Annotated in this window: 58 protein-coding genes, 1 pseudogene and 1 riboswitch (1 of these 60 running past the window's edge); of the genes and pseudogenes, 25 read left to right on the top strand and 34 right to left on the bottom strand. The window is 67.5% G+C overall.

The genetic code is table 11. The features are described from left to right. Positions 1-883 carry the 3' portion of a LysR family transcriptional regulator gene (locus tag B1991_RS07015; protein WP_136258010.1) on the top strand. Its footprint begins 8 nt before the window's first position, so 883 of the gene's 891 nt are visible here — the last part of the coding sequence; its start codon lies beyond the left edge, outside the window; it ends in the stop codon at positions 881-883. 125 nt (positions 884-1008) lie between these two features. Here B1991_RS07015 and B1991_RS07010 read toward each other — a convergent pair whose 3' ends face one another. Together B1991_RS07010 and B1991_RS07005 are read right to left on the bottom strand one after the other, a co-directional pair. Next, a complete protein-coding gene (locus B1991_RS07010) occupies positions 1009-2835 on the bottom strand; it encodes an ATP-binding protein (RefSeq protein ID WP_136258009.1) in 1827 nt (608 codons plus the stop codon). Positions 2836-3249: 414 nt separating this feature from the next. Further along, positions 3250-4167: a LysR family transcriptional regulator gene (locus B1991_RS07005; protein ID WP_136258008.1), complete on the bottom strand. Its 918-nt coding sequence runs from the start codon at positions 4165-4167 to the stop codon at positions 3250-3252. A gap of 126 nt (positions 4168-4293) precedes the next feature. Between B1991_RS07005 and B1991_RS07000 the strand changes: the two genes are divergently transcribed. Together B1991_RS07000 and B1991_RS06995 are read left to right on the top strand one after the other, a co-directional pair. Then, the gene (locus B1991_RS07000; RefSeq protein WP_136258007.1) at positions 4294-5034 is read left to right on the top strand and encodes an SDR family oxidoreductase; all 741 of its coding nucleotides are present in this window, start codon (positions 4294-4296) and stop codon (positions 5032-5034) included. A gap of 246 nt (positions 5035-5280) precedes the next feature. Beyond that, positions 5281-7332, top strand: coding sequence for an alpha/beta hydrolase domain-containing protein (locus B1991_RS06995; protein WP_136258006.1), 2052 nt, complete (start codon positions 5281-5283; stop codon positions 7330-7332). Positions 7333-7575: 243 nt separating this feature from the next. On the opposite strand, the gene B1991_RS06990 is transcribed toward B1991_RS06995, so the two are convergent. From B1991_RS06990 to B1991_RS06970, 5 genes are all read right to left on the bottom strand, one after another. Next, complete coding sequence (locus B1991_RS06990) at positions 7576-7866, bottom strand: HigA family addiction module antitoxin (RefSeq protein ID WP_136258005.1); 291 nt, start codon at positions 7864-7866, stop codon at positions 7576-7578. Positions 7867-7882: 16 nt separating this feature from the next. Then, complete coding sequence (locus B1991_RS06985) at positions 7883-8164, bottom strand: type II toxin-antitoxin system RelE/ParE family toxin (protein WP_136258004.1); 282 nt, start codon at positions 8162-8164, stop codon at positions 7883-7885. A gap of 193 nt (positions 8165-8357) precedes the next feature. Then, positions 8358-8663 (bottom strand): addiction module antidote protein, encoded by a 306-nt coding sequence (locus B1991_RS06980; RefSeq protein ID WP_136258003.1) that lies wholly within the window; start codon positions 8661-8663, stop codon positions 8358-8360. After that, positions 8660-8962 carry a type II toxin-antitoxin system RelE/ParE family toxin gene (locus B1991_RS06975; protein WP_136258002.1) on the bottom strand — a complete coding sequence of 101 codons (303 nt, stop codon included), beginning with the start codon at positions 8960-8962 and terminating at the stop codon, positions 8660-8662. Before B1991_RS06975 ends, B1991_RS06980 begins: the two co-directional genes overlap by 4 nt. Before the next feature lie 570 nt (positions 8963-9532). After that, entirely contained in the window at positions 9533-11587 is a 2055-nt protein-coding gene (locus B1991_RS06970; protein WP_136258001.1) for a TonB-dependent receptor plug domain-containing protein, read from the bottom strand. A 109-nt stretch (positions 11588-11696) separates the two neighbouring features. Here B1991_RS06970 and B1991_RS06965 point away from each other — a divergent pair, with 109 nt between their 5' ends. From B1991_RS06965 to B1991_RS06955, 3 genes are read left to right on the top strand one after another with little or no spacing between them, the layout of a single operon-like run. Beyond that, positions 11697-12044, top strand: coding sequence for a PepSY domain-containing protein (locus B1991_RS06965; RefSeq protein ID WP_136258000.1), 348 nt, complete (start codon positions 11697-11699; stop codon positions 12042-12044). Next, positions 12044-12706 carry a response regulator transcription factor gene (locus B1991_RS06960; RefSeq protein ID WP_136257999.1) on the top strand — a complete coding sequence of 221 codons (663 nt, stop codon included), beginning with the start codon at positions 12044-12046 and terminating at the stop codon, positions 12704-12706. The genes B1991_RS06965 and B1991_RS06960 overlap by 1 nt, the downstream gene beginning before the upstream one ends. Continuing rightward, complete coding sequence (locus B1991_RS06955) at positions 12703-14049, top strand: sensor histidine kinase (RefSeq protein ID WP_246031083.1); 1347 nt, start codon at positions 12703-12705, stop codon at positions 14047-14049. The genes B1991_RS06960 and B1991_RS06955 overlap by 4 nt, the downstream gene beginning before the upstream one ends. 420 nt (positions 14050-14469) lie before the next feature. Here the strand turns inward: B1991_RS06955 and B1991_RS06950 are convergent, their stop codons facing one another. The 3 genes from B1991_RS06950 to B1991_RS06940 form a co-directional block, all read right to left on the bottom strand. Beyond that, positions 14470-14973 (bottom strand): hypothetical protein, encoded by a 504-nt coding sequence (locus tag B1991_RS06950; RefSeq protein WP_136257998.1) that lies wholly within the window; start codon positions 14971-14973, stop codon positions 14470-14472. Positions 14974-15237: 264 nt separating this feature from the next. Further along, positions 15238-17475 carry a DNA topoisomerase IV subunit A gene (gene parC, locus B1991_RS06945; RefSeq protein ID WP_136257997.1) on the bottom strand — a complete coding sequence of 746 codons (2238 nt, stop codon included), beginning with the start codon at positions 17473-17475 and terminating at the stop codon, positions 15238-15240. Between the two features lie 81 nt (positions 17476-17556). After that, positions 17557-18033, bottom strand: a complete 477-nt coding sequence (locus B1991_RS06940) for an Lrp/AsnC family transcriptional regulator (protein ID WP_136257996.1) — start codon at positions 18031-18033, stop codon at positions 17557-17559. A 94-nt stretch (positions 18034-18127) separates the two neighbouring features. Between B1991_RS06940 and B1991_RS06935 the strand changes: the two genes are divergently transcribed. Continuing rightward, positions 18128-19036, top strand: a complete 909-nt coding sequence (locus tag B1991_RS06935; RefSeq protein WP_136257995.1) for an EamA family transporter — start codon at positions 18128-18130, stop codon at positions 19034-19036. 5 nt (positions 19037-19041) lie between these two features. Next, the gene (locus B1991_RS06930; protein ID WP_136257994.1) at positions 19042-20028 is read left to right on the top strand and encodes an aldo/keto reductase; all 987 of its coding nucleotides are present in this window, start codon (positions 19042-19044) and stop codon (positions 20026-20028) included. Here the strand turns inward: B1991_RS06930 and B1991_RS06925 are convergent, their stop codons facing one another. The 6 genes from B1991_RS06925 to crcB all read right to left on the bottom strand — a co-directional run bounded on the left by B1991_RS06925 (position 20029) and on the right by crcB (position 24156). Beyond that, positions 20029-20904 carry a TraB/GumN family protein gene (locus B1991_RS06925; RefSeq protein ID WP_136257993.1) on the bottom strand — a complete coding sequence of 292 codons (876 nt, stop codon included), beginning with the start codon at positions 20902-20904 and terminating at the stop codon, positions 20029-20031. A 31-nt stretch (positions 20905-20935) separates the two neighbouring features. Further along, positions 20936-21913, bottom strand: coding sequence for a pepsin/retropepsin-like aspartic protease family protein (locus B1991_RS06920; protein ID WP_246031082.1), 978 nt, complete (start codon positions 21911-21913; stop codon positions 20936-20938). Between the two features lie 97 nt (positions 21914-22010). Next, positions 22011-22169: a hypothetical protein gene (locus tag B1991_RS18615; RefSeq protein WP_168709595.1), complete on the bottom strand. Its 159-nt coding sequence runs from the start codon at positions 22167-22169 to the stop codon at positions 22011-22013. A 96-nt stretch (positions 22170-22265) separates the two neighbouring features. Further along, a complete protein-coding gene (gene cfa, locus B1991_RS06915) occupies positions 22266-23384 on the bottom strand; it encodes a cyclopropane fatty acyl phospholipid synthase (RefSeq protein ID WP_136257991.1) in 1119 nt (372 codons plus the stop codon). A gap of 34 nt (positions 23385-23418) precedes the next feature. Further along, positions 23419-23757, bottom strand: a complete 339-nt coding sequence (locus B1991_RS06910) for a DUF190 domain-containing protein (RefSeq protein WP_136257990.1) — start codon at positions 23755-23757, stop codon at positions 23419-23421. A gap of 12 nt (positions 23758-23769) precedes the next feature. Beyond that, positions 23770-24156: a fluoride efflux transporter CrcB gene (crcB, locus tag B1991_RS06905; protein WP_136257989.1), complete on the bottom strand. Its 387-nt coding sequence runs from the start codon at positions 24154-24156 to the stop codon at positions 23770-23772. 67 nt (positions 24157-24223) lie between these two features. After that, positions 24224-24328, bottom strand: a riboswitch (Fluoride riboswitch). Positions 24329-24401: 73 nt separating this feature from the next. On the opposite strand from crcB, the gene B1991_RS06900 reads away from it, so the two are divergent. Further along, positions 24402-25670, top strand: coding sequence for a multidrug effflux MFS transporter (locus B1991_RS06900; RefSeq protein WP_136257988.1), 1269 nt, complete (start codon positions 24402-24404; stop codon positions 25668-25670). 12 nt (positions 25671-25682) lie between these two features. Here the strand turns inward: B1991_RS06900 and B1991_RS06895 are convergent, their stop codons facing one another. Further along, complete coding sequence (locus tag B1991_RS06895) at positions 25683-26804, bottom strand: DUF2235 domain-containing protein (RefSeq protein WP_136257987.1); 1122 nt, start codon at positions 26802-26804, stop codon at positions 25683-25685. A gap of 134 nt (positions 26805-26938) precedes the next feature. Between B1991_RS06895 and B1991_RS06890 the strand changes: the two genes are divergently transcribed. The 3 genes from B1991_RS06890 to B1991_RS06880 all read left to right on the top strand — a co-directional run bounded on the left by B1991_RS06890 (position 26939) and on the right by B1991_RS06880 (position 28915). Then, positions 26939-27784, top strand: coding sequence for an isocitrate lyase/PEP mutase family protein (locus B1991_RS06890; protein WP_136257986.1), 846 nt, complete (start codon positions 26939-26941; stop codon positions 27782-27784). Between the two features lie 15 nt (positions 27785-27799). Then, positions 27800-28261 carry a carboxymuconolactone decarboxylase family protein gene (locus tag B1991_RS06885; protein WP_136257985.1) on the top strand — a complete coding sequence of 154 codons (462 nt, stop codon included), beginning with the start codon at positions 27800-27802 and terminating at the stop codon, positions 28259-28261. A gap of 63 nt (positions 28262-28324) precedes the next feature. Beyond that, positions 28325-28915, top strand: coding sequence for a DNA-3-methyladenine glycosylase (locus B1991_RS06880; protein ID WP_136257984.1), 591 nt, complete (start codon positions 28325-28327; stop codon positions 28913-28915). Between the two features lie 43 nt (positions 28916-28958). Here B1991_RS06880 and B1991_RS06875 read toward each other — a convergent pair whose 3' ends face one another. From B1991_RS06875 to B1991_RS06855, 5 genes are all read right to left on the bottom strand, one after another. Then, complete coding sequence (locus B1991_RS06875; RefSeq protein ID WP_136257983.1) at positions 28959-29456, bottom strand: hypothetical protein; 498 nt, start codon at positions 29454-29456, stop codon at positions 28959-28961. 80 nt (positions 29457-29536) lie between these two features. Then, positions 29537-29833, bottom strand: a complete 297-nt coding sequence (gene minE / locus B1991_RS06870; RefSeq protein ID WP_136257982.1) for a cell division topological specificity factor MinE — start codon at positions 29831-29833, stop codon at positions 29537-29539. A gap of 5 nt (positions 29834-29838) precedes the next feature. Further along, positions 29839-30654 carry a septum site-determining protein MinD gene (minD, locus tag B1991_RS06865; RefSeq protein ID WP_136257981.1) on the bottom strand — a complete coding sequence of 272 codons (816 nt, stop codon included), beginning with the start codon at positions 30652-30654 and terminating at the stop codon, positions 29839-29841. 51 nt (positions 30655-30705) lie between these two features. Further along, complete coding sequence (gene minC / locus B1991_RS06860) at positions 30706-31461, bottom strand: septum site-determining protein MinC (RefSeq protein ID WP_136257980.1); 756 nt, start codon at positions 31459-31461, stop codon at positions 30706-30708. Next, positions 31458-32075 (bottom strand): GNAT family N-acetyltransferase, encoded by a 618-nt coding sequence (locus B1991_RS06855; protein ID WP_136257979.1) that lies wholly within the window; start codon positions 32073-32075, stop codon positions 31458-31460. The genes minC and B1991_RS06855 overlap by 4 nt, the downstream gene beginning before the upstream one ends. A 195-nt stretch (positions 32076-32270) precedes the next feature. On the opposite strand from B1991_RS06855, the gene B1991_RS06850 reads away from it, so the two are divergent. The 7 genes from B1991_RS06850 to B1991_RS06820 all read left to right on the top strand — a co-directional run bounded on the left by B1991_RS06850 (position 32271) and on the right by B1991_RS06820 (position 40606). After that, the gene (locus B1991_RS06850; RefSeq protein WP_136257978.1) at positions 32271-33494 is read left to right on the top strand and encodes a sensor histidine kinase; all 1224 of its coding nucleotides are present in this window, start codon (positions 32271-32273) and stop codon (positions 33492-33494) included. 132 nt (positions 33495-33626) lie between these two features. Further along, positions 33627-34268 carry a response regulator gene (locus B1991_RS06845; protein WP_136257977.1) on the top strand — a complete coding sequence of 214 codons (642 nt, stop codon included), beginning with the start codon at positions 33627-33629 and terminating at the stop codon, positions 34266-34268. Positions 34269-34470: 202 nt separating this feature from the next. After that, positions 34471-35838, top strand: a complete 1368-nt coding sequence (locus B1991_RS06840; RefSeq protein WP_136257976.1) for an SRPBCC family protein — start codon at positions 34471-34473, stop codon at positions 35836-35838. Positions 35839-36026: 188 nt separating this feature from the next. Further along, on the top strand, positions 36027-36971 hold the full coding sequence (locus B1991_RS06835; protein ID WP_136257975.1) for an ABC transporter ATP-binding protein: 945 nt from the start codon (positions 36027-36029) through the stop codon (positions 36969-36971). After that, a complete protein-coding gene (locus B1991_RS06830; RefSeq protein ID WP_136257974.1) occupies positions 36968-37702 on the top strand; it encodes an ABC transporter permease subunit in 735 nt (244 codons plus the stop codon). Before B1991_RS06835 ends, B1991_RS06830 begins: the two co-directional genes overlap by 4 nt. A gap of 3 nt (positions 37703-37705) precedes the next feature. After that, positions 37706-39622: a GldG family protein gene (locus B1991_RS06825; RefSeq protein WP_136257973.1), complete on the top strand. Its 1917-nt coding sequence runs from the start codon at positions 37706-37708 to the stop codon at positions 39620-39622. A 120-nt stretch (positions 39623-39742) separates the two neighbouring features. Beyond that, positions 39743-40606, top strand: a complete 864-nt coding sequence (locus tag B1991_RS06820) for a cytochrome c oxidase assembly protein (RefSeq protein WP_136257972.1) — start codon at positions 39743-39745, stop codon at positions 40604-40606. A gap of 10 nt (positions 40607-40616) precedes the next feature. On the opposite strand, the gene B1991_RS06815 is transcribed toward B1991_RS06820, so the two are convergent. Then, positions 40617-41093, bottom strand: coding sequence for a copper chaperone PCu(A)C (locus tag B1991_RS06815; RefSeq protein WP_136257971.1), 477 nt, complete (start codon positions 41091-41093; stop codon positions 40617-40619). Beyond that, the gene (locus B1991_RS06810; RefSeq protein WP_136257970.1) at positions 41090-41704 is read right to left on the bottom strand and encodes an SCO family protein; all 615 of its coding nucleotides are present in this window, start codon (positions 41702-41704) and stop codon (positions 41090-41092) included. The genes B1991_RS06815 and B1991_RS06810 overlap by 4 nt, the downstream gene beginning before the upstream one ends. Positions 41705-41786: 82 nt before the next feature. Between B1991_RS06810 and B1991_RS06805 the strand changes: the two genes are divergently transcribed. Beyond that, a complete protein-coding gene (locus tag B1991_RS06805; RefSeq protein ID WP_136257969.1) occupies positions 41787-42164 on the top strand; it encodes a DUF423 domain-containing protein in 378 nt (125 codons plus the stop codon). Between the two features lie 91 nt (positions 42165-42255). Next, complete coding sequence (locus tag B1991_RS06800) at positions 42256-42633, top strand: hypothetical protein (protein WP_246031081.1); 378 nt, start codon at positions 42256-42258, stop codon at positions 42631-42633. A 3-nt stretch (positions 42634-42636) separates the two neighbouring features. On the opposite strand, the gene B1991_RS06795 is transcribed toward B1991_RS06800, so the two are convergent. Genes B1991_RS06795 through B1991_RS06785 form a run of 3 tightly spaced genes read right to left on the bottom strand, consistent with a single transcriptional unit; the run spans position 42637 to position 44505 of the window. Then, positions 42637-43410 (bottom strand): CPBP family intramembrane glutamic endopeptidase, encoded by a 774-nt coding sequence (locus B1991_RS06795; RefSeq protein WP_136257968.1) that lies wholly within the window; start codon positions 43408-43410, stop codon positions 42637-42639. A gap of 24 nt (positions 43411-43434) precedes the next feature. Beyond that, the gene (locus tag B1991_RS06790; RefSeq protein WP_136257967.1) at positions 43435-43626 is read right to left on the bottom strand and encodes a type II toxin-antitoxin system antitoxin; all 192 of its coding nucleotides are present in this window, start codon (positions 43624-43626) and stop codon (positions 43435-43437) included. A gap of 3 nt (positions 43627-43629) precedes the next feature. After that, on the bottom strand, positions 43630-44505 hold the full coding sequence (locus B1991_RS06785; RefSeq protein WP_136257966.1) for an SPFH domain-containing protein: 876 nt from the start codon (positions 44503-44505) through the stop codon (positions 43630-43632). A 139-nt stretch (positions 44506-44644) separates the two neighbouring features. On the opposite strand from B1991_RS06785, the gene purT reads away from it, so the two are divergent. Both purT and B1991_RS06775 read left to right on the top strand, forming a co-directional pair. Further along, positions 44645-45826, top strand: a complete 1182-nt coding sequence (gene purT, locus B1991_RS06780; protein WP_136257965.1) for a formate-dependent phosphoribosylglycinamide formyltransferase — start codon at positions 44645-44647, stop codon at positions 45824-45826. A gap of 66 nt (positions 45827-45892) precedes the next feature. After that, positions 45893-47407, top strand: coding sequence for an FMN-binding glutamate synthase family protein (locus B1991_RS06775; RefSeq protein WP_136257964.1), 1515 nt, complete (start codon positions 45893-45895; stop codon positions 47405-47407). Positions 47408-47513: 106 nt separating this feature from the next. Here B1991_RS06775 and B1991_RS06770 read toward each other — a convergent pair whose 3' ends face one another. The 7 genes from B1991_RS06770 to B1991_RS06745 form a co-directional block, all read right to left on the bottom strand. Continuing rightward, complete coding sequence (locus B1991_RS06770; protein WP_136257963.1) at positions 47514-48221, bottom strand: arginyltransferase; 708 nt, start codon at positions 48219-48221, stop codon at positions 47514-47516. Positions 48222-48271: 50 nt separating this feature from the next. Next, entirely contained in the window at positions 48272-48664 is a 393-nt protein-coding gene (locus tag B1991_RS06765; protein ID WP_136257962.1) for a hypothetical protein, read from the bottom strand. 36 nt (positions 48665-48700) lie between these two features. Further along, the gene (locus tag B1991_RS06760; protein WP_136257961.1) at positions 48701-49582 is read right to left on the bottom strand and encodes an acyl-CoA thioesterase; all 882 of its coding nucleotides are present in this window, start codon (positions 49580-49582) and stop codon (positions 48701-48703) included. 52 nt (positions 49583-49634) lie between these two features. Next, positions 49635-50669: a saccharopine dehydrogenase NADP-binding domain-containing protein gene (locus B1991_RS06755; protein WP_136257960.1), complete on the bottom strand. Its 1035-nt coding sequence runs from the start codon at positions 50667-50669 to the stop codon at positions 49635-49637. A 121-nt stretch (positions 50670-50790) separates the two neighbouring features. Further along, a complete protein-coding gene (locus B1991_RS18610; RefSeq protein ID WP_168709594.1) occupies positions 50791-50928 on the bottom strand; it encodes a hypothetical protein in 138 nt (45 codons plus the stop codon). Positions 50929-51012: 84 nt separating this feature from the next. Beyond that, positions 51013-51849 (bottom strand): helix-turn-helix transcriptional regulator, encoded by an 837-nt coding sequence (locus tag B1991_RS06750; RefSeq protein ID WP_136257959.1) that lies wholly within the window; start codon positions 51847-51849, stop codon positions 51013-51015. Positions 51850-51879: 30 nt separating this feature from the next. Further along, a complete protein-coding gene (locus tag B1991_RS06745) occupies positions 51880-52434 on the bottom strand; it encodes an N-acetylmuramoyl-L-alanine amidase (protein WP_136257958.1) in 555 nt (184 codons plus the stop codon). 88 nt (positions 52435-52522) lie between these two features. Between B1991_RS06745 and B1991_RS06740 the strand changes: the two genes are divergently transcribed. Continuing rightward, a complete protein-coding gene (locus B1991_RS06740; RefSeq protein WP_136257957.1) occupies positions 52523-53050 on the top strand; it encodes an alpha/beta family hydrolase in 528 nt (175 codons plus the stop codon). Continuing rightward, a pseudogene (locus B1991_RS06735) lies at positions 53047-53896 on the top strand (THUMP domain-containing protein); the annotation flags it as partial. The gene B1991_RS06740 and the pseudogene B1991_RS06735, both read left to right, overlap by 4 nt. Between the last annotated feature and the right edge of the window lie 214 nt (positions 53897-54110).

The following is a 54110-nucleotide window of genomic DNA, read 5'->3' as shown; positions in this document are numbered from 1 at the left end:
CAACGTCACCATCAACCAGCTGCGGGCGTTCGTGGCGGTGTGCGACCAGGGCAGCTTCTCGGGCGCGGCGCGCAAGCTCGCACGGGCGCAGTCGGCCATCAGCCACGCGATCAAGGCGCTGGAAAGCGCGTTCGACGTCGAGCTGTTCGAGCGCAACACGCGCAAGGCGCAGCTCACCGCGGCGGGGCGCAGCCTCTTGCCCGACGCACGGGCGGTGATCTCGCGTACGGAGGAAATGAAGAACCGCGCCGGCGCGATCGCCAAGGCCGGCGTGCCGCAGGTGTCGGTGGCGGTCGATGCCTATTTTCCGCGCGCCCACCTGATCGACTGCCTGCGCACGCTGCAGGAAGAATGCCCCACCGCCGCGATCAACCTGCGCATCACCACCATGCAGGGCGGCGAAAAGCTGGTGCTGGAAAAAGTGTGCGCGCTGGCCGTCACCATCAACGACGTGCCGGAAGTGAACCCGCAGGCGATCGAACGCCACTGGCTGCGCGAGGAGGAGATGGTGACCGCCTGCGCGCCGAACCATCCGCTCGCCTCGACCCCCAAGCCCATCCCCGCGGACGAGTTCGGCCGCCACCCCCAGATCGTCGTCACCGACAACCAGCCCGGCGCGGAAAAGACCCAGCAGGGCGTCGCCGGCAAGCGCCAGTGGCTGGTCAATGATCTCGGTGCGAAACGCGATCTGCTGAAAGCCGGGCTGGGGTGGGGGCACTTGCCGCGGCATCTCGTGGTCGAGGATCTGGCCGGTGGGCAGCTTGTCGAGCTTGAGCGGCGTGCGTGGCACATTCGCTCGCTGACGTTCGTGGTTTCACAGCGGCGGGGGCATGATCTGTCGGCGTGCGAGGGGCGGTTGGTGGAGCTGCTCGGGAAGGGCTAGCTTCGAGCGAAGCGTAGTTGTCTGTGTGGTTGTCGCGCATGGGCGAACGTCCGCAGGGGAACGCTTACATGTCCTCCGTGGGCTGAGTGCCTGGGGTCATGCATATTGGTCACGTCCCCTTTAGTTCAGTTCAGCATTTCGCCTAAGCGGCGGAGCCAGCCGCGAACCTCTCCGTCCGGATCGCGCTCAGCCAGCATTTCCGCTGTCATGCAAGGGAAGGCTTGCTGAGCAAGCTTTCTTTTCGCATTGGAGTCTTTGAGAGGCTTGCCATGGCCGGTGTGGGCTGCGAACGCTTCGCCAAAGATCTTGGGTGTTGCTTTGCCCTCCACTGGGTGGTCGGTGACCTCAATATCAAAGCCAAACGCCATCGAAATCGCGTCCTTGTGCAGGTAACTCTCAATCTCGTGTTTGGCGGTGATAACCGCCCAAGAGCCATCTTGCCGCTCATTGACCCGCCTTGCAGACTCCGCATAACCAGGTACGTCACGGTCATAAATGTGCACCTCACGTTTGTTGAGGCCTCGCAAGTAATGCTGATTGACCCAATGCTCTAGCGTTCCACCGCCGAGAACTATGAAAGCCACGCGCTCGTCAGCTGCGATATTCGGCAGCGTTGCGTCAGCTTGGTGCAGTGCACTGGCTAGGGCCTTCAACGCCAAAACGTCGGTAGGTCCCTCAACGCACACCAAGACTTGAACGCGGCTGTCCGGAGTCACACCGAGCGCCTCTGCAACTTGGCCAAACACATCGACCCCAGATTGGATGTGGGGTTTTCTGGTTTCGGCATGGCGCGAAATGTAGCGGATGCTGTCCTGGGGCAGCGAGGAGGCGAAACCAGGGCTATGGGTGGTCAGGATCACTTGGCATCCTGGGTCATCTGACAACGCCTTGAACGAGTCGATGAGGATGCGTTGGTTGTTCGGATGCTGCGCAGTTTCCGGTTCCTCGATGGCGTAGATGATGCTGCGCTTGGCGCTGGTCTTGAGGCGACGCTCCGCCTCGGCCTTGAAGAAACTCACCAAGACCAGTCGCCGCACGCCACTACCCCGCTTATTCAGGGGGATACCGTCATCGGTGTTCAAGCCAAGGGAGAACAGGCCCTGCCATTTGGCCGCGGTGGGCGGGCTGAACTCGGGCGTCAGTTCACTGGCAAGGTTCGGGTCGATCGTGGCCAGCGCGGCGTGCGTATTCTGCGCAATCTCCTCCGCCTTCTCACGCACCTTGGCTTGGATGCGTGCAATGTCCTCCTGAACCTCCGCGATCGCCGCAGCTACGGCGGCCTTCATGGGGCTTTGCACCTCGTCATCGGAATCCCTGCTACTCCGATCACTTTGGAACAGCGCGAACATGGGTAGGTGCGGCTCGATCTGCTCCCATATCCGCTTCACATCTTCCTTGGGCTTACCCACGGGAATAGCGACCTCTCGGAGTCGCAGGTCGCCGGCGGCCGCCCAGATCGCCCGTCGCATCCCGGGGTTGCCCTTCAGGGCGACGTCCAGCCCGAGATCTTTCACGCGCTTCTGAAGGTCTTTCTCCTTGAGCTCCAACAGGTTGGCGCAGTCGTCCGCAGTGGGATGATTGGCGATGACCAAGACTTCTGCGGACGGCTTCTTGCTCGTGCAATCGAAGGTCTTCCGGATCTTTAGCCGCCCGTCCTGGGCCAACAAATATTCGTCGGCCAGCGTAGTTTCGGCTCCCGCATCCAGTGTCAGCGTGGATGGGAGCTCCGAGAATTCGCAGGTGATGGAGACGGTTTTGTCGGCGTTGTGGACGCTCGCGTCCCCTTGCTCCATGGAGACCAAGTCCCCGTTGAAGAAGATTTCCAAGGTTTCTAGGATGGCCGATTTGCCGATGTCGTTGCGACCGACAAAGGTGGTCAGGTCGCCCAGTTCGATCCGAACTTCTTCATCGTAGCATCGGAAGTTAGTGATGCTGACTGCTTCCAAGCGCATGTGGTCGCTCCCCCCTGAGCGTCTGTCCAACAGCCAAGCCGATTGCTGTTCGATGATGCCTTGGAGCAACTGGCGTAGCAACAGAAATGCTCATTTCGGATTAATGGGGACGGGATTAATGGGACGTCGGATTCGGGGCAGGCGCGGGATGTCGCGGTTCCGGCTCGGCCTCCAAGCGCCCAGCAAGAACCTGCATCGCATGCTGTCTGTTACGCGGACATAGCCAAAGGGTCGGAGTGAGCTGGCCCTTTTCGCGATTTCACAGCGGCGGGCATGATCTCTCGCCGTGCGAGGCGCGGTTGGTGGAGCTTCTCGGAGAAGCCTGGCCTCTGGCGAATGGCACTTCCTGCATCCAGGGAAGACGCATCGTTTCTCCGTCAATCGCAGTTGATGACGTTGCTTCAGGCCGCGACATCAGGTCGACGCTTGCGTTGGTCCGAAGGCTTCTTCGTACAGCTGGCCGACCCAATCAAGAAAGATGCGCACGCGTGGTGACAGCTGGCGGCGGTGCGGGTAGAGCGCGGTGATTGGAAAGCCTGGTCCGCTGAAGTCGGCAAGTACCTCGATCAGGTGGCCGCTGCGGAGGTCGTCTTCGACGTGGTATCGCGGGAGCTGGATCAGGCCGCAGCCGTTTCGCGCGGCAACCACGTAGCTCTCGGCGTAATTGACGGTGAGCCAGCCCTTGAGCTCGACCTCGCGTAATTTGCCGTCGATGGTGAATTCGAACGGGTAGGCGCGGCCGCCGCTGGAGTTGAAGAACTGCACGGCCTGATGCGAGGCAAGTTCCGACGGGTGTCGCGGCGTGCCGAAGCGTGCCAGGTAGTCGGGGCTGGCGCAGGTGACTTCGGGGATGACGGCCAATCGCCGCGCGACGAGGCTCGAGTCGCGCACGGTGCCGCCGCGGATGGCGCAGTCGATGCCTTCGCGCACCAGATCGACCAGGCGGTCTTCGCTGCTGATCACGATGTCGATGTTGGGGTAGCGCTCGCGAAACTCGCGGATACGCGGCAAGACGATCCCGGTCGCATGGGTGCCATGCATGTCCACGCGCAGGATGCCGCGCGGGTTGGATGCGGCGTGGCGCAGCGAGGCCTCGGCGTCGTCCAGTTCGCTCAATACATGCACGCACCGCTCGTAGAAGGCCTCGCCATCCGGCGTCGGGCGGACGTGGCGCGTGCTGCGTTCGAGCAAGCGGGTGCCGAGCCGCGCTTCCAGTTGCTTTATCGCGTGGGTGGCGGTGGCGCGGGGAATGTCCAGCTGATCGGCAGCACGGCCGAAGCTGCGTTGCTCGACGATCCGCGTAAACAGGTGGAGCGCATCGAGGTGGTCCATGGGAATGGATGATTATTGATGGATATTGAATTTGCAAACCAATTCAAGGCATTTATCCAGTCGCTTTGAATGACGACAATGCCCCCGTCCATCCCGTTCCCATGATCGAATACAGGAGTTTTCCCCATGAACAACATCTCCCGAAAGGTTGCCATCGTCACCGGAGCCTCGCGCGGCATCGGCGCAGCAGTCGCCCAGCGCCTGGCGAGGGACGGCTTCGCGGTGGTCGTGAACTACACGGGGCGCGCCGGGGAGGCCGAACAGATCGTCGGCAAGATCAAGGCCGCCGGCGGCACGGCCCTCGCCGCGCAGGCTGATGTGAGTGATGCAGCGGCGGTGGCGCGGCTGTTCGACGAAACGGAAGCCGCGTTCGGCGGGATCGATGTCCTGGTCAACAACGCCGGCATCATGCGGCTGGCACCGATGGCCGATGCCGATGACGCCTTCATTGACTCTCAGATCGCCGTCAACCTCAAGGGTACCGTCAACACGTTGCGCCAGGCCGCAAAGCGTCTGCGCGACGGTGGCCGGATCGTCAACTTCTCGACCAGCGTCGTCGGGCTCAAGCTCGAAACCTACGGTGTCTATGCCGCCACGAAGGCTGCCGTCGAGACGCTGACCGGCATCCTCGCCAAGGAACTGCGGGGCCGCAACATCACCGTCAATGCCGTCGCGCCCGGGCCCACCGCGACCGCCCTTTTCCTGGACGGCAAGTCGCCGGAACTGGTCGAACGCATGTCGAAGATGAATCCGCTCGAACGTCTCGGCACGCCCGAGGACATTGCGGCGACGGTCGCCTTCCTCACCGGTCCCGATGGTGCGTGGATCAACGGCCAGGTGCTGCGCGCCAATGGGGGCATGGTCTGAGCCTTCCCCGTGTGACACGTCAGGGGACGTCATTACCGGAAGCGCCAGGTCGTGCCCGCGTTCATCGCCGTATCCGCCGCTTGATCCGCTATTCCACCCGCTTCGTCGCATCCCGATTGACCAACCCCTCCCAGGTGCCCAGCCTCGTGCAGCGGGGTTGAGTCCAGGCACGTCGCCCGTCGCGGGTCGACGCAGGTCGAGCCGCAATCTCGCCCACCTCCTTCGTCTCCCACTCAAGGTGCCGCGATGCGCAAATACTTTCTGCTGCTTGCCTGCTTTCTCGCCTCTTCGCCATCACTCGCCGAGGTCACGTCGGTCGAGGTCACGAGCCGGCAGCCCTGGGTGGGCGGGCAGTCCTTTGGCAAGGCGGGCGCGTATGAGGTACTGCGTGGCACCGTCCACTACGCGATCGATCCGCGCAGCGCTTCGGCGCGCGATGTCGTCGACATTCGTTTTGCGCCGGTCGACGCGCGCGGCCTGGTCGAGTATTCCGGGCCGTTCGTGATCATTCGCCCCGTCGATGCCGCTCGCGGCAACCACACGACGTTGGTCGAGGTGGCGAACCGTGGGCGGACGGAGATGGACGGCATGTTCTTCGAGACCGAGGACGGGCTTGACCTGATGTCGCCCGGCAAGGTCACGAAGCTGACGGATCCGACCTTCTTCAAGCTTGGCTATTCGCTGGCGTGGGTGGGTTGGCAGGCCCGGATGGAGCCCGGCAAGTTCGGCCTCCAGGTTCCCGTTGCGCACGTGCACAGCGCCGCGCGCGCCACCTTCGCCGCAGACGAAATGATGCCGGACCGCAGGACCTTCGATCTGCCGCACAACGGCTTTTACTGCGCGCACGACGCCAAGCAGCCCAGGGCCGTGCTTCGTTTGCTGAATACCTTCGACGATCCGGGCACCGTGGTGCCACGCAAGTCGTGGCATTTTGCGGCCGCTTCGGTCGAACAGAAGAACGACGCGCGCTGCGCCATCGTGCTGGATAAACCTGCGGCTGCGGATGCGTACTTCAGCCTCGTCTACGAGGGTGAGGATGCGGCGGTGATGGGCCTTGGCGAGGCGGCCTTTCGTGATTTCGCGGTGCATCTGAAGACGAAGAACATTCCCTCTGCCATCAACGATCGTCCCGGCGACGCCACTGCGGTCTTCGCGTTCGGTTATTCGCAGGGCGGACGCTTCCTGCGCGACTTCGTCTACCACGGCTTCAATACCGGACCGGACGGCCAGCGCGTGTTCGACGGCATGCTCATCACCACCGCCGGCTCGGGTCGCGGCTCCTTCGACCACCGTTACGCGCTGCCTGGCGAGGCGGGCAACTCGGTGATGAGCAACCTGCGCGCCGTGGACCTGTATCCCTTCGCGGATGTCCCGACGCCGGATATCGACGGCAAGGGCCACGCCGGTCTGCTGGACCGTGCGGCGCGGGACCACACCGTGCCGAAGATCATGTACATCCTCAGCAGCTCCGGATACTGGGCACGCAACGCATCGCTGCTGCAGACGACCACCGACGGCAAGCAGCCGGTCGCGCTGGGAGCGGACAGCCAGCTTTACTACTTTGCCGGCGTGGCGCATGCGCTGAGGTTTCCGGGCCAGTTCACCGAAAAGGGCAGGGAGGCGGCTTATCCCTACAATGCCAACGTCGACCTGGCCGACGGCATGAATGCCCAGCTCGAGAACCTTCGCAAGTGGGTGGTCGACGATATCGCGCCGCCGCCGACGACGGCCCCGGTGCCGGGCGTCACGCTCGTCCCCGCGGACGAGCTGAAGTTCCCGGCGATTCCGGGCATCCGCGTGCCGGACCGTCCGCCGCCGCTGTGGCAGATCCGCATGGGGCCCGACTTTGCGCGTGAGGGCATCATCACCGAGCCGGTGCACGTGGGCGCGAGATATCCGCTGCTGGTGCCGGCCGTCGATGCCGACGGCAACGAGCTGGGCGGCTGGCGCGGCGCGATGTCTTCGGTGCCGCTCGGCACCTACACCGCCTGGAACTGGACGTCGCCGCAGCTCGCGCGTTTCGGCTTCATTTCCAGCCTCTACGGTGCCTTCATCCCGTTCGCCCACACGCGTGCCGAACGCCTGGCCGCACACGATCCCAGGCTGTCGATCGAGGAACGCTACGGCAATCGCGACGGTTTCATGAAGGCCGCCGCCGCGTCCATCGACAACGCGATCGCGAAGCGATTCCTGCTGCCGATCCAGCGCGAAGCCATCCTCGCGAAAATGGGAAGGAACTGGGACGACACGATGAAGTTCGACTGGTATCTGGGCAAGCGGGAAGCGACCGCAAAATAACCGGTTCCAGCCGAGAAGCCCGGGTCAGAGCGGACCCAAATGGGACGGAGGAATGGTTAGGATCCAATGACGAATGGCACTTACTTAAGCTCGTCATCCCCGCGAAAGCGGGGATCCAGCGCCCTTGGCAACCTGAAAGGCACTGGATTCCCGCTTTCGCGGGAATGACGAGAAGTGAAGGTTTTGGCTTAAAGTAAGTGCCATTCGATCCAATGACCTTTGTCTTCCCTGGTTCCCGGACTTTTACGCTGCAATGCGCTCGATCTGCTCGATCGTCTTGCCAAGCACGCGATGCGCTTCCTCCAGATCGAAGTCCGCTTGCAGACCGAGCCAGAATCGCTCGCTCGTCCCCAGGGCGGCAGATAGCCGAACCGCGGTATCCGCCGTGACACCGCGCTTGCCGAGCACGATCTCGTTGATGCGACGCGGCGGCACGCCGGCAGCACGCGCCAAGGCGTTCTGACTGATGCCCATGGGTACCAGGAACTCCTCAAGCAGCACTTCACCGGGATGGATGTTGGGCAGGGTTTTCATGGTCAATCCGCTCGTCTCAGTGGTAGTCGACGATTTCCACGTCGTGGGCGTCACCGTCGATCCATCGGAAGCAGATACGCCATTGATCATTGATCCGGATGCTGTACTGGCCTTTTCGATTGCCCTTGAGGGCTTCGAGACGATTAGCCGGTGGAACGCGCAGGTCGTCCAGCACGGAGGCATTCCCGAGCATGCGCAGTTTGCGACGTGCCACGGATTGAATATCGGCGGGCAGACGCCGCGAAGGCGTGCCGTGCCAGATTCTTTCCGCTTCCTTGTCGGCAAAGTTCCTGATCATGGGAGAACTATAACGTTTAACGTTATATGACGCAAATCGTCATAGGCGATCACTGCATGGAGGTCTCCATCCGTATCGGGGACAACCTTGACGGAAACCCGGACTGGATGAAATCCCGATACCTGGGTCAGAGTGCATTCCAAGTGACCTTCGGGTCGAAAATGGACGTCTTGAGGTCGAGTGCCATCCGGCCTCAATCGTGATCCGGCACCAAAGCCAGCCGATACCCCAACGCCTTCGCCACCTTCATCGTGTTGGCCAGACTCGGGTTGCCCTCGCCGGACAACGCCTTGTAGAGACCCGCGCGGGTCATGCCGGTGGCTTCGGCCAACTGGCTCATGTTCCGCGCACGTGCCACCGTGCCCAAGGCCTTGAGCATGAAGGTCGCATCGTTGGGTGCTTCCTCGGCGCAAGCTTCAAGGTAGGCCGCGATGTCAGCCTCGGTCTTCAGGTAGTCGGCTGTGTCGTAACGGGAAAAATTCTCTCGCACACCTTTCATGATTCACGCTCCCAATCGGATGCCATGCGTCGGGCGGTCTGGATGTCTGCGTGCTGGGTACGCTTGTCGCCACCCGCCAGCACGACTACAAGGATCGAACCACGCAGGATGAAATACACCCGATACCCGGGTCCGTAGTCGATCCGCAATTCACTGATGCCATGGCCAACCGGTTTGACATCACCAAAGTTTCCATCGGCCATGCGATCGAGTCGCGCCGCGATGCGGGCCCTGGCCCGAACGTCGCGCAGGCCTCGAAACCAGGTGTCGAAGGTCGCGGATTTGACCAGCTCGAACATGGACCGAGTGTAAACTGTGGTTTTCACACAGTCAATGAGGATGTTCTGGTCAAGCCTGTGCTCATCATCCCCGCGAGAGCGGGAATCCATTGTGGCTCGCCGGGAGCACCGCAACATGGATTCCCGTTTCGCGCACTGCTGTCCGGAGTAAACCGGCACTTGGCGTTGGCGACATTGCGGCGCAAGGCCGCGCGACCCGCAACCGGCCATCCCGACTCGAAAAATCCACTTGTTCCCGCTCGTCATTCCTGCGAAGGCAGGAATCGCACTTCGACCATGCGGCAAAGCATAGGGCCAGCCAAGGTCGTTGGTCGGGCGATCCAGACGTGGCGCCGCCTTTCGTCGTTCAAGTGCGATTCCGGCCTTCGCAGGAATGACGACGGGGAAGGTTATCGAAACCCCGGAACCACGGACCCTCAAATTTATTCCGGACAGCAGTGCGCTTTCGCGGGAATGACGGCCGGGGGAAGTATGGGAATGGGGCACCATGGACGTACGGCGTGGACTTGTCCGGACAGCATTGTGCCTTCGCCGGGATGACGGGCAAGGAGGCGAAGAACCAGCTTCCTCCTAACCCCCCACGCTCCGCCGAAACGTCAGACTCACGAACCCCGGCGAGCGCCGCCGGCGTCGCTCGATCTCCTCCAGCGGCTCAACTGACCGCGGTCCATCGTACTTCTTCTTTGTTTCGCTGAACCACCGTCCGAACAGGTCGGTTGCCTCGGCCCGCACGCGCCAGTGCGTGCCCAGTTCCCGTTCGACGAACAGAGTCCAGCCCATGCCTTCCGACTCGCGCTTGATCTCGTCGTAGCGGTATTCGGTCTTGCGTTCGGCGATGTGTTCGAGTTCGATGCCCCAGTGGGTGCGCAGGGCCGGCAGGTCCTGGGTGAGTTCGATGCTGCCTTCGACGGGCTTTTCCTCGGAGATGGGGCGGGGCTGGCCGGTGGTGGGGTCGGTGACGCGGCTGCGGCGCCATTGCATGGATGAGGTGAGGCGGCCGCCGTGGAAGCCGATGCCGTCGAGCGGAAGCGATACGTCCACCGACAGGGTGTCGCGGCGGCCGCTGCCGATGTTGCCGGGGGCGTCGAAGATGTCGTCGTCGGTGATCACCAGGACGCGGTCGACGACGTCGCTGATGCGCTCGTGGGTCCAGCTCAGGGTGAAGGCGGCGTCGCGCCAGAGCTGGTGTTCCCAGGTGAGGGCACTGCGCCAGGTGCGGTCGGGTTTGAGTTCGGCGTTGCCGGCGCTGATGCGGTCGGTTTCCAGCGAGGCGGAGGCGACGAAGTCTTCGAAGTCGAGCTGGCCGACTTCGCGCGACAGCGCCAGCCGCAGCTGGTCGTTGGGGTCCACGTCCCATTGCACGGACAGGCGCGGCTTGGGGTAGGTGAAGTGGCGCTGGCGCGGCGAGTCGCCGGTTTGCGCGATGGTGGATTGTTCCAGCCTCAGGTCGGCGTCGAGCATCCAGCCGGGCGCGGGTTTCCAGGTGGCGCCGGCGGCGGCTTCGCTGCGGCGCTCGGCGATCTGCACGTCGGAGCCGGGCAAGGCGACGTCGATGCCGTCCTGCTGCAGGCGGGTGGTGCTGCGCAGGGTGTTGCGCGCGCCTTCGAACGAGCCGTTGAGGGTGAGCGCATCGGACCAGGCGTGGGTGAGGTCGATACGGCCGATGCTTTCGGCGGTGCGGGTGTGCTCATCGAAGGTTTCGTCATCAAAGTCTTCGTGCGAGCGCTCGCGATCGTCCAGCCAGGCCTGGTGGCGGGTGGCCATCAGTTCCAGCCGCGTGCGTTCGCCGAACTCGCGCACGTAGCGCGCGCCGGCCTCGGCTTCGTCGGTGTCCTCGTTTTCGTGCACGCGCTCGCTGCCCTCGGCGGGGGCCAGCGCGTCGATGCGGGTGTCGGTGCGCGCGCGTTCGCCGCGGGCTGCGCCGGTGAGGGTGAGTTGTCCGCCGGCCAGCGGCTGGCGCCAGCTGGCGCTGGCTTCGGCCTTGTTCTTGATGGTGCGCGTGTCCAGCCGCTCGCGCTGCTGCCGCGTGCCGTCGGGTGCGAAGGTGTCGATGTGGCCGCGGCCGGTGTCGTCGTCCAGTTCGGGATCGAGCTTCACGGCCAGGTCCAGCGTGTGGCCGTCCCAGCGGCGGCCGTATTCCCACTGGCCCTTCGGCGCGAGCCAGCCGTCGGTGGCGGCCATCATGCCGGCCTCGATGGCGGACTGGCTGGTGGCCTCGTGCCGGCGCACCACGTTGGCGAGCAGGGCGTAGCCGGCCATGTCGATGCCGGGCACGCCGCCGCGGATCAGCTCGATGCGTGCCACCGCGCTGGCCGGGATGCGCTTGAGCAGGGTCTTGGTGTCTTCGTGCTTGCTGGTGGGGCGCGCGCCGTCGATCAGCACGTTGCCGCGGGCGCCGGCGTAGCCGCGCACGTCCTCGTCGGCATCCACGGTGACGAAGCCGGGCAGGCGCGAGAGCATGTCCCACGCGTTGGCCGGCGCGTTGTCGGCGAAGTCGGCGGGCGAGTAAATGGTGACGTCGCCGCCGCGTGCGGTGGGCGGCTGTTGCGCCTGGACGCGGGTGGCGATCGACAGCCCGGCGATGGTGACCAGGGCGAACCAGCTTGCACGCGAAGCGATGGACATGGAGACTTCAATCCGCAGGAGTTCCCCGCAGTCTGTGCCGGCGCCGCTGACATCCGCGGCACGCCCGATGTCAGCTTGTTGTCAGCGCGGTTGTCGCAGGATCGATCCCATGAATACGCATCTGATCCGCCGCATCGCCATTCCCTTCTCGCTCGCCGCGTTGTTGCTGGGTGCATCCGCGCTGGGCCTGTCCTCGAGCGCGCTGGCCGGCAGCCACGACCACGACGACCACGTCGAGGCTCGCGCGTTGCTGCAGCGGGGCGAGATCCTGCCGCTCAGCCGCATCCTCGCCGTCGTCCAGCAGCGCGTGCCGGGCGATGTGGTGGAGGTGGAGCTGGAGCACGGCAAGCACCACGGCTGGGAGTACGAGGTGAAGGTGCTCACCGCGCAGGGCCGCGTGCGCGAGGTGAAACTCAACGCGCGCACCGGCGAGGTGCGCAAGGTCGAGGACGACTGATGCGCTGCCTCGTCGTCGAGGACAACCCCGATATCCAGGCCGACCTTGCCCGCGCGCTGGAAGCGGCGGGGTTCACCGTGGACGTCAGCGGCGACGGCGAAAGCGCCTGGTATCGCGGCGACGTGGAAGACTACGACGCGGCCGTGCTCGACCTCGGCCTGCCGCAACTCGACGGTCTTTCGGTATTGCGCCGCTGGCGCGCGGCGGGCCGCGCGTTTCCGGTGATCGTGGTGTCTGCGCGCGGCGACTGGACCGAGAAGGTCGAGGGCATCGAGGCAGGCGCCGACGACTACATGGCCAAGCCGTTCGAGATGGGCGAGCTGATCGCGCGCGTGCGCGGGCTGATCCGGCGCGGCGCGGGACGGCTGTCCAACGTGGTCGCCATCGGCCGGCTGCGGCTGGACACCGCGCGCATGAGTGCCTCGTTCGACGGCGCGCCAGCGCGGCTGTCGCCGCTGGAATTCCGCCTGCTGGATTACCTCTCGCACCAGGATGGCCGCGCCGTCTCCGCCGGCGAGCTGGCCGACCATCTCTACGGCGCCGCCGAAGACGGCGACACCAATGCGATCGAGGCGATCGTGGCGCGGCTGCGGCGCAAGTTCGGCGCCGACATCATCGCCACCCGCCGCGGCTTCGGCTATCTGCTGGAAACCACCACGTGATCACCCGCTCGCTGCACTGGCGACTGCTGGTCGGCGCGATGGCGGCGATCCTGCTGGCGCTGGCGGTGGCATGGCTGTTCATGACACTGCTGTTCGAACGCCACCTGGAACGCCGGCTGGAAGCGGAGATGACGCGCGACGGGTTGCGCCTGGTGGCGGGGCTGGTGATCGAGCCCGGTGGCGCGCCGCAGATCGAGCGGCCGCCGGTGGATTCGCGGCTGGAGACGCCGGCCGGCGGCTACTACTGGGAAGTGTCGACCGCGTCCGGTGCGCTGCGCTCGCGCTCGCTGTGGGATGCGGACCTGCGTCGCCCGGTCGATGTGCCGAGCGATCACTGGCGCCTGCAGCGTGCGGCCGGGCCATACGGGCAGCAGGTGTCGATCCTCGAACGCCGGGTGGAACTGGCCGATGGGCCGCAGGCGCTGGTGCAACTGGCGCTGGACGCCGCGCCGCTGGCCACCGCCCGGGCCGAGTTCGGCCGCGAGCTCGGTGCGTTCCTGGCGGTGCTGTGGCTGGTGCTGTCCGCCGCCGCCTGGCTGCAGGTGAGACTTGGCTTGCGCCCGCTCGGCCGCGTGCGCCGCGAACTGGCGGCACTGCGCGAGAGCGCCAGCGCGCGGCTGCCGGAATCGCATCTGCGCGAAGTGCAACCGCTGGTGGATTCGATCAACGCGCTGGCCGATGCGCGCGAGCGCGACCTGGCAGTGGCTCGCCAACGCGCGGCGGATCTGGCCCACGGCCTGAAAACCCCGCTGGCGGCAATGGTGGCGCAGACCCGCCGCGCGCGCGAAGCCGGCGCGCAGCAGGCCGCCGAAGGCATGGATCGCGCGATCGCGGCGATTCGCCGGGCGATCGAGGCCGAGCTGGCGCGGGCGCGCATTGCCGTGATCCGCCGCCAGCCCGGTGGCAACGCCGCGGTGCGCAACACCGTCGAGCGCCTGCTCACCGTGCTGGAGCAGACCGACCGCGGCGGCGAGCTGGCCTTCACCCTGGACATCCCCGCCGGCCTGCAGCTGGCGTTGCAGCCGGATGATCTCTCCGAAATCCTGGGCGCGGTGCTGGAGAACGCCGTGCGTTACGCCCGTCGCCAGGTGCGCGTTAGCGCAAGTGCCGGGCCTCAGTGGGCGCGGGTGAGCATCGAGGACGACGGCCCCGGCATCGCCGCCGAACATGCGCGCGATGCCTTGGCGCGCGGCGGCCGGCTGGACGAGGCCAACGAAGGCAGCGGGCTCGGTTTGGCGATTGCTCGCGAACTGACTGAAGCCACCGGCGGCACGATCACGATGTCGCGGGCCACCTTGGGCGGGTTGAAGGTCGAGTTTTGCTGGGGGCCGAGTGTGGATTGAGGCGAGGCGCCCTTCGACTCCGGCCTTGCGGCCTGCGCTCAGGGGTAACGGGTGGGGCTGAAGGTGAGGGCGAGCGTGGATTGATGCGGTCGCGCGTGGGCTTCGACTTCGCCGCTGCGCGGCTACGCTCAGCCCGAACGGGTGGGGTGGCGGCAGGTAAATTCCGGCTCCCGCCGACTTCCGCATACGTGTAGGAGCGCACCCTGTGCGCGATGTCCTTTTGCCGGGATTGGGGATTCGGGATTAGGGATTCGCAAAAGCGAGGGCACCCGCACGACGAAGGAAGTCCCTTGTGGACAGGGTGCGCTCCTGCAATTGATGCATGCCGTGGCGTGAGCGGGGTCAAAATGCGCCCGCTCCAAACCGATCACGCTGAGCGTAGTTCGCGCCAGCGAACGAAGTCGAAGCGCCACGCCGGATTCAATGCCCGCGACCGTGAAAGCGACCGGTACCCGCGCCGATCGAGATGCTCATGCCGCCACCCGGATCGTCGCAGCTGCCGAAGGCCTTGGTGACGTTCACCGTGCCGGTCTGGTAGTTGCCGCTGAAACGGCTGCCGCCGACCACGCCCATGCCCACGCTGCCGTGCACCTGCGGCTGGTTGTAAGTGGAGTCGTCGCACTCGGGCCGCGCGTCGCGGGCGACCTCGGTGTTGCCCATGCGTCCGCTGGTGTCGCCGTAATAGACACCCGGCGGATCGCGCCGCGGGTTCGTGGCAGCGCCTGTTCTGGCCGAACTTGCGGCGGGCGCGACGCCGGCAGCGGTTGCTGTCGCGTCGCGGGCAGGCACCGCCGCCGTGCTGCTGGCGGCCGGCAGCTCGCCGGGTGGCAGTTTCAGGTTCAGCGGCTGGGTCGTGCTCTGCGCCCATGCCGGCGCGGCCAGCAGGGTGGCCAGCAAGGCGGGAAGAAAGCGGGGGACGTTCATGCGGACTCCGGGGTTGTCACCTGTCCAACGCGCGAAGTCGCGTCGGGGTGTACATCCCTGTTGGAAAGGCGCAATGGCGACAAGTTCCGAGAACGTAGGGCGGGCACTGCCCGCCGCCGTTGGCCGCGTATCTTGTCGAAGAGCCGGCGGGCCGTGCCCGCCCTACGGTACCTGAACCTGTAGGAGCGCACCCTGTGCGCGATGCTCTTCGTTGGGCGTGACGAAAGGCATCGCGCACAGGGTGCGCTCCTACAGGGGTTCCGCTCAAGCCGTGGTTTCGATCCGCTCGACGCGGCGCAGGCCGCGTGGCAGCAGGTTGCCGCGAGTGGCGCGGTTGCCGCCGTATTCGACCAGATCGGCCCATTTCAGGGTGAGCTTGCGCGCGCCGGCGTACATCGTCACTTCGCCCTTGCCCTCGCTGACCACGGCCACGCCGGCCACGCGCTCGCCCTCGGCCAGCTGCTTCTTCGGGATCTCGATCAGCTTGTTGCCCTTGCCCTTGTCGAGTTCCGGCAATTCGGCCACCGAGAACATCAGCAAGTGACCTTCGCTGGTGACCACCACGATGCGGTCGCGCGCCGGATCGGCGCTGATTTGCGGCGCCAGCACTTTCGCGCCGTCGCTGAGCGAGATGATCTGCTTGCCGGCCTTGTTGCGGCCGGTGAGTGATTCGAAGCGGTTGACGAAGCCGTAGCCGAAGTCGGTGGCGAGGATCAGCCGGGTGTCGTTGTCGCCGGCGATCACCGCGTCGAAGCTGGCGCCGCCGGCGGGGCTGAAGCGGCCGGTCAGCGGCTCGCCGTTGCCGCGCGCCGAGGGCAGCGTGTGCGCGGGCGTGGAGTAGGCGCGGCCGGTGGAGTCGATGAAGGCGACCTGCTGCGTGGTGCGCGCCTTCACCGCGGCGAGCAGGCCGTCGCCTTCGCGGTAGTTCAGGCCTTCGGCGTCCACATCGTGGCCCTTCGCCGCGCGCGCCCAGCCCTTCTGCGAGAGCACCACAGTGACCGGCTCGCTGGCCACCAGCGCGCTTTCGTCCAGCGCCTGGGCGACTTCGCGCTCGACCAGCGGCGAGCGGCGCGCGTCGCCGAATTTCTCGGCGTCGGCGCGCAGCTCTTCCTTGATCAGGCCCTTCAGCTTGGCCGGCGATTTCAGCAGCACGTTGATCTTCGCGCGCTCCTCTTCGAGCTGGTCGCGCTCGGCGTTGATCTTCATTTCCTCGAGGCGGGCCAGCTGGCGCAGGCGAGTTTCGAGGATGTAGTCGGTCTGCTCCTCGCTGAGCCGGAAGCGCGCCATCAGCACCGGTTTGGGCTCGTCCTCGGTGCGCACGATGCGGATCACTTCATCGAGGTTGAGGTAGGCGGTGTGCAGGCCTTCGAGCAGGTGCAGGCGGCGGTCGACCTTGGCCAGCCGGTTTTCCAGTCGGCGGGTGACGGTGCTGGTGCGGAAGCTCAGCCACTCGGTGAGGATGCGCTTGAGGTCCTTCACCTGCGGCCGGCCGTCGAGGCCGATCATGTTGAGGTTGACGCGGAAGCTCTTCTCCATGTCCGTGGTGGCGAACAGGTGCTGCATGGTCTCGTCCGCGTCCACGCGGTTGGAGCGCGGCACGATCACCAGCCGGATCGGATTCTCGTGATCGGATTCGTCGCGCAAGTCCTCGATCATCGGCAATTTCTTCGCGCGCATCTGCGCGGCGATCTGTTCGAGGATCTTCGATGGGCTGACCTGGTGCGGCAGCGCGGTGATCACGATGTTGCCCTCCTCGCGCCGATACACGGCGCGGGCGCGCACCGAACCGCCACCGGTCTGGTAGATCGCCAGCAGGTCGGCGCGCGGAGTGATGATCTCCGCCTCGGTCGGGTAGTCCGGGCCAGGCACGTGTTCGCACAGTTCGGCGACGGTGGCGTTCGGCTCATCCAGCAGGCGGATGCACGCGGTGGCCAGTTCGCGCAGGTTGTGCGGCGGGATGTCGGTGGCCATGCCCACCGCGATGCCCATCGAACCGTTCAGCAGCACGTGCGGCACGCGCGCCGGCAGCCAGCTTGGTTCTTCCAGCGTGCCGTCGAAGTTCGGCACCCAGTCCACCGTGCCGTGGCCCAGTTCACCCAGCAAGGCCTCGGCGATCGGGCTCAGCTTCGATTCGGTGTAGCGCATCGCGGCGAAGCTTTTCGGGTCGTCCGGCGAACCGAAGTTGCCTTGGCCGTTGACCAGCGGGTAGCGGTACGAGAACGGCTGCGCCATCAGCACCATCGCTTCATAGCTGGAACTGTCGCCATGCGGGTGGAACTTGCCGATCACGTCACCGATGGTGCGCGCGGATTTCTTCGGCTTGGCCGTGGCGTTCAGGCCCAGCTCGCTCATCGCGTAGATGATGCGCCGCTGCACCGGCTTCAAGCCGTCACCCACGAACGGCAGCGCGCGGTCCAGCACCACGTACATCGAGTAATCGAGATAGGCCCGCTCGGCGTATTCCTTCAGCGGGATCTGTTCGTAATTGGCTTGCAGGTTCATGGATTGGATCTTGGAAAGTGGCGCGCGCGGCGCGGATAACCGGTCGATGGTGCCAGAAAGCGGCAGGCTCTTGTAGCGCGCCTACGGGCTGCCGCCGTTGTCCGGCAGTGGCGGCGCGCGCAGCGGCACCGGAGTGGACTGCACGATCGACGTGGTGGTCTGGCCGTAGCGCAGGAAGCGGTCGAGGATCAGGTCGAGATTTTCCAGTGCATCCAGGTACACCTTGATGATGAAGCAGTCCTCGCCGGTGACGCGGTGGCATTCGACGACCTGCGGCATCTTCTGCGCGAGCTCGGCGATCTTCGACAACTGCCCGGGCGCCGGGCGCACGCGTACGTACGCGGTGATCGGCCAGCCCAGTGCCTTCGGGTCGAGATCGATCCGGTAGCCGCGGATCACGCCGGTTTCCTCCAGGCGGGTGAGGCGCTCCTTCACCGCTGGCGCGGACATGCCGATGCGGCTGGCGAGCTTGCTGACCGGCTGGCGCGGGTCTTCCTGCAGTGCCCTCAGCAATTCGACATTGCGCGGGTCGGAGACGAGGCTGGAAATCTGAGGCATATCGCTCTTGACACCTGTAAAAATGAAAAAACTGGAAGTATTTACCTTGGATTACGCATGGATCATGCGCCAACTCCATGGAAAATGGGAGGCCATGAACGGGCAGCTTTCCACCCCTGCGAAACCAGAGTTCGCGCCGCCGCCGCAGCTGTATTTCGTGGTCAGTGCGATCTTCCACTACCTCGGCCCGGCCTTTGCCGTGCTGTTGTTCGCCCGGGTCGAACCGCTCGGCGTCGCCTGGCTGCGGATCGGCAGCGCGGCGCTGATCTTCGCGGCATGGCGGCGGCCGTGGCGCCACTTTCTGCAGCTGACCCCGGCGGCACGATGGAACATCGCGGGACTGGGCGTGGTGCTCGGAGGCATGAATGCCTGCTTCTACCTGGCGATCGATCGCCTGCCACTGGCGACGGTTGGCGCGATCGAGTTTCTCGGTCCGATCGCCCTGGCGCTGGCAGGGCTGCGCACGCAACGCAATAGCGTGGCGCTGGCCCTGGTGATCGCCGGCGTGTGGTTCCTGACCCATCTGCGCCTTGCCGGCGCGCCGCTCGGTTTCGCGTTCGCGTTTGCCAATTGCGCGCTGTTCACGCTGTACATCGTGCTCGGCCATCGAGTCGCGAACGATGGCGGCGGCAACGCCATCGATGGCCTGGCCGCCGCGATGCTGGTGGCGCTGGTTGTGGTTACCCTGATCGGCATTCGCCCGGCCACGCCGGCGCTGCTCAGCCTGCCGCTGCTCGCCGCAGGCATTGGCGTCGGCGTGACATCATCGGTCATCCCTTACGTGTGCGACCAGCTGGCGATGGCGCGGTTGCCGCGGGCCACCTTTGCCATGCTGCTGGCCTTGCTGCCCGCCACGGCCTGCCTGGTCGGCGCCGTCGTGCTGCACCAGCTGCCTGGTCGGGCGGAAACGACCGGCATCGCGCTGGTTGCCGCCGGCATCGCCATCCATCGCGAGGCACGGCGACAGGGCCGGACTGATTTCACGCAACGACTAGAGAGGTGATCTCCATGGATTACGTACGACTCGGCAAGACTGGCCTCAAGGTCTCGCGCATCTGCCTGGGCTGCATGAGCTATTCGGAAGCGCCCACCAGGGCGAGGCCATGGACGCTGGACGAGGAGCACAGCCGGCCGTTCATCCGGCGCGCGCTCGAACTGGGCATCAACTATTTCGACACCGCGAACATGTACTCCGCCGGTGGCAGCGAGCTGGTGCTGGGGCGTGCCTTGCGCGATTTCGCTCGGCGCGAGGAGGTCGTGATCGCGACCAAGGTGTTCTACCCGATGCGCGAGGATGCCAACGGCGGCGGCCTGTCGCGCAAGGCCATCATGACCGAGATCGACGCCAGCCTGCGCCGACTCGGCACCGACTACGTCGATCTCTACCAGATCCACCGCTGGGACCACGCCACGCCGATCGAGGAAACGCTGGAGGCGCTGCACGACGTAGTGAAGTCGGGCAAGGCGCGTTACATCGGCGCCTCGTCGATGATGGCCTGGCAGTTCGCCAAGGCGTTGTACACCGCCGACCTGCACGGCTGGACCCGCTTCGTGTCGATGCAGCCGCACTACAACCTGCTGTACCGCGAGGAGGAGCGCGAGATGCTGGGGTTGTGCGCGGACCAGGGCATCGGCGTGGTGCCGTGGAGCCCGCTGGCGCGCGGTCGCCTGGCGCGGCCGTGGGAGGAGAAGCCCAGCACGCTGCGCGGCGGCTCCGATCCTTGGGGCGATGGCGTGTATGCCGCGAGCAAGGCGGCGGACAAGGCGGTGGTGGATCGCGTCGGCGAAGTGGCCGAGCGCCTCGGTGTGCCGCGGCCACAGGTAGCGTTGGCGTGGCTGTTGCACCAACCTGTGGTCACCGCGCCGATCGTCGGCGTGACCAAACCGCATCACCTGGAAGAGGCGGTGGCGGCGCTGGCGGTCGAGTTGCCCGCGAGCGAACTCGATGCACTGGAGGCGCCGTATTTGCCGCATGCCGTTGCCGGCATCGTTTGATCAAGGCAGCCGTTTGACTGATGTGCCGCGTGTTTCCAGTTGGGCCTGCACGCTGTCCGGTCCGGCCAGGTGGGCGGCGCCCACCGCGATGAAGAAGGTGCCGGGTTTCTGCAGCATCGCGATGATCTTCGTCGCCCAGGCCTGATTGCGTTGTACCAGCAGGCGTTGGTACAGCTCAGGGGCGTGCTGGGCCAGGTCTTCGTCTTCGATACGGGCGATGGCGGCGACGTCGCCGTGCTTCCACGCATCGATCAGCGTGGTGAGTTCGGCGCTGCCCTTGTCGATGTCGCGCAGGGTGGAGCGCAGGAATTCCAGTTCGACGCCGGCGGGCAGGTCGGCGAGGAAGCGGATCTGCTGCTCGGCGGTTTCCAGCCCGTTGACCGGCTTGCCGGCGGCGAGCATCTGCGCCTTGAGCAGCTTGTCGACGCCGTGCGCCGGATCGAGGCCGGCCTTCAGCAGCGGCGCCACCGCCAGCGTCAGCCCGGCCAGCCACGGCCGCATCATCTGCAAGGTGTTCACGCCGCCGGGCACGCCGACGGTTTGTGCAGCTTTGGCCAGGGTGGCGTTCTCGGCGGCGCTGAGTTTTCCCGACAGCGGATGGGCGGGATCCAGCCCGTACTGCAGCACCAGCGCCTGCATGCGCACCGGATCGTCGTCGGTGATCTCGATGGTCAGCGAGTCGCTGGCGGCGAGCGCCTGGTCCAGGGCGGGGTAGCGCCAGTCGGTGTCGTTCGGCAGCAGGTGCACGGTGCCGAACAGGTAGATCGTGGTGTCGGCATCCTTCACCACCCACAGCGCGGGTTTCGCCCATGCCGCGGCGCTGGCGAACAGCAGCAAGCAGGCAACGAAGGTGCGGACAAATCGGCTGAGTGTCATGTCGGCAGTGTCACGGCAAGCGGCGGCGGATTCAATCCTGCGGCGGGGCCGCGGCCGTGCAGTCGCCGGCGCAACGGAGCCAGGCGGTGGCGTGCGGGTAGTCGATCGTCATGCTGAAGCGGGCGAGCACGTTGGCGCCGATCGCGCCTTCGGGCGAGGCATCCATGATGCTGGCCATCATGCCGTGGAAGGCTCGGTCCGGCCGTTCGGTGAACCACACCGGACCCACGGACCATCCGGCGATCTCCAACTCGGGTACCTCGATCAGCCGTGCCTTGAAGCGCGGCGCCATGAGGTCATCGCCGTTTTCCACGATGGTCCATTCGGGATGCGCCTTGTGCCAGTGTTCGAGCATGCTGGTGGTGATGTAGCTGGTGACGCCGAAGCCGTTCACGGTTTCGGTGCCGGCGGCGGCCTTGCCGGCGGGCGTGGGATGCGCGGTGGCGCCGGTGTCCAGCAGCATGTCCAGCGGCTTGCCGTCGATGCGCACCACGATGCGCGGGAAGTGCTGCACCACCTTGCCGTGCGCGTCGGTCTGGAAACCCAGCGGTGCGCGATGGGCGGCAGGGTCGGGGCGCCAGTCGCCGGCTTCGGCCCGCAGTTGCCGTGCGGGATAGTCGAAGGTCCAGACCCGGTTGCCGAGGTAGGCTGCGCCCAGCTGGCCGTCGTCCGGGTACGGACCGGGGTTCACCAGCAGCTTGCCCGCGCACGGCCCGTTCGGCGGCGGCAACTGCTGGCCCGGTCGGTAGGAGGGCGGCGTGGCTACAGTGATGGCGTCACCGTCGACCGTGCAGGTGGTGGTTTTCAGGCCGAGGCGTTGCGTGGCTTTGGCCGACAGCCAGTACATGCCGGCCACGCCGCCGCCACCGGTATCCACCAGCAGGCGCAACGAGGCGCCATCCACGGTCTGCGGCGTGGCGTAGAAGTGTCCGGCTTCGACATGCGTGGGCAGCGTCTGCGCCGGTGCGGCGCCGGCCAGCGCCAAGGCAGCCATCCATATCGTGATCATCGCGATGCTCCAAGGTTCGGCTGCAGCCTACGCGATGGCGCGGCAGGCGCCATGTGTCAGTCGGCATGGCATCGCGATGCCTGTGGCGGCCGGATTGTCACGAACCGCCGGATTTCCTCGGCCTCCTTGCCTTCGGCGCAGTGTTCCTCGCCGCGGCCTGGCGCTGTTTTTCATGGTCGCGCGAGTCGATGGCTTCCTGCTCGTGTTTCCGGTTGTCTCTGCGACGTTCGGCCGATTCTTCGTTCTTCAGTTTCATGGATGTCACTCCCGTCGGTTTCCCGCGCCATGAGGTGGTGCAGGTGAAATCGGCATCACGGCGGCGCCAACGGACAAGCGAACATGGCCTCGCCCTTCAGCGCGGCGCGCGGTAGCCGCCCGGCACCCCGTGCGGACTGAGCACCAGTTGCCACAACTGGTCGCGGCGGCTGCGGAAGACGGCGGCGGATACGGCAAGGTAGTAACGCCACATGCGGCGGAAGCGTTCGTCGTAGCTTTCCGGCAGGCTGGGCCAGGCGGCTTCGACGTTGGCTCGCCACGCGGTGAGGGTGCGGTCGTAGTCGGCGCCGAAGTTGTGCCAGTCCTCGACCACGAACAGATCCTCCAGCGCGGTGGTGACCTGGCTGGCGGCGGGGATCATCGAGTTGGGGAAGATGTATTTCTCGATCCATGGATCGGTTTGTGCCGGCGCACCGTTGCTGCCGATGCAATGCAGCAGGGACAGGCCGTCCTGCTTCAGGCAGCGGCGCACGGTTTCGAAATAGCTGCGGTAGTTCTTGCCGCCGACGTGCTCGAACATGCCGATCGACCAGATCGCGTCGAACTGCTCGTTGAGCTCGCGGTAGTCCTGCAGGCGGATCTCGATCGGCAGGCCGGCGCAAAGCTCGCGGGCGTAGTCGGCCTGCTGCTGCGACACGGTGATGCCCACCCCTTCGACGCCGTAGCGTTCGGCGGCGAACTTCAGCGCCTCGCCCCAGCCGCAGCCGATGTCGAGCACGCGCTGGCCCGTCTGCAGTTGCAGCTTGCGGCAGACCAGGTCGAGCTTGGCTTCCTGGGCGTCGTCGAGGTTGCCGGCCTTGGTCCAGTAGCCGCAGGAATACACCAGGCGCTTGCCCAGCATGGCGTGGAACAGGTCGTTGCCGAGGTCGTAGTGCGCCTTGCCGATCTCGAATGCGCGCTCGCCGCGCTGCAGGTTGATGAAGCGCGCCTTGAGGTGGGCGAGCAGGGTGTCGAGGGTTTTCAGGCCCTGGTCCAGGCCTGCGGCGAGCAGGCGCGTGCACATGCCCGGCAGGTCGCCGACGTCCCACCAGCCGTCCATGTAGGCCTCTCCAAGGCCCAGCGAACCGTGTGCGAAGACGCGTGCGTAGAGGCGTTCGTCATGTACCTGCAGGTCGGTGGTATCGGGTCCGTTGATGTTGATGCCGGCTTGGGCAAGCAGTTCGCTGGCGCGGTTCTTGAGGTCGTCCTGGCTCATGCGCTACCTCGTGCGTGGGGTGCGGCGGTGGGATTCAGTGCGTGCCGAGAGCAGCGAAGCTTGCCGCAATGCGTGCATACGTGATGTCGACATGCGCCTCGCGCACCCGTTGCAGCAGTGCTTCGGCCTGCTCGTCCCGCAGCAGGAACTCGATGCGCAGCGGCAGGTCGTCCGCCAGTTCGAAGAACTGTTCCTCATGCAGCACGCCGTGGCGGCCGTAGCCGGCGATCGCGCGGAATACCGAGCCGCCGCCGATACCCAGTCGTCGCGCCTGCGCCAGCATCCACTCGGACAACAGCACGCCATCGTGGCGTGCGCGCGAATGGCAGTAGAAGTTCAGCAGCACGCCGTGTTGCAGGGATTCGTTGTCCATGCGGCCTCCCGTTCAGTGGCGCAGCACGCTGCGCGTGATGGCAAGGCCGAGCACGGTCATGCCGAGCGAGCCGACGAGGTGGGTCAGCACGTGGCCACTGAACCACAGGTACTGCTGGCGCAGCAGCAGGGTCGCCGCTTCACCGGAAAACGTGGAGAAGGTGGTGAGCCCGCCGAGGAAGCCGGTCATCACGAACAACTGCAGCTCCGGCGACACCGCCTGGAAACCGCGGAACAGGCCGATCGCCACGCCCATCAGCAGGCCGCCGGCGAGGTTCGCGGCCAGGGTGCCCAGCGGCAGGGTGGGGAATACGGGGTTGAGCAGCACGCCCAATCCCCAGCGCAACCAGCAGCCCAGTGCGCCGCCGATGCCGATGGCCACAAACCCGTTCAAACCCATGCGTGCCTCCTGACCGTGGATGTGTCCGGCTGCCGCGGCGGCAGGCACGCCTGCGCCGCCGGAAGCCGGTGGTGCAGGCATCATCAACTTCAACGCGGGATCGCCCGAAGTGGTTTGTCCCGGAAGCGCGGGGCGCTGCCGGAACGGGAGGCATGCCATCTCCCGGGCCGTCATCGTAGTGGAAGGTGACGCCCCGTCGTCAAGCGCGCCATATACTGCCGGGCCACCAGACGCCATTGGCTGCCATGAACCCCACCCCGCGCGCCGTGCAGCGCAGCCTGCCATGGCTGCTTGCCGCGTTGTCGATGATCGGCCCGTTCTCCATCGACGCGGTGTTTCCTGCGTTCCCCGCGATCGGCTTGCGCTTTGCGGTGGACGACGCGGCGTTGCAGCAGTTGATCAGCATGTACCTGGTCACCTATGCGGTGATGAGCCTGTTCCATGGCGCCGTGTCCGATGCGCTGGGGCGCAAGCCGGTGATGATCGCAGGCATGCTGTTGTATGCGCTGGCCTCGGTGGGTGCGGCGTTGTCTACTTCATTCGCCATGCTGCTCGCCTGCCGCGGCCTGCAGGGCGCGTGCGCCGGCGCGGGGCTGGTGGTGGGTCGCGCGCTGATCCGCGACAGCCTGGAGGGCGCCGCCGCGCAACGGCTGATGTCGCAGGTGATGATGATCTTCGGCGTGGCGCCGGTGATCGCGCCGATGGTCGGCGCGCTGCTGTTGCCGCTGGGCGGCTGGCACGGCATCTTCTGGCTGCTGAGCGGTTTCAGCGTCGCACTGGCGCTGGCCCTGGGATGGCTGCTGGACGAGACGCACCCGCCATCGCGGCGCACCGCGTTCGCGTTGCGCCCGTTGCTGGCCGGTTACGTGTCGTTCGGGCGCGATACGTTGTTCTGGCCCTTGCTGGCGGCCAGCTCGGTGAACTTTGCCGGCCTGTTCCTGTACATCGCCTCGGCGCCGCGCATCGTGCGCGAGCTGCTGCACCTGTCGGCGCAGGGATTCCCCTGGCTGTTCGTGCCGGTGGTGGCCGGCATGGTCACCGGCGCGTGGTGCTCCGGCCGACTGGCCGAACGTGCCAGCGTGCGTGTCACGGTGAATCTGGGCTACGTCTCGATGGGCCTGGCTTGCACCTTGCACCTGGCACTGGCGATCGCGCTGCCGCAACCGCGGCTGCCCTGGTCGATGCTGCCGCTGATCCTGCACGGCATCGGCGTGCAACTGGCATTCCCCACGCTGACCTTGCTGCTGCTGGACCGCTTTCCGCAACGGCGCGGCGGGATTTCCTCGGTGCAGGCGTTCGCCAGCCTGTTGCTGTGCAGTGTGGTGGCCGGGCTCTTCTCGCCGCTGCTGTCCACCAGCATGCTCGGCCTGGCGCTGGGTGCCTCGGCGCTCACCGCGGCGGGCGCGCTGGCCTGGTGGCGCTACGGCACGCTGGCCCGGCGCACGCCGGGACGGGACCTGCCGCCCGCCGACCCCGGCGCGCCAATCCAGGCGGAAATCGCCGAACCGCGCTGACCGATCGGGGCGCTACGCCGGCCGTGCCGTCCCGTCGTCCACCGACATCAGCACGGTCGCGGTGGCCAGCGCGCGGACCAGGGTGGGCGAGCGGTAGCTCGGGTCGGCCAGCCAGCGGCGCCATACCGATTCGTCCACCTTCTCGTTGACGCCGCTGCCCAGGGTGCGATCGAACGGCGGCTTGAACTCCTTGTAGATGCCGTCCATGAACTCCTTGTAGGAGTTGCGCGGCACGCCCATGGCCGCGTTGCCGGTCGGGGCCAGCAGCTCGTCGCAGGCGAGGCCGGCCTTGATCGCCTTGGCCTGCAGCCAAGCCAGGCTGAGGTCGGGCAGCGGGTCGGGCTTGCGGCCGGCGCCGTCGCAGTCGTTGCCGCCGCCCACATCGGAGTGCGAGCCGATGAACCAGCGCTGCTCGACGTCGATCTGCTCGCGCTTCTTGGAGGTCAGCGATTCGCCGGGCTTGATCGTGTACGGATTGCGCGTCCACACCGCAGGCTGGAAATCGCCGCGATGCTCGTCCAGCGCCAGTGCCTGGTAGGCGTGCTTGACGATCTTGCTCAGCTCGGTGTCGTGGAAGCGGTAGCGCGAGCGCGCAAACGGAAACCACGAGGCGGTGTCGGGGATGCCGAGCGAACCCACCGTGTCCCACACGCCGATGAAATGGATGTCCACCTCGGTCGAGTGCTGCTTGCGGAACGCCCGCGCGGCCGGGTCGTCGGGCCTGGTCTCCACGTCGCGGTAGAAATCGTAGGCGTGATTCGCGTCGTTGCGGGACAGTTTGCCGCCAGCCTCCCGCCTGAGCAGGCCGCACTTGCGGATCAGGCCGCCCAGGCTGCGCGCGGTATAGGCGCCGCGGCTGAAACCGAACAGGTAGATCTGGTCGCCCGCTTGCCACGTGTCGCACAGCCAGCGGTAGCCATCCAGCACGTTGCCCGAGAGGCCATAGCCGAACGCGCCGCCGAGCAGGTGGGTGATGCCGCGTTTCACTCCCACGCCGGGGATGTAGTTGACCAGTTGCGCGGTGCCCAGTGCGTCGCGCGACGCGATCAGCCGGCGCAGGCGCTCCACGTTGGTATCCGATTCCGGCTTGTTCCAGGTGCCGTCGAACAGCAGCACCAGTCGGCGAATCGCCATGGCTTCCTCCATCGCGGTGGGCGTGGCGCGACAGCTTCGGGTCGATCGGCGCCGACTGTAGCAGGCGCCATGCGCCGGTGCTGGCGCCGGCGTATCCTGCAAGGTCAACCCGCAAGATGAGGCGATGCGCAACGATGGAACGGCAGGAACAGATCGAGCTGGCGCAGACGTTCCGGCGCATGCATGACCGTACCCGGGTGCTGTTGCTGCCCAATGCCTGGGACGCGCTCAGCGCGCGATTGTTCGCGCAGCGGGGCTTTGCTGCGCTGGCCACCACCAGCGCCGGCGTGGCGTGGTCGCTGGGCTATGCCGATGGCGAGCAGGCACCGCTGGACGAGGTGCTGGCGGCGACTGCCCGCATCGTGCGTGCGGCGGCGGTGCCGGTGACGGCGGACATCGAGACGGGCTACGGCGAGACGCCGGAAGAGGTGGCCGCGACGGTGCGGGCGGTGATCGCCACCGGCGTCGTGGGCATCAACCTCGAGGACGGCATGCCGGGCCACGGCCCGCTGCGCGAGACATCGGAAGCGGCGGCGCGCGTGCGCGCGGCGCGGGCGGCGGCCGACACCGCCGGCGTGCCGATCGTGATCAACGCGCGGGTCGATCACTGGATGCAGCATGACGGCGCCGAGCCGGCCGCGCGCCTGGCCGACGCCATCGAGCGTGGCCGTGCCTACCTCGCCGCGGGCGCCGACTGCATCTATCCGATCGGACTGGCCGAGCCGGCTACGCTGGCCGCGCTGGTGCGCGCGCTCGATGCGCCGGTCAACGTGGCGGCCGGCGCCGGCATGCCCGGCCTGGCCGAGCTGGCGCGGCTCGGCGTGGCCCGGGTCAGCACCGCCACGCGGCTGACCACGCTGGCGCTGGGAGCGGTCGACCGCGCGCTGGCAGGTGTGCAGGCAAGCGGAAATTTCGAGGGACTGGTTGCCGACTTCGGCTATGCCGATGCGCAGCAACTGTTCGAGCCTGGTTCAAACTGACGAGAGGTGAAAGGAATGAGTGAACGCATCGATTACAGGATGGCATCGCCGGCTGCCTTCAAGGCCATGCTGGCAATGGAAACCCAGGTTCGCCACAGCGGCCTGGAGCATTCGCTGATCGAGTTGGTGAAGATGCGCGTGTCGCAGATCAACGGCTGCGCGTACTGCCTGGACATGCACAGCAAGGATGCGCGTGCCGCCGGCGAGACGGAGCAGCGCCTGCACGTGCTGGCGGCGTGGCGCGAGGCGCCGTTCTATTCGGCGCGCGAGCGTGCCGCGCTGGCCTGGGCCGAGGCGGTCACCCTGGTGTCGACCAACGACTTGCCCGACGCCCTGTATGACGAGGTGCGCGCGCAGTTCGACGACAAGGCCATGGTCGACCTCACCCTGGCGATCATCACGATCAACGGCTGGAACCGGCTGGCGATCGGTTTCCGCGCGGATGTCGGCAGCTACCAGCCGCAGCCGGCGGCTTGAGCGTGAAGCGGGCAACCTCGCGTCGAATGCGGATGCAGGGTTCCGCGACGTGGCTGCGTGCGCATGGCTGAGCGTGCCGCGGTGCTGGATCGCGCGTTCTACCGGCGCGATCCGCGCATGGTTGCACCGGATCTGCTGAACAAGGTGCTGCGGCATGCCGACGGCCGCAGCGGTCGCATCGTGGAAACCGAGGCCTACTGCGGCCCGACCGATCCGGCCGCGCATTCCTGGCGCGGCCGCACCGCACGCAATGCGACGATGTTCGGCCGGCCGGGGTTGCTCTATGTGTACTTCACCTACGGCATGCACTGGTGCTGCAACCCGGTCTGCGGCGAGGAGGGCGAGGGCGTGGCGGTGTTGCTGCGGGCGTTGGCGCCGCTGGACGGACTGGCCGCGATGCGCGCGGCGCGCCCCGCTTGCCGCAGCGATCGCGACTTGTGCCGTGGGCCGGCGCGGCTGTGCCAGGCGATGGGCATCGACCGGGCGCAGGACGGGATCGACCTCGTCGATGGCGCCGGCGGCTTCAGCATCGTCGACGATGGCGTGCCGCCACCGCTTGCACCCGTGGCCACGACGCGCGTCGGCATCACCCGTGCGGTCGACGAGCCGTGGCGCTGGTACGTGCCGGGCGACCCGCACGTCTCGCGCCGTTGAGGGGCGCGATTGCGGCCGCGGACACGGGTCCGGGATTCGCGGCTCAGGCGTGGGGCAGGTTGCGTGACTTGAGGAAGTCGCGCGCATTTTCGGCGTCGTGCTCGAACCACGCGCGGGTGGAACCCAGCCGGAACGAATAGCCCCAGGCGTCCATGTCGCGCATCAGGCGCTCGCGGCCCACGCCGGGCAGTCCGTCGGCCAGCACGATCTGCAGGTAGCAGGTGGCGTCTTCTTCCTCGATCGAATCGGTGGCGTCGGTGTGGACGTCCGGACGTCTGTTTGCCGGCAGCACGATCAGGTGGCCGGCCTCGTGCAGCAGCGAGTGTACCGGGGTGTCGTCGCGGGCGTAGACGGTAGTACCGATGATGCCGGCCTCCTCGTCACCCCAGAAGCTGCCGGGGATCGCTTCGCCTGGTGCCACGTGCCGGAGCTGCAGGCCGAAGCGATCGAGCAGCGCCGCAGGCGCGTCGAATCCGACGTCGGCCATGCGCAGCACGCTGCGGGTCGGGTCGCCGGGAGGTGACGGAGTGTCGGGATGCATGATCGTGCGCGAGGCGCGGGCGGTTGTCGCGGGATGGGGCCGCAGGTGCGGCAATGCGAAAAAAACCGGCTGGCCGCGGCTCAGCCGGTCTTGGCTTCGTCCTTGTTGTCGCCCTTGGCCGCCTGCTTGCCCTCCGGCAGGGTGACCGAGAGCTCCAGGATCTCGTGGCCGCTGTCGCGCTCGAAATTGATGTTGATCGCATCGAGGTCGACGTGGACGTATTTCTTGATCACCTCGAGCAGCTCGTTGCGCATCATCGGCAGGTAGTCCGGCGCGCCACGGGTGGAGCGCTCCTGCGCCACGATGATGCGCAGGCGCTCGCGCGCCACGCTGGCGGTGGCTTCGGGTTTGCGCTTCAGGAAATCGAGTATGCCCATCGTGATCAGCCTCCGAACACGCGCTGGAGAAAGCCCTTCTTCGGCACGTCGACGAAGCGCAGCGGGCGCTCCTCGCCGAGAATGCGGGCGACGGTGTCGCTGTAGGCCTGGCCGGCCTGCGAGTTGGCGTCGACGATCACCGGGATGCCGTTGTTGGAGGCGGTCAGCACGTTCTCCGATTCCGGGATCACGCCGACCACCTCGATGCCGAGGATTTCCTCCACGTCCTTCACGCTGAGCATCTCGCCGATGGCCACGCGTGCGGGGTTGTAGCGGGTCAGCAACAGGTGCTGGGTGATCGGCGGCTCGCCTTTCTCGGCGCGCCGGGTCTTGCTGGCCAGCAGGCCGAGGATGCGATCCGAATCGCGCACCGAGGACACTTCCGGGTTGACCACCACCACCGCGTGGTCCGCGAAGTACATCGCCAGGTGGGCGCCCTTCTCGATGCCGGCGGGGGAGTCGCACACCACGTAGTCGAAGCCCTCCTCGGACAGGCCCTCGAGCACCTTCTCGACGCCTTCCTGGGTCAGCGCGTCCTTGTCGCGGGTCTGGCTGGCCGCCAGCACGTAGAGGTTGTCGTAGCGCTTGTCCTTGATCAGCGATTGCTTGAGCGTGGCCTCGCCGTGCACGACGTTGACGAAGTCGTACACCACGCGCCGTTCGCAGCCCATGATCAGGTCGAGGTTGCGCAAGCCGACGTCGAAGTCGATCACCGCGACTTTCTTGCCGGCCATGGCCAGGCCGGTGGCGAGCGAGGCGCTGGTCGTCGTCTTGCCGACGCCGCCTTTGCCGGAGGTGACAACGATAATCTCAGCAGTCAAGGGCCCATCTCCGCGTGGTTGTTCTTGTTGTACAGGACGTGTGGTGAACGATCACAGCCTGGCGATCAGCAGCTTTTCGCCTTCCAGCCAGCATTGCACGGATTGACCTTCGAGTTCGGGCGGAATCTGCTCGAACACGCGGTATTGCCCGGCGATCGCGACCAGTTCGGCACGGAAGCCGGAGACGAAGATGCGCGCCTTCTCGTCGCCTTGCGCGCCAGCCATGGCGCGCCCGCGCAGGCCCCCGTAGATATGGATGTTGCCGTCGGCGATCACCTCCGCGCCGTTGGCGACGGTACCGGTGACGATCAGGTCGCAGTCGCGCGCGTAGACCTGCTGGCCGGAGCGCACCGCGCCGATGTGGTGCTCGGTGCTTTGCCGGTTGCCGGCGGCAGGGGCGGAGAGGATCGGCTCGGGCGGCGGCGCCGGTTCGGTGCGCGCCGGCTGGGTCACCGCGGCCGCGGCCGGCTCGTACGCCGCGCGGAACTTGGCGATCAGCGGCAGGCCCATGCGCTTGGCCAGCGCCTCGGTCTCGCTGGTGCCGTAGGCCAGGCCCACCGGCAGCATGCCGGCGCTGCGCACGGCTTCGAGCAGGGCGTCGACCGCGCCGTCGTCGGGCAGGCTCGACAGATGGCTCAGGTCCAGCACCACGGCGGCGCGGGCGAACATCTGCGGCGCGGCGCGCACGCGGCGTTCGAGTTCGTCGCACAGCGCGGCGGCGTCGACCCGACGCACGCGCACGCAGGCGATGCCGACCTGGCCGAAGCGCAGGTCGCAGGCGTCGGTGGTTTCGGCGCGGGCGTTCACGAACGGCGCTCCCCGACAGCGCGGCGCTGACTGCCGCTGCCGTGCGGCAGTTCGCGTTCGGCCAGCCAGGGCGCGTCGGGCAGGCCGCCGTGCTCCAGCCAGGTGTCGCGGACGTAGGCAAAGCTGGGCAGGTCCTTCGCCAGCAGGCTGACCTGCGGACCGTCGGGTCCCATCTTCTGCTGGTCGACCTCCTGGAAGCCGTAGGTGCCGTGGAACAGCACCACCACGTCGTCGCGCGGCTCCAGGAACACCTCGCAGGTCAGCAGCGGCACGCGCACTTCGGCGTAGCTGTGCACGTCGCTGTAGAAGATGCGGCCCAGGCCGTGGCGCCGGTAGGCGTTGGCGATCACGATGCGGTCGATGTAGACGAATTGCGGGTAATGCGCCGAGAACCAGCGGTAGTTCGGGCTGTCGTAGTCGAGCCCTTCGCGCAGGGCGATCAGGAAACCGGCCATGTTGCCGTCGATCTCGGCGACGCGGAAGTAGTTCGCGTGCTCGAAGAAGTAGCGCAACTGGCCGGCATCGAGGGTGAGGATGGAGCGACCGGCGGCGTTGTTGAGCGCCAGCACGGCATCCAGGTCGTGCTCGCGCACGTCGCGGATGGCAAGGGCCATTCGTTGCTCCGCAATGGTGGAATCAGGACGGGGACCGATGACTCGACCCCGGGACGGCGCATTATGCCATGCGGTCATCGTGCTGGCATCAGTGCCGGCACATGTAAAGCCGGTGTAAAGCGATGTCGGGATGGTTCTGCCGGGGGTGACTTCCCGCGCATTGCGCGGGCTTCGTGCTCCCCTATGATGCCGGTCATGCAACTGTCCAACTTCAACCACGTGCGGCTGCTGCGCTACGCCGGCCTGTTCACCTACCTGTGCGTGGGTACGCCGCTGATCACCAGCTGGGCGGCCGAGCGGGTGAGCCTGCTGCACCGGCCGAACCTGGCGCTGCTGATGTGGACGCTGTGCTACTTGCTGTTCGGGCTGCTGTACTGGGCGGTCACCAGCAACCTCGGCCAGCGCCGTTACCAGGGCCTGCGCCTGACCGGACTGGTGGCGATGAGCATCTTCGCGATGGCGGTGGGCTGGTACAGCCACAGCGGCCTGTCGGCGATGCTGATGGCGATCAGCGCGGTGGCGCTGCCGTGGCTGCTGCCGGTGTGGCTGGGCGTGCTGTGCATCGTGCTGCAGAACCTGAGCCTGGTCGCGGTGTTCGTGAACTTCCCCGAATACGACCACAGCGTCGGTCTGGCCTTTCTGCAGACCAGCATCTACCTGGGCATCTCGGCGCTGACCTACATCGCCTCGCTGGCCACCAGCCAGCAGGCCGAGCAGAGCGACGTGCAGCGCCGGCTGAATTCCGAGCTGCGCACTACGCGGGCGCTGCTGGCCGAATCCAGCCGCATCGCCGAGCGCATGCGCATCGCGCGTGACCTGCACGACCTGATCGGCCATCACCTCACCGCGCTCAGCCTGAACCTGGAAGTGGCCTGCCACCTCACCAACGAGGCGGCCGCGGCGCATGTGCGCAAGGCGCAGAGCACGGCCAAGCTGCTGCTGGCCGACGTGCGCGAGGTGGTCAGCGAGTTGCGCCAGGACGACTCGATCGACCTGACCCAGGCACTGCGTGGCCTGACCGAGGGCGTGCCCGGCCTGAACGTGCACGTGGCGATGCCGCCGCGCTTCAGCGTGGAAGATCCGCAGCGCGCCCAGGTGCTGCTGCGTTGCGCCCAGGAAATCGTCACCAATACCGCGCGCCACGCGGGCGCGCGCAACCTGTGGCTGAATTTTGCCTACGCCGACGCCGGCCAGCTGGGGCTGCACGCGCGCGACGATGGTCGCGGTGCCGACAACGTGGCCGAGGGCAACGGCCTGTCCGGCATGCGCGAGCGCCTGGCCGAGTTCGGTGGCAGCGTGTCGCTGGACGCCGGCCTGAGCCGCGGCTTCGCGCTTACCGTACGGCTGCCACTGGGCGAGCAGGATGCGCTGGCCCACACGCCTTCGCGGTTCGAGCCGCCGGCGCTGGATGTTTCGTAGGCGGCCACGGCAGTCGCCGCCGATCCTGCCGCGCGGCTCCGGTCGCCGGCGGCCGGAGCCGTGCAACAATACGGCTCTTCCCCAGGGGCACCACCCAGCCAGCCGTCAGTCAACCATGACCGAGGATCCCCGATGATCTCCATTTGTCTCGTCGACGATCAGAACCTGGTGCGGCAGGGCGTCCGCTCGCTGCTGGACCTGGCCGAGGACATCCGCGTGGTGGCCGAATGTGCCGACGGCGCCCAGGCCCTGCTGGAAGTCCCGCGGATCAAGCCCGACGTGATGCTGCTGGACCTGCGCATGCCGAACATGAGCGGGCTGGAAGTGCTGCAGGCGCTGTCGGCGCGCAACGAATTGCCGCCCACCATCATCCTGACCACCTTCGACGACGATCAGCTGGTGCTGCAGGGCCTCAAGGCCGGTGCGCGCGGCTATCTGCTGAAGGACGTTTCGCTGGAGCAGCTGGTCGAGGCGGTGCGCACGGTGGCCGCCGGCGGTTCGCTGGTGGCGCCGATGGTCACCCAGCGCCTGATGGCCGGCGTGGCGCGGATGCAGAACCAGTTCACCAGCCTCGAACAGCCCGACCCGCTGACCGAGCGCGAGACCGAGATCCTGCGCCTGCTGTCCGGCGGCTACAGCAACAAGGAGATCGCCAACTCGCTGAAGGTGGCCGAGGGTACGGTCAAGAACCACGTCTCCAACATCCTTTCCAAGCTTGGCGTGCGTGATCGCACCCGGGCCGTGCTGAAGGCGCTGGAATTGGGGATCGTGTGAGCCGCGCAAACGCTGCGGGGCCTGCGCGGGGGCGCTCTGGCGGGCGTGGCAGAAGCTGTAGCGGGCGGATAGCGTTCGAGCTCGCGAGCAAGTAACATCGGCGGCTTCGGCGTTTGCCGACCCCCGCTGCTGCCCTCTGGGCCCGCGCGGCTGTTGGGGCACACTCAAGGTATGGCGTACAGACGCTTCGGAGAACTCTGGAATGATGCGTGTCTTTGAATTTCTGGTTGCCCTGGTCATCGTCGCGGTGATTGGCGTGGTGGCGGGGGTGGTCATGCCCTCCAGCGGGCACGTCGAGCGCTCGCAGGTCGTCGGCAAGGACATGCGTCAGGTGTACGACCTGCTGAACAACTTCCGGCGCTTCCCGGATTACTCAGTGCTGCGTTCGCAGGACAGCGGCGTGCAGTTCAAGTTCTCCGGCAAGGCATACGGCCCGGGCGCCGAGATCAGCTGGACCAGCACCGATCCCAAGCTGGGTGACGGCGGCCTGACCATCGCCAGCGCCACGCCGCAGTTCGACCAGATCGACAGCAACACCCAGGACGCCGCGATCATCTGGAACCTGGACAACAACTGGCGCGGGCTGGACAAGCATTTCACGCTCGACCTCGAGCGCCAGGGCCATGGCCGCCTGACCCAGATCACTTGGTCGTACGACGTGCAGTACGGCTGGAACCTGATCAACCGCTTCGCCAACCTGTACATCCACGGCGACCCGGACTCGTTCATCCAGTTCAGCCTGAACAACCTGCAGAACGTGCTGGCCGGTGTGGCCAACGTCGACTACAGCGACCTGATGCCGCGCATCGCCCAGTCGCAGCCAACCCCGGTGCTGTTCGTCACGCGCCACATCGACCGCAGCAAGGGCGGCTCCGAAGTGCTTGACGACATCCTGGCCCAGTCGGATGCCGAGCTGAGGGCGCAGGCCAAGAAGCTGGGCGTGAACGTCACTGGCCCGTCGATCCTGTTCATCACCAACTACGGCGATCCGGATTTCGATTTCGACGTGGCGCTGCCGATCGATTCCAGCACGTTGACCATCAACGGCCAGAGCGAGCAGCTGACCGCCCCGGTTGCGCCTTCGCTGGACGCCGCCGCCGCCGCGGAGCCGGCACCGTCGGCTTCCGCCGCTGCTGCGGCCGCCGCCGCGGCCACGGCCGGTACCCGCGACCGCTTCGGCAACCTGGTGGTGGAAGGTGACGTGCGCGCGATGATGGCCTTCGGTGGTGCCACGCTGCAGGGCGTCTGGGAAGGCACCTTCAACGGCGTGCCGCAGACCGTGAAGATGCTCACCGCCTATGCGCAGACGCACGGCTACCAGTTCGACAGCACGGTGAATCCGCCGTACGACATCGTGGTCACGCCGGAGGTGAAGGATTCCACCGGTGCGATCACCAGCTACGCACGCCACCAGGTGTCGCTGCCGCTGACCAATGCGCCGGCGCAGACGCCGGAGCAGGAAGCCGGCCTGTTGCCGTCCGAGCAGAACGGCGCACCGGCGGCCGGCGCCTCGGCACCGGCACCGGCCGGTTCCAGCGCACCCGCCGAGCCCGCTTCCGCCGGCGAATAAGCCACGCGTGGTGGCTCGATGAAAGGCCCTTTCGTGACGAGAGGGCCTTTTTCTTGCACGACATCGGCATGGCGCGGCGGGCCGGCGCCCGGTCGCGCCGGTCTTGCGGTACATTGCCCGGACACTCCGGCGCCCCGACTGGCCGGCGGCCAGCGCGTCGCCAGCCTGGCCCCAGCCCGCCCGCGGACATGATCGAAACCGACAAGCTCACCCGATGCTACGGCAACCTCACGGCGGTGGATGCATTGAGCATCCGCGTCGAGCCGGGCCAGGTGCTGGGGCTGCTGGGCCCCAACGGCGCCGGCAAATCCACCGCCATGCGCATGATCGCCGGCTTCCTGGTGCCGACCTCGGGCAGCGCGCGGGTGTGCGGCTACGACGCGATGCGCGAACCGCTCAAGGCCAAGCGCGCGCTGGGCTACCTGCCCGAGGGCGCGCCCAGTTACGGCGAGATGACCGTGCGCGAGTTCCTGCAGTTCATCGTGCGCATCCGCGGGCTGCGCGGCGAGGCGGGCTATCGGCGCATGGACGCGGTGGTGCAGCAACTGCAGCTCGACGAGGTGCTGGGGTTGGGCATCGACACGCTGTCCAAGGGGCTGCGCCGACGCGTGGGCCTGGCCCAGGCGATCCTGCATGACCCGCCGGTGCTGATGCTGGACGAGCCCACCGACGGCCTCGATCCGAACCAGAAACACGCGGTGCGCCAGCTGATCGACATGATGGCGCGCGACCGCACGATCCTGATCTCCACCCACCTGCTGGAAGAGGTGCACGCGCTGTGCAACCGGGTGGTGATCATCGCCCGCGGCAAGCTGCTGGCGGATGCCACGCCGGCCGAACTGGAGGCGCGCTCGCGCTATCACGGCGCGGTGTCGTTCAGTGCGCCGGGCAGCGGCATGTCGCAGGAAATGCTGGGCCGGCTGCCGCAGGTGGCCGGAGTCGAGATCGATCCGCTGGACGGGCGCATCACGGTGTTCCCCAAGCCGGGCGCACGCATCCTCGAACCGGTCGAGCGGCTGTTGCGCGAGCAGGGGCTTGAGGTCTCCGAGATCCAGCTCGAACGCGGCCGCCTCGACGAGGTGTTCCGCCAGATCACCAGCGGCGACGACGCCAGCCGCGGGGTGGCTGCATGAGCCCCGTCGGCGCGGTCATGCGACGCGAGCTGGGCAGTTACTTCGTGACGCCGGTGGCCTACGTCTTCCTGGTGATCTTCCTGGTGCTCGCGGGCATCCTCACCTTCTACGTCGGCGATTTCTACGAACGGGGGCAGGCCGACCTGCAGCCGTTCTTCGTGATGCATCCGTGGCTGTACCTGATCCTGGTGCCCGCGATCACCATGCGCATGTGGGCCGAGGAGGCCAAGGGCGGCACGCTGGAGCTGCTGCTGACCCTGCCGCTGACGCTGTGGCAGGCGATGCTGGGCAAGTTCCTCGCCGCCTGGCTGTTCATCGGGCTGGCGTTGGGGCTGACCTTCCCGATCTGGATCACCGTCAACTACCTGGGCGCGCCGGACAACGGCGTGATCCTGGCCGGCTACCTGGGCAGCTGGCTGATGGCCGGCAACTTCATCGCCATCGGGGCGTGCCTGTCGGCGCTGACGCGCAGCCAGGTGGTGGCCTTCATCCTGACCGCGCTGGTCTGCGTGCTGCTGATCCTGGCCGGTCAGCCGCAGGTGCTGGACTTCTTCCAGGGTGCGCTGCCCCGGCGCCTGATCAACGCCGTGGCGCATCTTTCGATGCTGCGCCATTTCGAGGCGATCTCGCGCGGCGTGCTCGACCTGCGCGACCTGCTGTACTTCGTGCTCAGCACGTTGGGCTGGCTGATCGCCGGCGTGTTGCTGCTCGACCTCAAACGGACGCGCTGACCGATGCCCCGCCTGCGCCTGCCCCGGTCGTTCACCACGCCCCTGCACCTGACCCGCAGCAGCTGGCTGTACGCCGGCCTGGTGACGCTGGTGCTGGTGATGGTGCCACTGGTGGTGGCCAGCAGCCGCTGGCTGCATGCCACGCGGATCGACCTGACCGCCGACCAGCTCTACACGCTCACGCCAGGCACGCGGCACATTGTCGACAGCCTGCAACGGCCGCTGCAGCTGACCCTGTACTTCTCCGAACACGCTACCCGCGACCTGCCCAAGCTGCGCAGCTACGAGCAGCGCGTCAACGAGATGCTGCAGGAGATGGTGGCGCGCTCGCACGGGCGCATCCGCCTGCGCGTCATCGACCCGGTGCCCTATTCGGACGACGAGGCCGGTGCGGAGGGCAGCGGGCTGATTGCCGCCAATGGCGGCAGCAACGGCGAGCGGGTGTTCTTCGGACTGGCCGGCAGCGTCATGCCGCCGGGCGAGCCGCATGGTGCGGAAGACGAGGCCGCGGCGGAAAAATCGCTCTCGATCGCGTTCTTCGATCCCTCGCGCGAGACCTTTCTCGAATACGACATCGCCAAGCTGCTGTACGAGCTGAACCAGGTGCGCAAGCCGGCGATCGGCGTGCTCGGTTCGCTGCCGGTGCAGGGCGACCTGGCGCTGGGCGAACAGCCATGGGCGGTGATGCAGCAGCTGAGCCAGCTGTTCGAGCTGAAGACGCTCGACGCGACGACGCTGCAGCACGTGGATGACCAATTGAAGGTGTTGCTGCTGATCCACCCCAAGGAGCTGCCGCAAGCGGCGCAATACGCGATCGACCAGTATGTGATGCGTGGCGGCCACCTGGTCGTGTTCGTCGACCCGGATGCCGAGCTCGACGCCACGCCGTTCACCCCCGGGATCAGCGGCTTGCCCGCCCACGCGTCGGACCTGCCTCGGCTGTTCGCCGCGTGGGGCGTGGAATACCAGCCGGGGCAGGTGGTACTGGATCGCAGCCGTGGCCTGCAGATCGAGCTGGCCGGCAGCAGCCTCAACCATCCGGCGATGCTCGGGCTGGGCGACCAGGAGCTCAACCGCAACGACCCGGTGACCGCCAGCCTGCAGCGCATCAACGTTTCCAGCATCGGCCATTTCGATCTCGCGCGCACCGCCCGCACGCGCCTGATCCCGCTGTTGCAGAGCAGCGCCGACGCCGAGCAGGTGCCGGTCCAGCGGGTCACCGATGCCAGCAGCGACCCCACCAGCCTGCTCGAAGGTTACAAGGCGGACAACGTGCACTACGTGCTGGCAGCGCGGCTGCGCGGCACCTTCGCCAGCGCCTTCCCGGAGAAGGCGAACGAACCGGGTCATCGCGCCCATTCGGCGCCCGACGCCGAGGTAGTGCTGATCGCCGACACCGACGTGCTCAGCGACCGACTGTGGGTGGAGCCGCAGACCATGCTGGGCCAGGCCATGGTGCGGATCTTCGCCAACAACGGGGATTTCATCACCAATCTGGTGGACAACCTCAGCGGCTCCTCGGCGCTGCTGTCGATCCGCGCGCGCTCCACCTCGCAACGACCGTTCACCCGGGTGCAGGCGCTGCGCAACGTGGCGGACCAGAAGTTCCTGCAGAAGGAACAGGAGCTGGAGAAGGAGCTGGCCGATACCCGCCGCCGACTGGACGAACTGCAGCCGGCCAAGGGCGTGCGCTCGAGCACGGTCACCCCCGAACAGCGCCGCGAGATCGAGCAGTTCCGCCAGCGCCAGCTTGCCATCAACAAGGAGCTGCGCGACGTGCAGCACCAGCTCAACGCCGAGATCGACGCGCTGGGCCTGCGCGTGAAGGTGATCAACATCGTGCTGGTGCCTGCGCTGGTGGTGCTGATCGGTCTGCTGTACGGCTGGCGCCGCACCCGCCACAGCCGGCGTCGACGCTGATGGCGGCAATCTGCCGCAAGCGGCCGTCCGCGGCAGGGCAGACGTCACCGGTGCGGCGCACTATGCTGGGCGGTGGTCGCCGGTCATGCCGGCGCTGACGGACGTGGAAGCAGGCCGATCGTGATTGCAACGCTGTTGAAATGGGTGGTGCCTTGGGAGTTTTCGTGGCTGTTCCTGGCCACGTTCGTGCTGGCCTGCGTGCTGTACTGGCGTGGCAGCCGCCGCTTGCAGGTGCCGCTCAGCCGCCGGCTGGCGTTCTGGATCGGCATGGCGATCATCTACCTGTCGCTGCACACCTATCTTGATTACTACGCCGAGCATGAGTTCTTCATGCATCGCCTGCAGCAGTTGCTGCTGCATCATCTGGCGCCGCTGCTGATCGTCATCGCCTATCCGGCCAGCGCGCTGCGCGCCGGCCTGCCGCTGGCGTGGCGAACGCGATGGCTGCGGCCGCTGCAGCAGTCGTGGCCTTGGCGGTCGGTGATGGGCGTGCTGCTGAACCCCACGATCGTCACCGTGCTGTTCGTGGTGTTCGTGCTGATCTGGCTGATCCCGAGCCTGCAGACGCTGGCGATGCTGGACTGGCGCGTATACCGCTTCATGAACTGGACGATGCTGCTCAGCGGCTTCAGCTACTGGGCGCTGGTGCTCGATCACCGCCCGCATCCGCCGGGGCGGATGGTGGCGGGCATGCGCGTGCTGTCGCCGGCGATCACCATGACGCCGCAGATCCTGGCCGGCGCGATCATCACGTTCTCGCGCACGGATCTCTACCCGATCTTCGAGATCTGCGGCCGCGCGTTCACCTTCAACGTGTTGACCGGGCAGATGGTGGGCGGCCTGATCACCTGGGTGCCGGCGGCGCTGATCGAATCGGTCGGCGGCCTGATCGCGCTGCGCCACTGGATGCGGCTGTCACGCAACGGGCGCCTCCCGCGCAAGCCGCTGCAGTCGGCGGTGATTGCCGGCAGCGCGCACGACTGAGCCGGTTCGGTCAGTGCCCGGAATGGGCGGGTGCGGGTGCCTCGTCGCCCAGCGCATTGGCGGGGCGGGCGAGAAAGTCGACCGGCAGGCTGCTGCCGTCGTCGAATTGCAGTTGCAGTTGCACCTGATTGCCGGGCAACACCGCCGCGGCCGGTTTCATCAGCATCAGGTGGTAGCCACCGGGAGCCAGCACGACACTGCCGTGCGCGGGAATCGGCAACGACTCGACCATCGCCATGCGGCTCACGCCGCCCTGGGTCGAGCTGTGGTGCAACATCACTTCCGCGTATGCCGTGCTGCGCGCGCCGGTCAGCGCAACCGGCTGGTCGCCGCGGTTTTCCAGCGTGACGTAACCGCCGGCCGGCAACGCGCCGGGCAACACGCGAATCCAGGCGTGGCTGGCGTGCACCTGGTCGGCGGCCGCGGCATGCACGCCGGCGGCCAGCGACAGTCCGGCGAGCAGGGCGAACAGGCGGGCGTGCTTCATGTCGGTGCTCCCTGGTCGAGCAGCAGTTGCAGGTCGTGCACCAGATCGTCCTGCTTGTCGGCAGGGGTATACAGCACGCGCGGGTTGCCGTCGCGGTCGAACACGTAGATCGCCGAGCTGTGGCTCACCTCGTAGTTGCCGTCCTTGCCGGACGGCTCGCGGGTGAACGCGGAACGGTAGCGCTTGACCAGCGCCTCGACCGCGCGCGGCGTGCCGGTGAGGCCGATCGCGTGCTTGTCGAAGGCGTTGACGTAGCCGTGCAGCACGGCCGGCGTGTCCCGCGCCGGGTCGACGCTGACGAACAGTATGCGCGCGCCGTCAGCCTGTGCGCCCAGCTTCTTCATCACCACGTGCAGCTGGGCCATGGTCAGCGGGCAGACGTCCGGGCAATGGGTATAGCCGAAGAACAGCAACACCACCTTGCCGCGGTAGTCCACGGCGGACACCGGCTTGTTCTCGTCGCTGGTCAGGTTGAACTCGAGCTGCGGCATGTGGCCGGTGAGGTCGGTCAGGCGGAACGGCAGCGGCGTCGCGCCGTGGCAACCGGCGAGCAGCACGCCGGCGACCAGCAGCGCGAGCAGGGCGGCAAGGCGGGTGCGGGGTGACTTCATGCGAGAATCCTGCAGCTTCATCCGTTCAAGCATACGACACCGGCCGCGCCACCGCGCCGACGGTGCGGGAGATTCGCCGCCGATGCGACAACCTGCCCACCTCGCCACGGCCTTGCTGGTCGGTATCGCCGGCGCCAGCGCAGTGCTGCTGGGCGCGTTCGGCGCGCATGCCTTGCGTGGCGTGCTGGACGCCCGCACCGTCGAGCTGTGGCATACCGCGGTGGAATACCACGCCTGGCACGCGCTGGCCTTGGCGCTCGCCGTGGCGCTCGGCCGCGGCCGCGGCGCGCGCGTGGCGAGGGCGGCGTTTGCCGCGGGCATCGTGCTGTTCAGTGGCAGCCTGTACGCGCTCGCACTGGGGGCGCCGCGCTGGGTCGGGATCATCACGCCGTTCGGCGGGCTGGCCTTCGTGGTCGGCTGGCTGGCGCTGGGCTGGGCGCTGCGTCCGCGTCACGAATAGTGTCGGCAAGTGTCATGCGGCGGTCATCGTCGACGGCGATGGTGGCGGCATGGACATGCGCATAGCCCTTCGCCATTCATCCGGAACGGCCGTGTGGCCCGGGCGCTTGCTGCAGCGTCTGCGCCGGCCCGGCATCGTGCTGCTGGTCGTGCTGTCGGCGATCCTGCTGTGGTCGTGGCTGCCGGCGTCCGATGAAACGACGGAACTTCCCGCGGCAAACCAGCTGGTGCACTGGCAGGGCGCCGGACACGACTGGCTGCTGGTGGTCGATCCGCAGACGCGCGAGCTGGTCGTCTACGACGCCAGCGACGGCCGGCCGCTGCAACGTCTCGGCGCCGAAGACGGCGTGCCGCCTGTGCAATCGATCGTGCTGCAGGGGCCGTGGCTGTTCGTGATGGGCGGGCAACATCCGAAGGTGCGCCTGCTGAAGCTGCCGCAGTTGCAGCCGGTCACCGCCAACACGCGTTGATCGTCAGGTGCCGATCAGCGGAAGGGCTACGTGCAGCACCACGTCGGCGCAGAAGTGCGCGAGCATCGCGTGCTCCAGTCCGTATTTCCAGAACAGACTGCCGTTGACGATGCCGATCACGGCGTTGAGCAGCACGATGCGCGCCACCAGCAGCGGGGTGCCGAGCATGCCGGCGGCGTGTGCGGCGGGCAGGTGGCCGGCGCCGAACAGCAGCGCGGCTAGCACGATCGCCAGCATGAACATCCACGGCGGCGCCACGCGTCTGTTGCCGCGTGCCAGCAGCCAGACCAGGGCGCCGATCGGGAACAGGCGGCACAGCACTTCCTCCACCACGCCGCCGTAGAGCAGCGCCAGCGCACCGCGCCACGCCGCAATGGTGGTCTCGGTGTGGGCGGGCTGCGGGCCGAGCAGCGACAGGCCGCTCACGCCCAGCGCCGCAAGTACGCCAAGCAGCGCGGCCAGTGACCAGCGCGAACGCCGCGCCGGATCGTGCGGCTGCCGGTATACCCAGGCGCGCAGCCACGGCGCGTCGAGCCCGTACGGCGCGCCCAGGCGCAGACCCGCCCAGCCGAGCAACCAGCACAGCACGCCGGTCGCTCCCACCTGCGTCAGCACGAGGGCCGGCTGCGGCCAGTGCAGCGCGGCGAGCTGTGTCGGCACCAGCGCCAGCAGATATGGCATCAGTGCCAGCGTGGCCAGTGCGCCGGCGATGCCGAACAACGCGGCGAGTTTCAGGTGCGGGCCGCTGGCCGACGGGTTGGTCGGATGGGTGGACATGGGGCGCTCCGGTGACGGGTGGGGTCAGTCCGTGTCGTCGTCCGGCGTCGGCCGGGTCGGGCCGGCCTTGAGCCGGCCGGCCTTGCGCAATGCCTCGCGCAGCACGTACTCGATCTGGGCGTTGACGCTGCGCAGCTCGTCGTCCGACCAGCGTTGCATGGCGTCGAGCACGGCCGCGCTGATGCGCAGGGGGTAGGCTTTTTTCTCGCCGGCCACGGGTCAGTACAAGGTGCCGGTGTTCAGCACGGGCTGGGTGCCGCGTTCGCCGCAGAGCACCACCAGCAGGTTGCTGACCATCGTCGCCTTGCGCTCCTCGTCCAGTTCCACGACGCCCTGTGCACGCAATTGCTCCAGCGCCATGCCGACCATGCTGACCGCACCTTCCACGATGCGGGTGCGTGCCGCGATGATCGCGCCGGCCTGCTGCCGCTGCAGCATCGCCTGGGCGATTTCCTGGGCGTAGGCGAGGTGGCTGATGCGCGCCTCGATCACCTGCACGCCGGCCTTCTCCAGTCGCGCCTGGATCTCGTCGCGCAGATGGTTGTTGATCACCTCGCCGTGGCTGCGCAGCGAGGGCTTGCCGTCGTCGTGGGCGTCGTAGGGGTAGCTCTGTGCCATCTGCCGCAGCGCGGATTCGCTCTGGATGTGCACGAAGTCCTCGTAGTCGTCGACGCAGAACACCGCCTCGGCGGTATCCAGCACCTGCCACACCACCACCGCGCCGATCTCGATCGGGTTGCCGTCGTTGTCGTTGACCTTGAGCTTGCCGCTCTCGAAGTTGCGCACGCGCAGCGAGATGCGCTGGCGCGAATAGAACGGGTTGGTCCAGCGCAGGCCCTCGACGCGCACGGTGCCGGCGTACTTGCCGAACAGCTGCAGTACCTGGCCCTCGTTCGGCGCGACCTGGAAGAAGCCCTTGAGCAGGAAGCCGTCGATCGCCAGCAGCAGTACGCCGCCGAACAATCGCACCAGGGGCGGCGCGTCCGGCTGGCCGTGGATGGCGCCAACCACCAGCCACACGCCGATGGCGGCCAGCGCCAGACAGAAGCCGACGAAGGGAATGCCGGCGACGGAAAAACCTTGATGTTCGTTCATGAGCAGTCTCCCAGAGGTGTGATGATTAGATATCAAAGTGATATCTAGTGCAAGTGGGCTTTCGGCATGTCGCGCGCGCCGTCGCCGGACGCCCCGCGCGGCCGCATACAATGCCGGTTTGCCCGCACCGGAGAACCCGATGAAGCCATTCGGCACGCCTCATACCGACCATGCCCTGCGCGTGATGCTGCTGGGCGCCGGCGAGCTCGGCAAGGAAGTGGCGATCGAGCTGCAGCGCTACGCGGTGGAGGTGATTGCGGTGGATCGCTACGCCGACGCGCCGGCGATGCAGGTGGCCCATCGCAGCCACGTGATCGACATGCTCGACGGCGCCGCGTTGCGTGCGGTGATCGAGGCCGAGCGGCCCGACCTGGTGGTGCCGGAAATCGAGGCGATCCACACGCCGACCCTGCTGGAGCTGGAGAAAGAGGGCCAGCGGGTGATCCCCACCGCCCGTGCGGCATGGCTGACCATGGACCGCGAAGGCATCCGCAAGCTGGCGGCCGAGGAGCTGCAGCTGCCGACCTCGCCGTACCGCTTCTGCGACGACGAAGCGCAATACCGCGAAGCGGTGGCCGCGATCGGCTACCCGTTCGTGATCAAGCCGGTGATGAGTTCATCGGGCAAGGGCCAGAGCGTGGTGCACGGTGCCGACGAGCTGCAGCACGCGTGGGAGTACGCGCAGTCCGGCGGGCGCGCGGGCAAAGGGCGGGTGATCGTCGAGGGTTTCGTCGATTTCGATTACGAGATCACCATGCTCACCGTGCGCCACGTCGATGGCGTCAGCTTCTGCGCACCGATCGGCCATCGGCAGGAGGACGGCGATTACCGCGAATCGTGGCAGCCGCAGCCGATGAGCGAAGCCGCGCTGGCCGAAGCACAGCGGCAGGCTGCGGCGGTTACCGCGGCGCTGGGCGGCTGGGGCGTGTTCGGCGTGGAGTTTTTCGTCAAGGGCGATCGGGTGATCTTCTCCGAGGTCAGCCCGCGACCGCACGACACCGGCCTGGTCACCCTGATCTCGCAGGAGTTCTCCGAGTTCGCGCTGCATGCGCGGGCGATCCTGGGCCTGCCGATCCCGGTGATCCACCAGTACGGTCCGTCGGCGTCCTGCGCGGTGCTGCTGGAAGGCCACGGCGCGGGTCCGCGCTATCACGGCGTGGCCGCGGCGCTGGGCGAGCCGGACACGCAGCTGCGCCTGTTCGGCAAGCCCACGGTGAGCGGCCGTCGGCGCATGGCGGTGACGCTGGCGCGGGCCGACACGCTGGAGGCGGCAGTGGCCAAGGCGGTGCGCGCGAAGGAGGCGCTGCGCATCGAGTTGTGAGGGCAGCCGCGGACCGTCGTTGGGTTACCCTTGCGGCATCGAATCGGATGGCGGCGGGGAGGCGGCATGCAATCGACGGGTTTTTCGCATTGGCTGGTGGTGCTGGTCGAGACGTTCGCGCTGCTGGCGCTGATGTTGCTGGCGGTGGCGGTGCTGGTGACGCTGGCCACCTGGGTGATCGACCGCAACCAGACCGCCAACGCGGTATTGCGCAACTTCCCGGTGATCGGCCACTTCCGCTACTGGTTCCTGCACCTGGGCGAGTTCTTCCGCCAGTACCTGTATTCGAGCGATCGCGAGGAGCTGCCGTTCAACCGCGCGCAGCGCGTCTGGGTCTACCGCGCCGCGAAGAATGCCGAGAACACCAATGCGTTCGGTTCCACCCGCGACCTGCGCGGCGAGGGTGTGCCGTTCTTCGTCAACGCGCCGTTTCCGGCGCTGGGCGACCACCATGTGGATGCCAAGCCCGTGCGCATCGGGCCGTACGCGCGCGAGCCGTATGACCATGCAGCATTCTTCAACATCTCGGCGATGAGTTTCGGTGCGCTGTCGGCGCCGGCGGTACGCGCGCTGTCGATCGGCGCGGCCAAGGCCGGCATCTGGCTGGACACCGGGGAGGGCGGGCTGGCGCCGTATCACCTGGAGGGCGGCTGCGACATCGTGTTCGAGATCGGCACCGCCAAGTACGGCGTGCGCACCAGCGACGGCAAGCTCGACGACGACAAGCTGCTGGCGATCTGCGCGCACCAGCAGGTCAAGATGGTCAGCATCAAGCTCGGCCAGGGCGCCAAGCCTGGCATGGGCGGGCTGCTGCCGGGCGCCAAGGTCACCGAGGAGATCGCGGCGATCCGCGGCATCCCGGTCGGCGAGGATTCGCAAAGCCCGAACCGCCACCTGGACATCGCCAACGTGCCGCAGCTGATGGACGCGATTGCGCACATCCGCGAGCTCACCGGCAAGCCGACCGGCTTCAAGGCGGTGTTCGGCGGCATGGACTGGATCGAGCAGCTGTGCGACGAGGTCGAGTTGCGCGGCATCGAGAGCGCGCCCGACTTCATCATCGTCGACGGCTCCGAAGGCGGCACCGGCGCGGCGCCGCAGACGCTGATGGAAGGCGTCGGCCTGCCGCTGCACGAGGCGCTGCCGGAATTGCTGAACGTGCTGATCCGGCGCGGCCTGCGCCAGCGCATCAAGGTGATCTGCTCGGGCAAGTGCATCACCGCCTACGACGTGGCGCGCGCGATGTCGACCGGCGCGGATTTCGTCAACTCGGCACGGGGCTTCATGCTGGCGCTGGGCTGCATCCAGTCGCTGCAATGCAACCGCAACACCTGTCCCACCGGCATCACCACGCAGAACCCGAAGCTGCAGCGCGGCCTGGTGGTCACCGACAAGAGCGAGAAGGTCGCCCATTACGCGAGGAACGTGATGCACGAAGTGGGCATCATCGCGCACAGCTGCGGCGTCGAGGACCCGCGCCAGCTCGACCGCAGCCATTGCCGCGTGGTCGGTGACGACGGCATCTCGATGCCGCTGGAAAAGCTCTATCCGTATCCGAAGGCCGGCAACCCGCCGTTGTAGGCACCCGCTGCGACTGTCCGCGCTGCAACCGGCACCGACGCCGTAGGGCGGGCACTGCCCGCCGGCTTTTCAACGTGTCCGCCAGGAGCGGCGGGCAGTGCCCGCCCTACGCCAGTTCGCGCCAGCCATCGGCGCCGCGCACCTGCAGCGGCTTGAAGCGGCGTTTGTAATCCATCTTCGGGTGGCCGTCGATCCAGAAGCCCAGGTACAGCCAGGGCATGCCGCGGCGGCGGGCCAGTTCGATCTGCTGCAGGATCGCGCAGGTGCCCAGGCTGCGCGCGGTCTCGGCAGGGTCGTAGAACGTGTAGACGGCGGAGATCCCGTTGACGCACACGTCGGTCACCGCCACCGCCAGCAGGTGCGTGCCCAGGCGCAGCTCGAGGAACAGCGTGGGGCTCCATGGCGCGGTGAGGAAGCGGCGGAAGTCACTGGCGTCGGCATCGTCCATGCCGCCCCCGGGATGACGCGTGCGCAGGTAGCGTTCGTACAGCGCGTGGCGCTCGCGGTTGTAGCCGGGCATGCACTCGACGATCGTCAGGTCGGCGTTGCGCTTCAGGCAGCGCTTCTGCGCGCGATCCGGCTGGAAGTGCTCCACGTCGATGCGGCACGGTGTGCAGGCGCGGCACTGCGGGCAGTGCGGATAGTAGAGGTGGCCGCCGGCGCGGCGGAAGCCGCGCTCCAGCGCGGGGCCGTACAGCTGATCCAGTTGCGGCGCGGCCGGGTCCAGCACCAGGTTCTGCGCGGTGCGCTCGGCGTAGTAGCCGCAGGCGTGCGGCAGGGTCTGGAACAGGCGGACGGGATCGGAGCGGCGCATGGGCCGATTCTATGCCGGTGTCGTGGCGCCGTTCCAGCGAACGCCCCGGGTCAGAACACGCGCAGGTAATGCAGCATCTGCACCGTGAACACCACCAGCACCGCCAGCAGCAGCACGCGGCGCACGCGTGTGGCGACGCGGGCGCGGCGTTCCAGCGGCGAGGCGTTGCGTGCGGCGGCCAGTTCCTCGCCGTGGCGGACCACCGGCTCGATGCCAAGTCCCATCAGCAACTCGCGCGCCTTGCTGTAATCGTCGGCGTGGGTGATCCACACCTGCGGCCAGCGGCTGCGGTCCTGCCGGCGCGGGGAGTAGCTGTGCCGCTGCCAGCTCTGGCGGTTGTAGTTGGAGCGGTTGGACACCGTCGCCCGGATGCCGTGCTCGGCCATCAGCGCGACCACCGAATCGATGTTTTCCTGGCGGGGGGAGGTATAGATCTGGCGCATGCAGCCAGTTTACGCGAACAGCCTTGAACCGGGTGTTCAGTCGCCGCCGGCCACACCGTTGCGCACGCGGATCAGCCCTTCCTGCGCGCTGGAGGCGACCAGGACGCCGTCACGGTTGAAGATCTGCCCGCGCGCCAGGCCGCGCCCGCCCTGGGCGGTGGGGCTGTCGAACGAATACAGCAACCATTCGTCGACGCGGAAAGGGCGATGGAACCACAGCGCGTGGTCGAGGCTGGCCATCTGCACGTTCTGCGTCATGTAGGAGATGCCATGCGGCAAGGTGGCGGTGCCGATCAGGTGGAAATCCGACGCGTAGGCCAGCAGCGCGCGATGCAGGATCGGCGAATCGTCGATCGGCGCGGTGAGCCGGAACCAGATGTGCTGGATCGGCGGGCGCTTGACCGGGTGCAGCTCGTCGCGCGGCCACACCTGGCGGAACTCGAACGGGCCGTCGATGCCGAGCCAGCGCTGCAGCTTCACCGGCAGTCGCGCCAGTTCGTCGGCCGGCAGCGGATGCATCGGCTCGATGTCTTCCGGCGCGGGCACTTCGGGCATCGAGGTCTGGTGCTCCACGCCGTGCTCGGCGAGCTGGAACGAGATCGAGCCGTTGAGGATCGGCTGGCCGTGCTGGATCGCCACCACCCGCCGCGAGGAAAACGAGCCGCCGTCGCGGGTGCGTTCCACGTTGTAGACGATCGGCGCGCGGATGTCGCCGGCGCGCAGGAAATAGGCGTGCAGCGAATGCGCCTCGCGCGAGGGCTCCACCGTCTGCTGCGCCGCCGACAAGGCCTGTCCCAGCACCTGGCCGCCGAACACGAAACGCGTGCCGATGTCGCGGCTCTGGCCGCGGAACAGGTTGTCTTCCAGCTGTTCGAGGTGCAGCAGTTCGACGAGTTCGGCGACGTGGTCTTCGCTCATGGGGGATCCTTGCAGGGGGCGCCAGTATAGCGGCGGCGCCCGCGATCCCCGCTCAGCACGCGGACGCCGATGCCTCGCCGCGGTCGAAGGTGACGGCGATCTGCTGGGGATCGAGCGCGGCCAGGAACTCGCCGGCATCGAAAGCCTGGCCCGGGGCAAGCGCGCCGGCGCCGCTGACGCGGCCGTCCAGGATGCGCTGCAACGCCTCCACCAGCAGCGGCGCAGTCACCGCGTAGATGTCGCGGCCGCTGGCCGTGGCGCGCAGGTGGCGCTGGGCCTGGCGTACGCGCACGTCGACCACGAAGCGTTGCGCGGATCGTCCGCTGTCGTCGGCGGCCACCGGTGCCGGCGTGGACGGATCGCGCAGGTCGCGCAGCGGGGCCTGGTTCATCCACGAATGCAGGTTCCGGCAGGCAAGGTGGTGCGGCAGCACGACGGTTTCGGACAAGGGCAGCAGCACCGTTTCCAGCCGTCCGAACGGGGCCGGGAAATCCGTCTCGCGCAGCGGCGCGGGATCGGGCACGGTGCGGTTGAGGCCATGCTCGATGTAGGTGCGTGGGTAATGATTGCGCTCGCCGGTGAGGCGGGTGCCGCGGGTGGGATGCCAGCCGTCGAGCGCCACGGCGATGTCCACTGCATCGGCCTCGGTGGCGTCGGCGAGCGCGGCGCTGGCGAGCAGGTCGGCGAGGCCACCATAGAACGCCATCGCCGGCAGCGCCGTCACGCCGGCTGCTTTCGCCGCCGCGTCGCGTGCGAACGTGTCGAGCACGGCGCGCTGTTCCGCCGCCACGTCCAGATAATGGATGCGTGCGCGCAACGCGGCGTCCAGCACCGGCACGGCGGTGTCGAGAAAGGGGCCGGCGCAATGCAGCACGGCGGCGGTGCCGGCGAAGGCGGCGTCCAATGCCGCGGGATCGTCGACGGATGCCGCGTGCACTTCCACGCCGGTGGCCGCGGCCAGTTGCTGCAGTCTGGCCGCGTCGCGGCCGCAGGCGACCGGCACGAAGCCGCGCCGGCGAAGCTCGTCCAGCACGAAGCGGCCGGTATGGCCGTAGGCGCCGTACACGGCGATGCGATGGGTAGTCATGGGGTCGTTCTCCCGGATTTGCGGGCCTTGTCGGCCATCGCGAGGGGGCGTTCCCCCGGACAGGATGACGGCGCCGGGTCGTGCCCGGCGCCGTCATCGGAGGCGAAGAAGGTTCCGCCGCTCACGCCTGCGCTGCCGCCTCACGCAGCTTCTGGGCGCAGTCCTCGCAACACACTTCGACGGTGCGGCCGCCGATGGTCACTTCGATCGCGTTGTCGTCCAGCGGGTAGTCGCAGGCGGCGCAGGTTTTCTCGTTCATGGGGGTTCTCCGTGGGCTGCCCGGGATCGGGCAAGCACAGGAGACCACGCCGCGGATTGCGCGGCTGTCAGGATCTTTAGCGACTCACGATGCGCAGGTCAGGGCGGCCTGGCGGAACGCGCTGGGGGTGCGGCCGTAGGCTTGGCGGAAGGCGGCGCTGAAGTGGCTGTGGCTGGAGAAGCCCAGGTCCAGCGCCAGCGCGGCGACATCCTCGCAATCGGCGATCCGGTCCAGCGCATGCGCCAGCCGCAGGCGCAGGTGATAGCGGTACAGCGGCATGCCTTCGACCTGCTGGAAAGCCTGGGTGAGATAGACCGGCGAGCCGCCGATCTCCGCCGCGATCTCCGCCAGCGTCCAGCGTCGGGTGAGGTCGCTGGCCAGCAGCAGCTTGGCCCGGTCCACCAGCCGCTGGCGTGCGCGGGTGGCGCCGGGCGCGTGGGTGGTGCGCGGGCCGAGGCTGCGGCAGACCAGGGTCAGCGCCAGGCTCTCGGCCTCCAGCGGCTCGATGCTGCCGTGGCCCAGGCTGTGCCGCAGCAAGGCCACCAGCACCTGGGCGCGTTCGTCGATGCGCAGCGACTGGGCGTGGAATACCGGTTCGTCGCGACGCTGCAGCAGTTCCGCCGGCGCCAGCTCGCGCAGCAGCGGCTGCGAGATCGACAGCGACAGGCAGGCATCGCCGCCGCTCGCCGGATGGCTGACCTGGTAGTCCTGGGCCGCATTGAACAGCAGCACGTGGTTGGCATCGGCCACCGACTGCGTGCTGCCGACGTGGCGCAGGAACAGGCCGCGATACGGAAACACCAGGTGCGTCGCGGTCGCGCATTCCTCCGCGCTGCGATGACGGCACTCGCCGCGGCAGTGCACGTCGTGCGCCGCGACGAGCGGCGTTTGCAGCAGCGGCTGGACGGTGAACTCCGACATGGCGCGGGCCGGGGGAGACAGGTCTGCAGTCTAGCGCAGCCGTTGCAGGCCGCAGGCCGGCACGATGGCATCCCACGGAAAGCGCACGCCGGGGTCGAGCTTGCGGCGGACCTGCCGCGCGGGATCGTCGCTGGCCGGGATCATGTCGGTGTCCAGGTCTTCATGACCGGCGATCTGGTGCAGCTTGGGAAACTCGTCGCGCAGCTGCGCCAGCAGGGCGAGCAGGGCATCGACCTGCGCGACGGGATAGGGCTCGGTCATGACCTGGCGACGCGTGTCGAACCAGTCGGGGTAGCGGCCCGTGTTCACCAGCTCGATGCCGATGGAATTCGGATTGTGCCCGCGCACGTGATGGGCGATGCGGGTGCCTGGCACATAACGCAGGACCGTGCCGTCGCGGTCGATGTAGTAGTGGCCGCTGTTGCCGGTGCCGCTGGCGTGCAGCACGCGTTCGCCGTATTCGCGCGCCATGGCCAGGTCGGGCAGTTCGGTGCAGTGGATCACCACCAGCTCGACCGCCTCGGCCGGGCGCTCGGGCAGCAGGTCGACGTAGGGCAGCGGCAGGTGGCGGATGGTCAGGGGCATCGACCAAGTCTCGCACGCGGCGGGCGGGGCGGAAACGGCGCCTGTTACCATGCACGCCTTGCTTTCGGCGCCTTTCGTGGAGACCGCCATGCGCGGCCAGATCATTCTTTCGCACGGCTCGGACTCCGCGCCGGAGGCGACCAAGGTCAGCGCGCTGGCCGCGCAGGCCGAGGCGCTGGGCTGGCAAACGCAGCGGCCGGATTACCGCAGCGACGACGCGCGTGGCCATGCCGGCTCGGTGGCGCCGCGGATCGCGCGTCTGCGCGCCACCATCGAATCGCTGGAGGCGCCGCCGCTGCTGGTCGGCTCCAGCATGGGCGCCTTCGTCTCCGGGTTGGTCTCGCTGGACGTGCCGGTCGCCGGGCTGTTGCTGCTCGCCACGCCCAGCGAAATCCCGGGGTACGCGCGGGCGTTCGACCTGCGTCCCGGGGTGCCGACGATGCTGATCCACGGCTGGCGCGACGAGGTGTGCCCGCTGGCCGGCGTGCAGGCGTTCGCCGCGAAGCGCCGGCTGCCGCTGCTTGTGCTGGACGACGACCACCGGCTGGGTTCCAGCATGGACATGATCGCGACGCAATTCCGCAGCATGCTCGATCAACTGGCCGTCGCTGCATGAACCACTACTTCGCCACCTGCCCGAAAGGCATGGAATACCTGCTGCGTGACGAACTGGTCGCGCTCGGCGCGCTCGACGTGCGCGAGGCGCTGGCCGGCGCGCACTTTTCCGGCACCCTGGAAACCGCCTACCGCGCCTGCCTGTGGTCGCGCCTGGCCAGCCGCATCCTGCTGCCGCTGGCCGAGTTCGACGCGGCCGACGACGATGCGCTGTATCGCGGCGTGCAGGATATCGACTGGAGCCGTCACCTGGCCGCGCATGCCACCTTCGCGGTAGACGCCGGCACCGCGCTGAGCAAGCTCAACCACAGCCAGTTCATCGGCCTGCGCACCAAGGATGCGGTGGTCGACCAGTTCCGTCAGCGCGACGGCTCGCGCCCGGACATCGACACCGACGAGCCGGACATCCGCATCAATCTGCGCCTGCGTCGCGACCGCGCCACCGTGTCGCTTGATCTCGCAGGTTCACCGCTGCATCGCCGCGGCTGGCGCGAGGAACAGGGCGAGGCGCCACTGAAGGAAAACCTTGCCGCCGCCATGCTGCTGCGCGCGCGCTGGCCCGAGGTCTACGCAGCTGGCGGCGCGCTGCTCGATCCGATGTGCGGTTCCGGCACCTTGCTGATCGAAGGCGCGCTGATGGCCGCCGACGTGGCGCCCGGCCTGCGCCGCGAATACTTCGGCTTCCTCGGCTGGCAGCAGCACGACATCGCGCTGTGGCGCGGCCTGCTGGACGAGGCAAAGCAGCGCGCCGAGACCGGCCTGCGCGCGCTGCGTCCGTGCTTCTTCGGCAGCGACGCCGACCCGCGCATGGTGCAGACGGCCAAACGCAACGCGCAGGCGGCGGGCGCCATCCCCTGCTTGTCCAGGGTGACGAATCCCGCCCCGCCCGCCGACTGCGCGATGCGGTTGGCCGTCTTCGCCATGCGCGGGTCGGCGTCGCTGCCGACGATGCACGGACGTAGCGCGCCCACGCCGGGCTCGGCGCGCTGCTTTGCCTCGTCCAGCAGGCCGCGCCACATCGCGCTGTCTTGATGTCGCACGCGGAGCAAGCGGAAGATTTA

The organism is Rhodanobacter lindaniclasticus, assembly GCF_004799035.1.
GTDB lineage: Bacteria > Pseudomonadota > Gammaproteobacteria > Xanthomonadales > Rhodanobacteraceae > Rhodanobacter > Rhodanobacter lindaniclasticus.
Note: the sequence above shows the minus strand (reverse complement) of the source record. Positions and strands in the feature narration are given on the sequence as shown.

Coding starts and splice junctions, on each gene's coding strand:
- B1991_RS07010 (WP_136258009.1), bottom strand. CDS start 2,835: ATGCGCTTGGAAGCAGTCAGCATCACTAACTTCCGATGCTACGATGAA.
- B1991_RS07005 (WP_136258008.1), bottom strand. CDS start 4,167: ATGGACCACCTCGATGCGCTCCACCTGTTTACGCGGATCGTCGAGCAA.
- B1991_RS07000 (WP_136258007.1), top strand. CDS start 4,294: ATGAACAACATCTCCCGAAAGGTTGCCATCGTCACCGGAGCCTCGCGC.
- B1991_RS06995 (WP_136258006.1), top strand. CDS start 5,281: ATGCGCAAATACTTTCTGCTGCTTGCCTGCTTTCTCGCCTCTTCGCCA.
- B1991_RS06990 (WP_136258005.1), bottom strand. CDS start 7,866: ATGAAAACCCTGCCCAACATCCATCCCGGTGAAGTGCTGCTTGAGGAG.
- B1991_RS06985 (WP_136258004.1), bottom strand. CDS start 8,164: ATGATCAGGAACTTTGCCGACAAGGAAGCGGAAAGAATCTGGCACGGC.
- B1991_RS06980 (WP_136258003.1), bottom strand. CDS start 8,663: ATGAAAGGTGTGCGAGAGAATTTTTCCCGTTACGACACAGCCGACTAC.
- B1991_RS06975 (WP_136258002.1), bottom strand. CDS start 8,962: ATGTTCGAGCTGGTCAAATCCGCGACCTTCGACACCTGGTTTCGAGGC.
- B1991_RS06970 (WP_136258001.1), bottom strand. CDS start 11,587: ATGTCCATCGCTTCGCGTGCAAGCTGGTTCGCCCTGGTCACCATCGCC.
- B1991_RS06965 (WP_136258000.1), top strand. CDS start 11,697: ATGAATACGCATCTGATCCGCCGCATCGCCATTCCCTTCTCGCTCGCC.
- B1991_RS06960 (WP_136257999.1), top strand. CDS start 12,044: ATGCGCTGCCTCGTCGTCGAGGACAACCCCGATATCCAGGCCGACCTT.
- B1991_RS06950 (WP_136257998.1), bottom strand. CDS start 14,973: ATGAACGTCCCCCGCTTTCTTCCCGCCTTGCTGGCCACCCTGCTGGCC.
- parC (WP_136257997.1), bottom strand. CDS start 17,475: ATGAACCTGCAAGCCAATTACGAACAGATCCCGCTGAAGGAATACGCC.
- B1991_RS06940 (WP_136257996.1), bottom strand. CDS start 18,033: ATGCCTCAGATTTCCAGCCTCGTCTCCGACCCGCGCAATGTCGAATTG.
- B1991_RS06935 (WP_136257995.1), top strand. CDS start 18,128: ATGAACGGGCAGCTTTCCACCCCTGCGAAACCAGAGTTCGCGCCGCCG.
- B1991_RS06930 (WP_136257994.1), top strand. CDS start 19,042: ATGGATTACGTACGACTCGGCAAGACTGGCCTCAAGGTCTCGCGCATC.
- B1991_RS06925 (WP_136257993.1), bottom strand. CDS start 20,904: ATGACACTCAGCCGATTTGTCCGCACCTTCGTTGCCTGCTTGCTGCTG.
- B1991_RS06920 (WP_246031082.1), bottom strand. CDS start 21,913: ATGATCACGATATGGATGGCTGCCTTGGCGCTGGCCGGCGCCGCACCG.
- B1991_RS18615 (WP_168709595.1), bottom strand. CDS start 22,169: ATGAAACTGAAGAACGAAGAATCGGCCGAACGTCGCAGAGACAACCGG.
- cfa (WP_136257991.1), bottom strand. CDS start 23,384: ATGAGCCAGGACGACCTCAAGAACCGCGCCAGCGAACTGCTTGCCCAA.
- B1991_RS06910 (WP_136257990.1), bottom strand. CDS start 23,757: ATGGACAACGAATCCCTGCAACACGGCGTGCTGCTGAACTTCTACTGC.
- crcB (WP_136257989.1), bottom strand. CDS start 24,156: ATGGGTTTGAACGGGTTTGTGGCCATCGGCATCGGCGGCGCACTGGGC.
- B1991_RS06900 (WP_136257988.1), top strand. CDS start 24,402: ATGAACCCCACCCCGCGCGCCGTGCAGCGCAGCCTGCCATGGCTGCTT.
- B1991_RS06895 (WP_136257987.1), bottom strand. CDS start 26,804: ATGGCGATTCGCCGACTGGTGCTGCTGTTCGACGGCACCTGGAACAAG.
- B1991_RS06890 (WP_136257986.1), top strand. CDS start 26,939: ATGGAACGGCAGGAACAGATCGAGCTGGCGCAGACGTTCCGGCGCATG.
- B1991_RS06885 (WP_136257985.1), top strand. CDS start 27,800: ATGAGTGAACGCATCGATTACAGGATGGCATCGCCGGCTGCCTTCAAG.
- B1991_RS06880 (WP_136257984.1), top strand. CDS start 28,325: ATGGCTGAGCGTGCCGCGGTGCTGGATCGCGCGTTCTACCGGCGCGAT.
- B1991_RS06875 (WP_136257983.1), bottom strand. CDS start 29,456: ATGCATCCCGACACTCCGTCACCTCCCGGCGACCCGACCCGCAGCGTG.
- minE (WP_136257982.1), bottom strand. CDS start 29,833: ATGGGCATACTCGATTTCCTGAAGCGCAAACCCGAAGCCACCGCCAGC.
- B1991_RS06855 (WP_136257979.1), bottom strand. CDS start 32,075: ATGGCCCTTGCCATCCGCGACGTGCGCGAGCACGACCTGGATGCCGTG.
- B1991_RS06850 (WP_136257978.1), top strand. CDS start 32,271: ATGCAACTGTCCAACTTCAACCACGTGCGGCTGCTGCGCTACGCCGGC.
- B1991_RS06845 (WP_136257977.1), top strand. CDS start 33,627: ATGATCTCCATTTGTCTCGTCGACGATCAGAACCTGGTGCGGCAGGGC.
- B1991_RS06840 (WP_136257976.1), top strand. CDS start 34,471: ATGATGCGTGTCTTTGAATTTCTGGTTGCCCTGGTCATCGTCGCGGTG.
- B1991_RS06835 (WP_136257975.1), top strand. CDS start 36,027: ATGATCGAAACCGACAAGCTCACCCGATGCTACGGCAACCTCACGGCG.
- B1991_RS06830 (WP_136257974.1), top strand. CDS start 36,968: ATGAGCCCCGTCGGCGCGGTCATGCGACGCGAGCTGGGCAGTTACTTC.
- B1991_RS06825 (WP_136257973.1), top strand. CDS start 37,706: ATGCCCCGCCTGCGCCTGCCCCGGTCGTTCACCACGCCCCTGCACCTG.
- B1991_RS06815 (WP_136257971.1), bottom strand. CDS start 41,093: ATGAAGCACGCCCGCCTGTTCGCCCTGCTCGCCGGACTGTCGCTGGCC.
- B1991_RS06810 (WP_136257970.1), bottom strand. CDS start 41,704: ATGAAGTCACCCCGCACCCGCCTTGCCGCCCTGCTCGCGCTGCTGGTC.
- B1991_RS06805 (WP_136257969.1), top strand. CDS start 41,787: ATGCGACAACCTGCCCACCTCGCCACGGCCTTGCTGGTCGGTATCGCC.
- B1991_RS06795 (WP_136257968.1), bottom strand. CDS start 43,410: ATGTCCACCCATCCGACCAACCCGTCGGCCAGCGGCCCGCACCTGAAA.
- B1991_RS06785 (WP_136257966.1), bottom strand. CDS start 44,505: ATGAACGAACATCAAGGTTTTTCCGTCGCCGGCATTCCCTTCGTCGGC.
- purT (WP_136257965.1), top strand. CDS start 44,645: ATGAAGCCATTCGGCACGCCTCATACCGACCATGCCCTGCGCGTGATG.
- B1991_RS06775 (WP_136257964.1), top strand. CDS start 45,893: ATGCAATCGACGGGTTTTTCGCATTGGCTGGTGGTGCTGGTCGAGACG.
- B1991_RS06770 (WP_136257963.1), bottom strand. CDS start 48,221: ATGCGCCGCTCCGATCCCGTCCGCCTGTTCCAGACCCTGCCGCACGCC.
- B1991_RS06765 (WP_136257962.1), bottom strand. CDS start 48,664: ATGCGCCAGATCTATACCTCCCCCCGCCAGGAAAACATCGATTCGGTG.
- B1991_RS06760 (WP_136257961.1), bottom strand. CDS start 49,582: ATGAGCGAAGACCACGTCGCCGAACTCGTCGAACTGCTGCACCTCGAA.
- B1991_RS06755 (WP_136257960.1), bottom strand. CDS start 50,669: ATGACTACCCATCGCATCGCCGTGTACGGCGCCTACGGCCATACCGGC.
- B1991_RS18610 (WP_168709594.1), bottom strand. CDS start 50,928: ATGAACGAGAAAACCTGCGCCGCCTGCGACTACCCGCTGGACGACAAC.
- B1991_RS06750 (WP_136257959.1), bottom strand. CDS start 51,849: ATGTCGGAGTTCACCGTCCAGCCGCTGCTGCAAACGCCGCTCGTCGCG.
- B1991_RS06745 (WP_136257958.1), bottom strand. CDS start 52,434: ATGCCCCTGACCATCCGCCACCTGCCGCTGCCCTACGTCGACCTGCTG.
- B1991_RS06740 (WP_136257957.1), top strand. CDS start 52,523: ATGCGCGGCCAGATCATTCTTTCGCACGGCTCGGACTCCGCGCCGGAG.